This is a genomic window from Lampropedia puyangensis (assembly GCF_004833285.1).
GTDB classification, from domain to species: domain Bacteria; phylum Pseudomonadota; class Gammaproteobacteria; order Burkholderiales; family Burkholderiaceae_C; genus Lampropedia; species Lampropedia puyangensis.
This window is the reverse complement of the sequence record NZ_STFG01000021.1, coordinates 1-57,079: the sequence shown is the minus strand read 5'-3', so window position 1 is coordinate 57,079 and position 57,079 is coordinate 1. Positions and strand designations below refer to the sequence as shown.

Sequence of the window (57,079 nt, the reverse complement as noted above, 5' to 3'; positions counted from 1 at the left end):
TAGTCACATTTTGTTGAATGTCGCCTATCGGCCAGGAGCGAAAGTTCAGAAGAGGAAACTGAAGGTCTGTTTTGCAGCGCCTTGCGCCATTCGGCTGTTATCACCGTAATAATGCGTGCTAGGATGAACGTTGAGCACTGGCGAACTACAGGTTGAAAATGGTTTAGAGAATACTGGTCGATTCAAAGACCTTGCGACAACCGCACTCTGTGTCTCATAGGTGCTTTGTAGATGCCACTTGTTACACAAGTGCCATCTACATCTCATTAGACAATTTTGATGGGTAAGCCTATCGCTCCATTAGAGCCTTGATCCAATAAATCTTTAAATTTATATTGATCTAAGTGCAGAAAAAATGCCTGCAAAGCATTACTCAGAATTCCTTGTAAGCCGCAATTTCCGGTGAGGCGACATGGCCGTTCTGGGGCTGGATCTTTGAAGCAATCGACTAACGCGAAGTCATCTTCAAACGCTCGCACGATGTCGCCAAGTCGAACTTCCTTAGTGGTTGCCGCAAACCGAATCCCGCCGCCTTTGCCTCGAATGGTTTCAATAAAGCCTTTGCGACCAAGTTCATGGACCACCTTGATTAGGTGGTTTTCAGAGATATCGTAATGTTTGGCGATCTCGCCAATTGAAGCCAGTTTCTCTGGTTGTTTTGCCAGATACAAAAGGGTTCGCAAAGCATAGTCAGTTTTTAGGGTTAGTCGCATCGTAGGCTCGCAGTGTAGTTTTTCGCATAGTCGTCACAACGAAATACATATTAGGCAATCTTCTTAGAACGTGTTTAGGCATGCTCCATGCAGACAACGTTGGAGTCCAAAAGGTGCGATGCGTGGCAAAAACATAGTCTGACTACCTGCCCGGAAAGAATTTTCAATACAGCAGCACGCCTTTGGACTCCAACCTGAAGGGCCATGCGCTCTTTAGAGTCTTGCGCGGCTGTGTGTAGATCCTAAACAGGATCTCTCTCCAACTGATTCATACTATTTTATTTTTTAAATTTCAGAAATTCTTGAATTTATCTTAAAGATGCATATAGAATAAACCTTATGGATGTATAGGTCATTGAATCAGTACGTGAGCATGCATCCACAAATGTTCAAACACTTTTAAAGGAATAGCTATGAGCACATCGATCAGCAATGAGTTACTGTTGGGCGCACTTGAAAACGTGGCTGTGATTTCCACTACTGATCTTCAAGGCAATATCACTTACGCTAATGATTTGTTTTGCAAGCTCACAGGCTATGCCCGCGAAGAATTGATTGGGCAGCCTCACAGCATTGTTCGACACCCGTCAGTTCCCAAGGCTGTCTACAAAGATATGTGGGACACCATTAAAGCAGGGAATATTTGGACAGGAATTGTGCCGAACGTGGGGAAAGGTGGAGGGGTATATGTGGTCGATACCACAGTGCAACCACTGCGTGATGAAGCAGGCAACATCAACGCATATATCAGTATTCGCCGCGTCATCAACGACTTGATGGAAAACTTTGAAGCAGTCGAATTTTCTAAAGAGCAATTCGACGATTATTACGCCAACTAAACAGCCTGTTGACTGGGGAGAAAGTCGATGCCTGCTATTGCTCGACGCTTAGTGATTGGCTTTGGATCAGAGTCAGGCAATGCTCAGGCATTGGCGTACAGTTTGGCGTGCAATCCGCTTTGGAAGGATGCCACCGGTCCTGTGCATGAGTTGAATGCCTTGTCACTGTCTCAGATGGACAAGGAAGATCTACTGGTCATCGTATCCAGTTCATTCGGGGATGGCGAGCCACCAGCCAATGCAGAGCAGTTTTTAGCACGAGTGCAGCAGTCCGACGCTTTGCATGGGCTGCGGTATGTACTGTTTGGTCTGGGTGATACTGGTTACCCGAATTTTTGTGGCTTTACCAAACAGCTGGATGCGGCTTTGCAAGAGCGCGGTGCTCAGGCCTTGATTCCACGGGTTGACGCCGATACCGATTACGCCGATTTCTTTACCCAATGGCAAGCGGGTTTGATGCAGGTATGGCAGGGCCAGCTTGAGGCAGGTGCGCAGTTAATGCTGCGTGTGACCGCATATGGGGAAGATAACGCCTTTGCAGCGCCAGTGCTTGAGCGCAAATGCTTGAGCCTGCCAGCACCTGATGGCTGTGAGTCTGAATGTGCGGCGCACCATATTCGTCTGGACGTTCGTGGCAGCGGCATGGCGTGGCGGGCTGGCGACACTTTGCATGTTCTTGCCAAGAACGAGCCCCAATTGCTTGCGGCAATCGCTTGTTGGCTTGGTGACGCTGAAGCGATCCATGCCTTGCAAACAAAAGAGTTGCGGCTTATCAGCAAAACTGTATTGCGAGAGATTGCCGGCAAAACCGGGCATGTCACGCTTAAGGAATTGCTCAAATTCAGCAAGCGCAAAGAGTTAGATGCCTACCTTTTTGGTGCTGATATTCTGGACATATTGGAAGACTTCGCCACGCCAGGTCAAATCCATCTGGACGACTTGCTGCAATGGCTTTCACCACGGCTGCCACGCGCCTACTCAATTGCTTCGCCCGGTGCATCGGATTATCTGGACTTGTGCATTCGCGAAATTCGCCACTCACACCGGGATCGGCAGCGCAATGGCATGGCCACGCACTGGTTGCTCAACGCGACAGAGCCGATCCAGGTGTATTGCCGCAGCAATCCAGGTTTTCATCTGCCGCAAGATGTGCAAGCGCCGCTGATTTTGATTGGAACTGGCACAGGGATTGCGCCCTTGATTGGGCTTTTGCGTGAAATGCAAGCCAAAGGCCAACACAGAAGAGTGTGCTTGGTTTTTGGCGAAAAGCGCAGTAACCATGATTTTCTGTACCGTGAAGAACTGCAGGCGCTGCAAGCCTCTGCGGCACTGGAATGTCTGATTACTGCTTTCTCGCGCGATGGCGATTCGAAATACTATGTGCAGCATGCCATTGCCGAGCATGGTGAACAGCTCAGAGCACTGGTTGATAGTGGTGCCCACATTTATGTGTGTGGCAATAAAACGCACTTAGAAAAAGCCGTGGCAGGGGCCTTGAATGCGCTTTATGTGTCAGTGCTCAGCCAGGGTCCATCAGACCAGACCGTGCTGGATGAAACCGACAAGACGCCTGCAGTTCTTTGGCCGTCATTGCAAGCGCAAGGTCGTATTCACCAAGAGCTGTATTGATGTCGGTGCGCCCCATGCAGACTGTATGGCCTAACTGCATGGGACGCGCATACCAAAAACTCTTTGGAGTAAGCTATGTCGATACCCCCAGCACTGTGCACCGAAGCAGAAATTCAACAGCTGGTTGAGCAATTTTATGCCCGCGTGCGTGCTGATACCCATTTGGGGCCCATTTTTGAGGCGAACGTTCAAGACTGGGATGCCCATTTGCATCTGCTGCACCAGTTCTGGTCCAGCGTGTTGCTGCGCACTGGGCGTTTCACTGGCTCGCCCATGACCAAGCATGCGGAACTCAAAGGGTTGAGTGCCACTTTGTTTTCACAGTGGCTTGCTATTTTTGCGCAAGTTTGTGCGCAGCAAACCAATCAAGCCATGGCCACACAAGCGCTGGCCATGGCTGAGCGTATGGCTCAAAGCCTGTGGATGGGCTGGCAAATGCAGCGTACGGAACGCAAGCAACACAACGCGGATGATCAATCATTAGCTACTGAGCTGCCGCGTGTTGCTTCTACCAGCTTAGGAAACGCATGACCGAGTTGTTGCACATTCAAGAGCCGGCACCGCCGCGCCAAGCTGCGCCGCAGTGGCAGGCCTTCTGGTCTATGGGCTTTCGACCCTTGTACTTGCTCGCATGCCTGTGGTCAATGGGTTCTGTATTGGCCTGGGTGTTTGTCCCTGAACTCTTAGTCGGATGGATGCCCGGCGTGGTCTGGCATGCACACGAAATGATCTGGGGTTTTGTTGGCAGCATTGCGGTGGGTTTTTTGCTCACAGCTGCGGCGAATTGGACGGGAATCAACCCGGCACAAGGGCGATGGCTGATCTGTTTGACAGGGCTCTGGTGTATTGCCCGAGTCGGTTTTGTGCTGCCTGGTGCGTTTGCATTTGTGTTTGCTGCACTCAGTGAATGCCTGTTTTTTTGCTCTGCCGCATGGGCGATTGGGAGCACCATTGTGAAAACCCGCAGTCAGCGCAATTACGCCGTGATTGGCCTGATGTTGGTGCTTGCTGCCACAGATGCGGCCTACCTGCTGGCTGTATGGCAGCTTGATTACGAGGTGTGGAGCCGCAACATCCATGCAGGCATGTGGTGCATGGCCCTGATTGCAGTCCTCATCGGTCGCCGTGTTATTCCATTTTTTGCCAGTCGAGCGGTTGCGAATTTGCAGCTTCCTGTGCTGGAGCTTTCTGGTCACTTTCAAATTGCTGCAGGTGCTATTGCAATCGTTGCCACGTGGTTAGGTCAGCACATGGTGAGCGCCGCAGCCTTAGCCATAGTGGGCGGGCTGGCTTGTTGGCAAACCTGTTGCTGGCAACCATGGCGGGTATGGCACATACCACTACTGTGGGTCTTGTATGTCGGTTATGCGGCACTTGGGCTTGGTCTTTTGGTTTCAGCCGCGCATGCAATTGATTGGGTGCCAACAGCTGCTTGGCCATTGCATGTGATTGGTGTGCTCGGCTTTTCCGTAATGATCATCGGCATGGTCACCCGCACAGCGCTGGGGCATTTGGGCCGGCCATTGCGCACTGATCGGTCAATGGTGTTGACCTACAGCTTAGTGATCGCAGCCGGCGGGCTGCGTTTGTGGGCGTTGACCGGCTGGCCATTGAGCGAATGGGCGTTGCAAGCAGCTGCCATTGCATGGGCGCTGGCTTTTGGCACGTACTTATGGCGTTTTGCACCTTGGCTGATACGTCCGCGAGCTGATGCGCCGGGTGGCACGCCAGTGGCCCTTAATGTGCGCCTCGAACGTGTGTCGCACAAGCCTGCGACACCACCACAAAAAGGGGCGTCATGATGCATTACAACTGGGTCTTGGTGTTGCACTTGTTTGCGGCGATCGCTTTTGTGGGAACAGTTTTTGTCGAGGTGGTTTTGATTGAGGGGCTGCACAAACAGCTTTCCAAACCTCAGATGACAATGCTTGAGAGCGCCTTGGCCAACCGCAGTGTGCGTGTGATGCCTTGGGTGATTGGTTTGCTCTTTGGCACCGGTTTGACATTGGCGTGGTCCTATCGCGATGCATTGGCACAGCCATTGGCCAGCAGTTTTAGCATTTTGCTGGTTTGTAAAATCACGTTGGCACTAAGTGTGCTAACCCATATCGCCACAGCCATGTGGTGGCGACTGCATGGCCGCCTGAATGGGCAACGCTCTAGGCGTTTGCATTACAACGTTTTTGCCCATGTTGTGGTGATTGTGTTCTTGGCCAAGGCAATGTTTTTTGTGAGTTGGTAAAGGCCTAACTTGGCAAAGGTGGATTGGGAAGTGAGACCGTACGTATGATCAGCGCAACAAGCCGCAGCGCCACATGGGCGGCATTTATTAAAGCTTTTTGGCCTCAGACCCAACGTGTGGATGCACGCGAAAAGTGGCGCATCTGCATTGGTGCCTTCTTTGGTATTTTTATTGCAGGAATGGGGGCCTACCACTTCAGCCACGACCTGTTGGGCATGGGGGGGGTGCGCATGGCATGGCTGATTGCGCCTTTGGGGGCCAGTGCTGTATTGGTGTTTGCCGTGCCCAGTAGTCCATTGGCGCAGCCCTGGTCCGTCATTGGGGGCAATACGCTTTCGGCCTTGGTCGGTATTGCGTGCCTACGCTGGTTGCCTGATCCCATGATCGCTGCCGCCATGGCAGTCGCAGGCGCTATTGCCCTGATGTTCGCATTGCGTTGCCTGCACCCGCCCGGCGGTGCCTCGGCTTTATTGATGGTGCTCGCTGGTGTTGACCAGTTCGCCTATGCGTTGACGCCGGTTTTTGTCGACTCACTCCTGCTGGTATTGTCTGGGCTGGTGTATAACAACCTCAGTGGCAGGCCTTGGCCACATGCCCTTGGCGCTGCAGCGCCCCAGCCAGCCTTGTCATCGCGGTTTTCGCAAGCGGACTTGGATGCGGCTTTGCTACGCTATAACCAAGTGGTGGACATGAATGCCGATGATCTGGCCGATATATTGCGCCAAGCCGAAGCCAACGCGTACCAACGTACCTTAGGTGAATGGAGCTGTGCTGATGTGATGACTACTGAGCCGCATCTAGTGCCAGAAACCATGCCGCTGCACAAGGCTTGGGGCGTGATGCGGGGCTTTCGAATCAAGGCACTACCGGTATTGGATGGGCAACAACGTTTAGTTGGCATAGTCACCACAGCCGACTTCATGAAGCAGATTGATCTGGATGCGCATGAAGGTGTTGCATGGCGTCTGCGTAGTTTGCTGCGCCGTGGCATACGTGGTCGTAATCCGAAAACCGTGGGCGATATCATGAGCAAAAACGTGCAAACGGCACAGCAAGACCAGCCTTTGGTTGATGCCATTCCGATTTTCACGGCACACAACCACCGTCACATGCCTATTGTTGATGGCGAGGGCAGGGTTGTTGGCATGCTCACTCAATCCGATTTAGTCAAAGCTTTGCATCAAACGTGTGCAGGCTTGCCTTCCAAAACCAAGCTGTAAGTAGTCTAAGTTTGGCACTTAACGTTTGTGCCTCAGCCGCCAGTGACGGGAGGAAGAATGGCCACATGATCGCCTGATTTAATAGCGACAGAGTGGTGCAGCAGTTGCTGGTTGATGGCCATTTTGAAGATACGCTCTGGTGCCAAAGCTTGTTCCCAGTCAGGGTTGCGGGCTCTTAATTGCGCCAGTAGTTCGTCGCTGGTACCTCCAGTCCAGGCGAGTTGCTCCTCTCCGCTGGGGAGCAGTTGTTTGAGGTTTCCGAAGTACGTGATGGTGATCATGGTGTGCACTTAAGATGCAATACAGAGCCGCAGCACATGCGGCCCGCCAATGCACGATGGTGCAGGAATCCTGCCGCGGTAGCTATTGCCCAGACTGGCTAGTTACTCAGCGCAGCAGCGTTTTCATCATCAATGGGGCAAATTTCAGCGTGGTCGTGACTGCTTTTATAAGAAGGTATGCAGACATGCACCAGCAAGAGCTAACAGCAGAACCCAGCATGCCGCATCAGTTAGGGTTTCATAGCCACTAAATAGAGCGCTAACTTGAGCAGTGACTAGACACTTTGCTGCAGCGGCGTTGTGCTTCCGGGCAATAGGCGGCAACAGGCTTGAGGCCTACCCTGACAGGGCATTACAAACCGAGGTCGCTGTATGCCCGTTACGCATGAAAAAAACAACCCTTCTGCTGCTACTGCCACGCGAGTGCTGGCTGCCAGCACCGTGGCTTTTACCGTCTGCTTTATGGTGTGGATGGTGTTTGCCGTTATCGGCATTCCAATCAAAAACCAGTTGGGTTTATCTGAAACCCAGTTTGGCCTGCTGGCGGCCATGCCAGTGCTGTCTGGCTCCCTGATTCGCGTGCCGCTGGGTATTTGGACGGATCGCTTCGGCGGCCAGCAGGTGTTCTTTGCGCTGCTATTGCTCTCGGTCGTGCCGGTGTGGTTGCTCGCTTATGCCACGCAGTATTGGCAGTTTTTGGTGCTGGGTTTGTGTCTGGGGCTGGTGGGCGGCTCATTCTCCGTGGGTACGCCTTATGTAGCTCGCTGGTTCTCAAATGAGCGCAAGGGCTTGGCCATGGGCGTGTTTGGCGCAGGCAATTCTGGCTCAGCGCTGACCAAGTTCATTGCTCCAACCTTGATGGCAGCTGCGGGGGGCTCTTGGGTGATTGTGCCCAAGGTTTATGCTGTGGTGTTGCTCGCCACCGCCATTGTGTTTTGGTTTTTTTCAGCCAGTCGACCTGAACATCTGGTGCACAGCGAAACGCGCTTTGTGGATCAACTCGCGCTGCTCAAAGATCGGCGCGTGTTGCGCTACTGCCAGTACTACTCGGTGGTGTTTGGTGGCTACGTGGCCTTGGCGCTGTGGATGACCAAGTACTACATCGGCGAGTACGGCTTTAGCATGGAGTTAGCTGCGTTGCTGGCTGCGTGCTTCTCGCTGCCTGGCGGCGTGCTGCGCGCAGTGGGCGGATGGATCTCTGACCGCTATGGCGCTTTCAAAACCACTTGGTGGGTGATGTGGGTGTGCTGGGTGTGCTTTTTCTTGCTCAGCTATCCGCCCACGGCGTTCACGGTGCAAGGCGTGCAAGGGCCACTGCAGTTTTCACTGGGGCTTAACGCCTGGGCCTTTACCGCGCTGCTGTTCATCGTCGGGATTGCGATGGCCGTTGGCAAAGCCTCGGTCTTCAAGTTCATTGCCAATGAGTTCCCGGACAACATTGGCGCCGTCTCCGGCATCGTTGGCTTGGCCGGGGGCATGGGCGGCTTCTTGTTGCCGATCTTGTTTGGCGTGCTGCTCGATATCACCGGCGTGCGCAGCAGTTGCTTCATGTTGCTGTATGGCGCGGTGTGTATCTCACTGATTTGCATGCACTTTAGTTTCCGCCAACCCGCACCTGCTGCTTTGCCTCAAGGCGCAGCGCCTGCGCATTGAGGGGCAGGGTGGGCGCTGCCGTCCCGCCGTGCCCATCGCGCCCCGCGTTTGTTCATTTTGTTTGATAAGAGAGCTTCTTATGTCCTCCGTCCTCACCCGTTGGGAGCCTGAAAACGAGCGTTTCTGGCAGGAATCGGGCCACCACGTGGCCAACCGCAATTTGTGGATTTCCATCCCCGCGCTGACGCTGTCCTTTGCCATTTGGATGCTGTGGAGCGTGGTCGTCGTCAACCTTGACGCCGCCGGTTTTCACTTCTCCAAAAACCAACTGCTGTGGCTGACCGCCATGCCTGCGCTCTCTGGCGCCACGCTGCGTGTGTTCTATTCCTTCTTGGTGCCGGTGTTTGGTGGGCGGCGCTTTACCGCCATCTCTACCGCCTCGTTGCTGATCCCCGCCATCGGCATGGGCGTGGCGTTGCGAGATCCTGCCACCAGCTACCCAACCTTGTTGGTGCTGGCGCTACTGTGCGGTTTGGGCGGGGGCAACTTCAGCTCCAGCATGGCCAACATCAGCTACTTTTTTCCCAAAAACAAAAAAGGCATGGCCACCGGCTTGAATGCCGGTATCGGCAACCTCGGCGTATCGCTGGTGCAGTTTGTGGTGCCCTTGGTCATTGGCGTGGGCCTGTTTGGCGCGCTCGGCGGTGAGGGCCAAACCTCACCAACCACTGGGCAAACTATTTGGCTGCAAAACGCAGGCTTCATCTGGGTGCTGCCGATTGTGGTCACTGCCGTGGCCGCATGGTTTGGCATGAACGACATTGCCGATGCCAAAGCCTCTTTCGTCGATCAGGCCGTGATCTTCAAGCGCGCACACAACTGGCTGATGTGCTGGTTGTATGTGGGCACGTTCGGCTCCTTCATTGGCTTCTCGGCAGGTTTTGCTTTGTTGATCAAGATTTTGTTCCCCGAGGTCAATGCCATGCACTACGCCTTCATTGGCCCCTTGGTTGGCTCGCTGACCCGCGCAGGCGGCGGTTGGCTGTCTGACAAACTGGGCGGCGCCCGCGTGACGAACTGGGTGTTCGTTGGCATGGTGGCCGGCGTAATTGCGCTGCTGCAATTTCTGCCAGGCCAAGGCAGCGCCGGAAGCTTTAACGGCGTGTTGTACTCCTTCATCGCGTTGTTTGCTTTTAGCGGCGTGGGCAATGCCTCGACCTTTCGCATGATCCCACTGATCTTCCTGCAACAACGTACCGATGCTGCACAAGGCAAGGGCGAAGCCGCACTCAAACAGGCCCAAGCACAAGCCACACGCGAATCGGCCGCCGTGCTGGGCTTTGCCGGCGCCATCGGCGCGTACGGCGGCTTCTTCATCCCGCGCAGCTTCGGCACCTCTTTGGATGCCACCGGCAGCGTCAACGCCGCGCTGTACTGCTTTATCGCCTTTTACCTGTCTTGCATGGTGATTACCTGGTGGTACTACGCCCGCCGCAATGCGCCGTATCCTTGCTGATCTTTGCCAACCCTTATTGATGGGCTGAGGCGGTGAAGGGGTGGCGCCGCCTTCGTCAACAACATCAACACCGATGGCGAGGCACCAATGCCGCAGTTTGTCCTCGTGCGCTCGGCAAACCCAGCAACGGGGTGCCACAATCGGATCGCAAAGGAGGGCGCTGACCATGCCACACCCGGTTCATCACGGCATTCACCCCATCACCATCAAGCGTGCCTACGAGGTCGCCAGCGCCAGCGATGGCGCGCGCATCTTGGTCGATCGGCTTTAGCCCCGTGGGCTGAGCAAAGCCCAAGCGCATTTGAACCTATGGTGCAAAGACATTGCCCCCAGCTCCGAATTGCGCAAGTGGTTTGACCACCGCGCCGAGCGCTTTGCCGCCTTCAGCGAGGAATACCGCCAAGAGTTAGAAGGTGATCAAGCTGACCTGCTGGAGTTGCAGCCCTACCTGCAAGCCGGGCCCGTGAGCCTGATCTACGCCGCGCGTGATTCTGCGATCAACCACGCCAGAGTGTTGCAAGCGTGGTTGTTGCTGCGGAGATTTGAGCTTTCAAGCCTTTGAGCACGTGCTAAAAATGTGTTTACGATTTAACATTACGGGCTATGACAACACCTGCTGTGCTCAATATTGCGTCGTACCTATTCACACAAATAGACGACCGTGAAAACCTGCAACCCTTGCTGCGCGAGCGTGCCGAGGCCGCTGGCCTGCGTGGCTCCATCTTGCTGGCGCCCGAGGGCATCAATATGTTTTTGGCGGGCGCGCCCCAACCACTGCGCGACTTTCTGGATGCGCTGCGCGCCGATGATCGCTTTGCCGCGCTCGAGGCCAAAGAGAGCTGGTCACACATCCAACCGTTTCGCCGCTTGATCGTCAAGCTCAAAAACGAAATCATCCGCATGAACCACCCCACCATTCGCCCAGTCGCCGGGCGCGCGCCGGCGGTTGATGCGCCTACGCTGCGCCGCTGGCTCGACCAAGGCCACGACGATGCAGGCAAGCCGGTGGTGATGCTTGATACGCGCAATGCATTTGAGGCAGATTACGGCAGCTTTGATAACGCCATCGACTGGCGCATCAGCAAGTTCACCGAGTTTCCCGACGCGGTTCAAGCGCACAAGAGCGAGCTAGAAGGCAAAACCGTGGTGAGCTTTTGCACGGGCGGCATACGCTGCGAGAAGGCGGCCATCTTGATGCACGACATGGGCCTGACGAATGTTTTGCAGCTCGACGGCGGCATTCTCAAATACTTCGAGCAAGAAGGCGGCGCGCATTACAGTGGCGAGTGTTTTGTGTTTGACGGCCGCGAGGCTTTGGCGCCCGATCTGAGCGCGCGCTCCAACGAACGCAGCGCCCGTGCGTGTGACGACGGACAACTTGTGCAAAAAAAACATCGGCTTCAAGCCTAGGTCGAGTAGGCGCCGTGCAACGCATTACCCGCGATGGCACTTGCGGCTTAAGTGCGTAGGGTAGGTAACTTGTTACCCTCCTTACCTTGCTGACCCCGATCTCGCTTGCGCCACGCGCTGCATTTTTCAAGCCAACTTGCGAATCTGCTGCTCGGCTTGTTTCACATGTTCTGTTAACGCCTGCAGGCACGGCGAAAAGCGTGGGCTCCATGTGCTTGTCGTGTACAACTTGGCGACGAAGCTTTGCGCCAGCGCCAAAGCTTGGTGCCAGTGCACGTGGGGAATGTCGGCACGCAGTTGCAGGGCGGGCAGGGCATCGGGCAGGCCACCGCCGCTGCGGGGCGCGAAGGCCATGGGCGACATGTCGTAAGCTGGAGCGAGCTCGTAGGGGCGGCCTTGGTCGGTCAAAAAAGAGAGGTTGCCGCCGTGCATATCTGTGTTGCCAATCAAGCTGCCAAAGGCCCACAGCAAAGTCGCCGTACTGGCCGCTTGCGGCGTGATGGTTTTGCTTTTGGCCAAGGCTTGGCAGACGCCGGGCCAACCCAAAGTGATGTTGCCGACAAACTCCGCATCCAACGCAGCCAGAGAGATCAATCCGTGGCGGCCTTCACTGGGGGTGCGGTCAAAGCGCTGCACCTCTAAAAATGCTTGTTCAGGCGTGTGCAACCACTGGCTTTGCGCAGCAGCCACGCCGCTCTCGGCCAAGGTTTGCAGCGCCAAGTGCTCGCACAACAGCACATCGCGCCAGCGTTCGGCCACCGCGCCGCCATCGCGCTCGGTGAACTTCACCAGCACATGCTGGGCGCTGACTTCGCCCCTCTCTGCGCGGTCGCTCAGCGCTGTGTGCACCCACGCGTAGGCGGTGAACTTGGGCTGCTCCCCCCCAGCGGAAGAGCCCGGCAACTCACCCGCGCTGGCCGCTTGCGCCAACGCGGCATACGCTGTGGTTTTGCCCTCTAGCGCAATGGCGGGCGGCAGGCGTTGCGCTAAAAACTGCTGGCGCGCTTGCTCGCCCAACAGCAAGTTGCCGGGGTGATCGGCCCCCAGCATCAGCAGCGCCTGCAAGGTTTGGCGATCGCTCCACTGCGCAATACGCGGTGGCAACTGCAGTGCCTGGGCATGGCGCTGCGCCCAAGCACGGCCCAAATAGCCTTGCGGGCGCATATCCAGCAACCACCACGGCAAGCCATCGCTGTGCAGGCTGCGGCCATCGGCTTGCCGCATCACAAAGCCCTCAGGCATTACCGCCATCAAATGCCCCAGCAGTGCCACGCACCCCTGCGGATCCACGCGGTACACCGCAACATCGGGCACACCCCGCGCCGCATCGCGCAGCGCATAGTGAATAGATCGCGCAGCACCAAAACGCAACACCTCGTCGCCCATTTGCTGCAAAGCACGTGACAGCGTGGGTTGGCTAATGCCAATCACATCAATCAGTTGCGCGGCATTGGCAGGGCTTGAACGCAGTTGTTGGCGAATGAGGGTGGGGTAATTTTGCACCGAAGTGAATGGATGAGTGAATAGATACTTGAATGAATCATAGCATCATCCATCACAAGCAGGCGGTGCGTAGGGTGGGCAACTGGTTACCCACCCTACCTTGCTGAGTTAGATGTCACCAGTTCTTTCCTGGCGCGTCGACGAAGAGAATAGTTTGTTCGCCCTGCTGCGAAGGCACGTAGTCCCAGCGGCGAGCGATCTCAATGATGTACTTTTTCGTCGAGCCCGGCGGAAGCTTGAGTTCTCTGTCTGTGTCTGCGAAACGGATAACTTCAGTGTTGAGCGTCGCTGGACGGCTGCCCATCCATGACTGGAGAAGTGCTTTTATGTCACCTTCGGTGAGATCCGGCGTGTTGTCTGAGTCCGGGTCGCTAACGCTTGGCTTTTTTGCCAAGTTCTTTATTTGACGTGCAATCTTGGTAGCGGCTGGCCCAAGCGCTGCAACAAGATTCTTGTCTTGACGATTCGACTCGTACAAAGCGGGTGTAATGCCAAGCAGATCAGATGGAAGGTGAATGTTCTCCTCGCTGCCGCGAGGGATGGCGATGAAACAACGCTCGCGCCCAAGCTTGCCAATGAATAAACCTAGCTCAAAAACGACGTTGTCGCGTACCGCAAGTTTCTCTACTCCGCGAATGTTAACAACATCTTGCGGCGTAAACATAAATACACCGAAGTCTGAAGACTCCAGCGCTTCAAGAAGGGACTCGATGTTGTATCTGGAGAGCTTAAAGACGTCTTGACTCCACACAGTTACCTCAGCGACGTGCTCTAAGCTTTCTTGCATCGCGGACGCAAGGTCGAGTGATTCGCTTGAAGAAGCAATGAACAAAGCGGGCTTCACCGATCTCTCCTGTGACATCTAACTCTAAATAGACGACATCCCGCTGATTGCGGATAGTCGGATAAAACTGCAATGTGCACATCACTTCAAATGTAAGAGGGATGTACAAGCATCTTGCAGAACCATAAAAAAGGCGAGCGAGCAGCGCGGTCTGCAACTTATACAAGCGACAAGCGCTTACGCCACCACAATCGTTTGACATTATCACCACCTTTGAGGCGAGCCGTTACAAAACACCAAATCAGACATCCTCGCCAACAAAGGGCCCTTGATGCAAGCCTCAAACCTTGCCCCCCACTCCAAACTATCTAGTCACTCTGACTCCCCCAACCCCTGCCTCTGACCAATAGCGCGGGGGCGTGTGAATTTCTACAGTGTGGTCACGACGTTCGAGTCGTCCACAGGGACGGTTTTGATGCTGTCCCTTACGCCGCAGTTGCTTTTGCGGTGACCCACGGAGAAATCACAATGAGCCACTTTTTAGACCGACTGAAGTTCATGTCCAAGGTGCAAAGCACCTACTCGGACGGGCATGGCGCGGTTGTCAATGAAGACCGCAGCTGGGAGCACGCCTACCGCTCGCGCTGGAGCCATGACAAGATCGTGCGCTCTACCCACGGGGTCAATTGCACGGGCTCTTGCTCGTGGAAGATTTATGTCAAAAACGGTTTGATCACTTGGGAGACCCAGCAAACCGATTACCCACGCACCCGCGCGGATTTGCCCAACCACGAGCCACGCGGCTGCCCACGCGGCGCCTCGTACAGCTGGTACGTTTATTCCGCCCAGCGCATCAAGTACCCAATGGTGCGCGGGCGCTTGATGAAGATGTGGCAAGAGGCGCGCCAAACGATGGACCCGATTGCCGCTTGGAAGTCCATCAGCCAAGACCCAGAGAAAGCACTGCGCTACAAATCCGTGCGCGGCTTGGGCGGCTTTGTGCGCGCCGATTGGGATACCGCTACCGAGATGATTGCGGCGGCCAATGCTTTTACGATTGATCAGTTTGGGCCAGACCGCGTCGTCGGCTTCTCGCCGATTCCGGCAATGTCGATGGTCAGCTATGCGGCGGGCGCGCGTTATTTGAGTTTGATTGGCGGTGGCTGCCTGAGCTTTTACGACTGGTACTGCGATTTGCCACCGGCCAGCCCACAGGTGTGGGGCGAGCAAACCGATGTGCCCGAATCGGCCGATTGGTACAACTCCACCTACTTGATGGTGTGGGGCTCTAACGTGCCGCAAACCCGCACGCCTGATGCCCACTTCTACACCGAGGTGCGCTACAAGGGCACCAAGACCGTGGCGGTTTCCAGCGATTTTGGTGAGATGGTCAAGTTTGGCGATATTTGGCTGGCGCCCAAGCAAGGCACCGATGCCGCGCTGGCGATGGCCATGGGCCATGTGATTTTGAAGGAGTTCCATTTAGAGAACCCTTCTGACTACTTTGTCGATTACTGCAAGCGCCTGACCGACATGCCCATGCTGGTGATGCTCGATGCGCGCGATGGCCACCATGTGCCCGGCGCGTTCTTGCGTGCCTCGCATTTGGATGGCGCTTTGGGCCAGCAAAACAACCCCGATTGGAAGACACTGCTGATCGACCAAACCACCGGCGAGCTGGTGGTGCCCAATGGCACGATTGGCCTGCGTTGGGGCGAAGGCAAAGTGGACGATGGCGCCAAAGTAGGGCGCTGGAATTTGGAAGCCCGCGATGCTGGCACCGGCCGTGAAGTGGATGCATTGCTTTCTTTGGCCGATGCCCACGATGGCGTCACCGGCGTAGCCTTCCCGTACTTTGGCGGTGAGCAAGGCGATGTGCTGGTGCGCAATGTGCCAGTCAAATGCCTGCGCTTGGCCGATGGCAGCGAGGCCTTGGTGGCCACCGTGTACGACTTGCAAATGGCCAACTACGGCATTGACCGCGGCTTTGGCGGCGGCAATGTGGCGGCCAGCTATGAAGAAGATGTGCCTTACACCCCCGCATGGCAAGAAAAGCACACAACCGTGCCACCGCATTTGGTGGTGCAAGTGGCGCGTGAGTTTGCGCAAAATGCGCACGACACACACGGCAAATCCATGGTGATCGTGGGCGCGGCGCTGAACCACTGGTACCACATGGACATGACCTACCGCGGCATCATCAACATGCTGATGATGTGCGGCTGTATTGGCCAAAGTGGCGGCGGCTGGTCGCACTATGTGGGCCAAGAAAAGCTGCGCCCGCAATTTGGTTGGGCACCACTGGCCTTTGGCCTGGATTGGAGCCGCCCACCACGCCAGATGAACGGCACCTCGTTCTTCTACGCGCACAGCGGCCAATACCGTTATGAAAAGCTGAGCGTGGGCGAAATCCTCTCGCCAACGGCCGATGCCAGCCGCTACGACGGCCTGAGCATGATCGACTTGAACGCCCGCTCTGAGCGCATGGGCTGGCTGCCTTCGCTGCCGCAGCTGCAAACCAACCCGCTGCATGTGGCGGCTCAGGCCGATGCGCTGGGCATCAACCCCGCCGAATACGCGGCCGAACAATTGCGCAGCGGCAAGCTGAGCATGAGCTGTGATGACCCTGAGAACCCCGCCAACTTCCCGCGCAATATGTTTGTGTGGCGCTCGAACATTCTGGGCTCCAGCGGTAAAGGGCATGAGTATTTCTTGAAGTACTTCTTGGGCACGCAAAACGCGGTGCTCGGCAGTGACCAAGACAGCATTCACCCCAGCGAAGTGCAGTGGCGCGATCAGGCCGGTGAAGGCAAGCTGGACTTGATCACGGTGCTAGATTTCCGCATGAGCACCACCTGCTTGTATGGCGACATCGTGCTGCCAACGGCTACTTGGTACGAGAAGGACGATATGAACACGTCCGACATGCACCCCTTCATTCATCCCCTCTCAGAGGCGGTCAACCCGCTGTGGGAGAGCAAGACCGATTGGGAAATCTACAAACTCATTGCCAAGCGTTTGAGCGAAATTGGCGGGCCATTCCTCGGCACCCGCAAAGACATTGTGCTGACCCCGCTGCTGCACGACACCCCCGGTGAATTGGGCCAAGCCTTTGAGCCCAAAGACTGGAAGAAGGGCGAGTGCGAGCTGATCCCCGGCAAAACCGCACCGAACATGACGGTGGTGGAGCGCAACTACGCCGATATCTACAAGAAGTTCACCTCCGTGGGCCCGCTGCTGGACAAGCTGGGCAATGGCGGCAAAGGCATCAATTGGGATACCAAGGGCGAAGTGCATGAAATGGGCCACATCAGCAAGCTGGTGACCGAAGAAGGTGTGAGCAAAGGCCGCCCCCGTTTGGACAGCGCCATTGATGCCGCTGAGATGATTCTGAACTTTGCACCTGAGACTAATGGCCATGTCTCCGTCAAAGCATGGGAGGCGCTGGGCAAGATCACCGGGCGCGACCACACGCATTTGGCCTTGGGGCGTGAGCACGACAAGATTCGCTTTCGCGATATCCAAGCGCAGCCGCGCAAGATCATCTCGGCACCGACTTGGTCGGGCCTGGAGAGCGAAGAAGTCAGCTACAACGCCTGCTACACCAATGTGCATGAGCTGATCCCTTGGCGCACCATCACCGGCCGCCAGCAGTTCTACCAAGACCACCAATGGATGCTGGATTTTGGCGAGGGCTTCTGCGTCTACAAACCCGCCATTGACACCAAAACCGTCGCGCCCATGCTGGGCAAACACGGCAATGGCGAGGTGGAGCTGGCGCTGAACTTCCTCACCCCGCACCAGAAGTGGGGCATCCACAGCACCTATTCCGACAACCTGCGCATGCTGGCGCTCTCACGGGGTGGCCCGCACGTGTGGATCTCGGAAGTGGATGCGAAGAAGGCCGGTTTGGTCGACAACGATTGGATCGAGGTCTTCAACGTCAACGGCACGCTGACAGCGCGCGCCATCGTCAGCCAACGCATTCCGCAAGGCATGTGCTTGATGCCGCATGCGCAAGAAAAAATCGTGCACACACCGGGCGCAGAAGTCAGCGGCAAACGCGGCGGCATCCACAACTCGGTCACCCGCACGGTGCTCAAGCCCACCCACATGATTGGTGGCTACGCGCAACTGGCCTGGGGCTTTAACTACTACGGCACGGTGGGCAGCAACCGCGATGAATTTGTGGTGCTGCGCAAGATGAAGAAGGTCGATTGGCTGGAAGGCCCGCTCGACCAAGCCGCCCACGATGCTGAGCAAGACCGCCTGGCCGCGCAAGCTGCCGCGCTGAACAAATAGAGAACGGAGCAACCCACTATGAAAATCCGTGCACAAATCGGCATGGTCCTGAATTTGGACAAATGCATTGGCTGCCACACTTGCTCGGTCACCTGCAAAAACGTTTGGACCAGCCGCGATGGCGTGGAGTACGCCTGGTTCAACAACGTTGAGACCAAGCCCGGCATCGGCTACCCGAAAGAATGGGAGAACCAGCACAAGTGGAAGGGCGGCTGGGCGCGCTCATCAGCCGGCAAACTGGTGCCGCGCCAAGGTGGCAAGCTGAAAATTTTGGCGAACATTTTTGCCAACCCCAACCTGCCGCAGATTGACGATTACTACGAGCCGTTCACCTACGACTACGAGCATCTGCGCATGGCGCCGCTCTCCAAAACTCCGCCCACCGCACGGCCCGTCTCGGTCTTGACCGGCCAGAAGATGGACAAGGTCGAATGGGGCCCGAACTGGGAAGACGATTTGGGCGGCGAATTTGCCTCGCGCAGCAAAGATGCGCTGTTTGAAGGCGTGCAAAAGGAGATGTATTCGACCTTTGAAAACACCTTCATGATGTACTTGCCACGCCTGTGCGAGCACTGCTTGAACCCCGCTTGCGTGGCCAGCTGCCCCTCCGGCTCAATCTACAAGCGCGAAGACGATGGCATTGTGCTGGTGGACCAAGACAAATGCCGTGGCTGGCGCATGTGCATCTCGGGCTGCCCGTACAAAAAAATCTACTACAACTGGAGCAGCGGCAAGGCCGAGAAGTGCCTGTTCTGCTACCCCCGCATTGAGGCGGGCCAACCCACCGTGTGCTCGGAAACCTGTGTGGGCCGCATCCGCTATCTGGGCGTGCTTTTGTACGATGCAGACAAGATCGAAGCCGCAGCCGCTGTGGCCGATGAGGGCGATCTGTACCAAGCGCAGCTCGATGTGTTCTTGGATCCGCATGACCCCGAGGTGATTGCCGAGGCACGCCGCCAAGGCATTCCAGAGGCATGGTTGGAGTCCGCTCGCAAGTCGCCGGTCTACAAAATGGCGGTGGAGTGGAAGGTCGCCTTCCCGTTGCACCCTGAGTACCGCACGCTGCCGATGGTCTGGTACATCCCACCGCTCTCGCCGATCCAATCGGCCGCCGAGACAGGCCGCATGCCGCACCGCACCGTGGGCCAAAAAAGCATCATCCCCGATGTGGCCAGCCTGCGCATTCCAGTGCGCTACTTGGCCAACTTGCTCACCGCAGGCAATGAAGTGCCGGTGCTGCATGCACTGGAGCGCCTCTTGGCCATGCGCGCCTACAAACGCGGCGAGACCGTGTATGGCGAGCAAGACTTGGCGCTGCTCGAAGCCGTTGGCCTCGATGCCGCAACGGTGGAAGACATGTACCAAACCTTGGCCATTGCCAATTACGAAGACCGCTTTGTCATCCCCACCAGCCACAAAGAGCAGGTGGAAGACAGCTTCAACGACAAAGGCAGCTGCGGCTTCACCTTTGGCAATGGTTGCTCGGGCGGCGCATCCGATCACTCCTTGTTTGGCAAAAAGCCCCAGGGCAGCGTGATCTTTGTGGACATGCCCAAGTCGCGCGGCAAAAAAGCCGACAGCAGCGTGTTCTAAGGCTGCATACGCCACACCAGATCAGGAGTCGCCACGATGATTTACCGCATTTTGTCCGCCTTGCTCAGCTACCCGCAAAGGGATTTGCAGCAAGCCATTCCCGAAATCCGCCAAGCGCTGGCCCAGCAGCCTGCGGCGCAGGATTTTTTAGAGCCGCTGCTCGACCGTTTGGCCAGCACCGATTTGATTGAGCTGCAAGAAGACTATGTGGCCGTGTTTGACCGCACGCCCAAGCACTCGCTGCACTTGTTTGAGCATGTGCATGGCGAGAGCCGTGACCGCGGCCAAGCCATGGTGGATTTGCTGCAAACTTACCAAGCCCAAGGCTTTGAGCCGGTCGACAGCGAGCTACCCGACCATGTGCCGCTGTTTTTGGAGTTCCTCTCCATCCTGCCAGCGGATCAGGCTTTGGATCTGCTCAACGACGCCATCCATGTGCTGGCCGCCATTGGCGCGCGCTTGGCGCGCAGTGAAAGTGCCTACAGCAGCGTGTTTGCCGTGTTGCGCGGCATGGCCACGGTGGAGCCGCGCGAGCAGGAAGAGCCGCCCGTGCGCGATATGGACGAGGCCATGGAAACCTTTGGCCCCGGCGCCGATGGCGTGGAACCTCTGCTGCGCCCCGCAATGGCCGCAGGTGCGGCGCAACCGCTGCAGTTCTACCGCAGCCGCCCCACGGCTTAAACCTTATCGCTACGAAACGATTTTTGCCGCTGCCTGCAAGAGGGCGCATGAAAGCGACGGGGCGATCTTGGGGGAGGCCTCGCCCCAACGCGGTTCAGCGGCACCCCTTTTTGGCCCCGATCGATTGGAGATCACCATGAATGCCATTCACACCTTTCTCTTTGGGATTTATCCCTACATCGCCTTGGCGGTGTTTTTCTTCGGCAGCTTGGCGCGCTTTGAGCGCGAGCAATACGGCTGGAAGAGCGACAGCTCCCAAATGCTGCGCGCCGGCCAATTGCGGCTGGGCAATATTCTTTTTCACGTTGGCGTGTTGGGTATCTTTTTTGGCCACTTGGTGGGCCTGCTCACCCCGGTCATCGTGTGGGATACGCTGGGCATCACCCATACTCAAAAGCAAATCTTCGCGATGGCCGCTGGCGGCGTGATGGGCGCACTGTGCTTTGTGGGCTTGGCGATTTTGATTCACCGCCGCCTCTCGGATCCGCGCATCCGCCACAACTCGCGCAAAAGCGATTTTTTGGTGCTAGCTTGGCTGATCATCACCTTGAGCTTGGGCCTGTCGACCATTTGGGTGTCGTCCAGCCATTTGGATGGCCACATGATGCTCAAGCTGATGGGTTGGGCGCAGCACATCGTGACTTTGCGCGGCATGCAAGCGGCTGAACTCATCACCGATGCACCTTTCCTCTTCAAAGCCCATATGTTCATGGGTATGAGCTTGTTTGTGATTTTCCCCTTCACCCGCTTGGTGCACATCTGGAGTGGCTTTGCTTCGGTCACCTACGTAGGCCGCGCATGGCAACTGGTGCGTCCACGGCAGTAAGGACTGACGGTGGGCAGGTGGCGCCATCGCCAACCTTCACCCCACGATCAGCCCACCTAGTAAAACAAATAAAGTAAACGAAAGAGCCTTATGCCAATCGTCGTGAACGGAACCGAATTGAATGATGCCGAAGTCGAGGAAGAGTTGGCGTTGCACCAAGACAGCGACAACCCGCTGCACGCAGCTGTGACCGCACGCATTTTGCGCATCGTCATGCTGGATGAGGCCAAGCGCTTAGGTCTGCCCGCAGACGATGAAGAGCAAGCTATTGGCGCGCTGCTGGAGAGCCAAGCAGCCAGCAATGCCCCCGATGAGGCCGCCTGCCAGCGCTTTTACCAAGCCAATCTGCTGCGCTTTACCGTGGGCGCGTGTGTGGAGGCCGATCACATTCTCTTCCAAGTCACTCCGCAAGTGGATTTGGAGGCGCTGCGCAGCAAGGCCGAAGCCGTGTTGCAAGAGGCACTGGCCGCGCCAGAGCGCTTTGGCGAGCTGGCTCAAACCTACTCTAATTGCCCATCGGCCAAAGTGGGCGGCAGCTTGGGGCAATTGAGCCGAGGCGATTCCGTTCCGGAGTTTGAGCGCGTGCTGTTCCAAGTGACCGCGGGCACGGTGCATCCCAACCTGATCCACAGCCGCCACGGCATGCACATCGTGCGCGTTACGCACGCCGAAGCAGGGCGCCAACTGCCGTTTGAAATGGCCCGTGCTGAGATTGAACAAGTGCTCACCGCCATGGCGCGGGACACGGCTTGGCGCCAATATCTCAAAGTGCTGGTCTCGCGGGCACAGATCGAAGGCATTGATTTGGCCGGAATGGCCGAAGGCGAGAACATCATGGGCGCGGGCTTTGCGCATGGTCAGCACGAACATGAACACGCCCATGCCCACGAACATAAGCACGCGCATGAAGCGCTGATGGCCAGCTTGCAGCAAGCGCAAACCGATGCTTTGCAAGCGCACCAAGAGGCGCACCAACATGAACACTTTCATCAACCCTCCCACGCAGGGTGCACCTGCGGCGGCGGTGGCAACGGCCAAGGAGGTTGTGCATGACAGACCATTCATCCCCTGCGCTGATCGACAGCTTTAACCGCCGCATCAGCTACCTGCGTGTCTCGATCACAGACCGCTGCGACCTGCGTTGCAACTACTGTATGCCTAAAGACTTCAAAGACTTTGAAGAGCCAATCAATTGGCTCAGCCACACCGAGATGGCGCGACTGGTGGGTGTTTTTGTGGATTTGGGCGTGAACAAAATTCGCTTGACCGGTGGCGAGCCGCTCACCCGCAAAGGCGTGGCCGATTTGGCAGGTCAAATCCGCGCACTGTCGGGCGTGAAGGATTTATCGCTTTCCACCAACGCCACCATGCTAGCGCGCCATGCCGTCAGTCTCAAAGCCGCAGGCGTAGATCGATTGAACGTCAGTTTGGATACCTTGGATGAGCAACGCTTTTGCGAAATCACCGGCCGCAACTGCCTCTCCAAAGTGCTAGAAGGCTTGAACGAAGCGCGCCGCGTGGGTTTTGCGCCGATCAAGCTCAACTGCGTGGTTGACCAAAGTGCCGATGAGTCGGACTTGTCGCGCCTGTTGGCCTACTCGTTGGCCAGCGGCTTTATCTTACGTTTGATTGAAACCATGCCCATGGGCAGTAGCGGCCAGCAGTTTGTGGCTGCTAATTTGAGCGACATGGGTGAGGCCATCGCGCAGCGCTTTGGCCTTGTGCCCGCACTGGATTTTGGCAACGGTGGCCCCGCACGCTACTGGTCAGCCGGTGAGAACCGCCCCGCTTTAGGCGTGATCACACCGATGTCACGTCACTTTTGCGAAACCTGCAACCGCGTCCGTCTGACGGTAGATGGCACTTTGCACTTGTGTCTGGGCCAAGAAAATCAAGTGCCGCTGGGACAGATGCTGCGCCAAGGTGCCTGCGATGCAGAGTTGAAGGCGGCCATCCACCAAGGCATCGCTGCTAAGCCTGAGCGCCATGAGTTTAGCTCTGCGCGCACGAAAGTGATGCGTTTCATGTCACAGACGGGAGGGTAGTGCGTGGGCGGATAAAACAACTCCAGAAAGAATGAGGCATTGAACAAGCCACATGAAAAGTAGGCCGTTTTGTCCATTATGAATTTTTGATAATTTCCATCTACCTTTCTACGGGCATGAGCAAAGAATGTTGTATTCGTTAACAATAAACTTCAGTGAAGGTTGTTGCTACACCATTAGCGCATGTGTAGATTCGCAAAGCCCTTAAGTTTGCCAGTTTACTTTTCTCTTTCTCGATCTCTTGTGTGAGTACTCCCCACAAAAAATTTATTGCAGTTGGTCTGCCTGATACACGCCACCGACTCTCTACTCGTATTGTTTCCAGCTCAATAGGGGCGTTAGTTGTCGTGCTTTGCATGATTACTTGCACCTTGTGGCTTTCCTGGCGTTTGGAAGGCGCTGGAGCAGCTATCAACGACACAGGCAGTCTGCGGATGCGGGCTCAACGCATTGCCGTTGTGTTGTTGCAACCAGCAGCCAGCTCAAAGCAGCGTAGACAAGATCTGCAACTTCAACTTGATGCCGTGGCGCATACGCTGCAGGGCTTAGCCGTGGGCGATGCGCAGCGGCCATTGCTATTGCCCTCCCATGAAGCGATACGCACCCAATTCAAAGCGGTGGAATCGTTTTGGTTGCAGGTGGCATTGCCTGCGGCCGAACATGCAAACGAAACTGGCCAAAGCCAAACCTATCTTGCGAGTCTGCCCCGGTTGGCCGAGTTGACCGATACGCTGGTCAAGATGATTGAACAAGACAATGCCAGTAAAACCACCGTTCTGCGCGCAGCCCAAGGTGGCCTGGCGGTACTTGCCGTATTGGGCACGATCGCCATGATTTATTTGTTATACGTGTGGATCATCGCACCCGTGCACAAACTGCGTGATGGCTTACAAAGTGTGGCAAGGCACAATTTCAGCATCCGTTTGCCAGTGGAAACCCGCGACGAATTTGGTGTGCTGGCGACCGGCTACAACCAGATGGCTGATGAACTGGAGGACTTGTATAAGGGGCTGGAGCAGCGCGTAACTGAAAAAACGCAGCAACTGGCCACGCAGAATGCGGAAATAAGCATCCTTTATGACATGGCGGCATTCCTGAATCAGCCCAGTGATATTGAGACCATGTCGGCCGGTTTTCTACAGCGCATTGTGGGTTTGTTTGATGCGCAGGGTGCGAGTATTCGAACTTTGGACCGTGAGCGGCAGCACTTGAGCCTGGTTGCCTCGGTCGGACTCTCACAAGCCTTGATTGAAGAAGAGCATTGCATGCATGTGCACGATTGCCACTGCGGTAGTGTGGCGATGCCGGGTAAAAAGCTGATCGTGATTCGTGATGTAAGCCAAACCACAGATTTTTTGAGTAAAGGCAAGTCAAACGATATCAATTGCCACCGTGAGGGATTTTCCAGTGTGGCAGTGTTTCGGATCTCGGCTCGCGAGAATGTGTTGGGGACATTTTCACTGCATTTCACGGGTCCAGCCGAACTGCCCGATTCTGGTCGACGTTTGCTGGAGTCACTCGGGTCATTGCTGGGTGTGGCATTGGAAAATCGGCGCTTGGAGGCTCAAAGTCGCGAGCTTGCTGTAGTACAAGAGCGCAATTTGGTCGCACAGGGCCTGCACGACAGCTTAGCCCAAGGTTTGAACTTCTTGAACTTGCAACTACAGCTCTTGGAAGAGGCGGTTGTGCACCAAAAGCAAGCAGAGATTGACGAGATTCTTCCACTGCTGCGTACGGGGGTGCAGGAAAGCTACCAAGATGTTCGAGAGCTGTTGACCAACTTTCGCAGTAAATTGGAGCGTGGCGATTTTATTGCCGCACTGGAAGACACGGTCAAACGCTTTCGCCGCCAAACTAGTATGCAAACGGCCCTCGATGTGCAGTATGGTCAGGGCGCTCCTTTAGCTCCTGAGCAGCAATTGCAAGTACTGTTCATTTTGCAAGAAGCGCTCTCTAATGTGCGTAAACATTCCGAAGCGCAAAGTGTCCAGGTGCGCGTGAGCAATGACCGTGACTTCACTATGAGCGTCCGTGACGATGGACTTGGCTACGATAGCGCAGAGGTTTCAGAGCGTGGTGATGCACATGTTGGTTTGCGCATCATGCGCGAACGTGCCGCACGCATGAATGCGCACCTCGAACTGGCAGCAACCCCAGGCAAAGGAGCCTCTGTGGTCTTGCGACTGCCGGTACAAGAGCGCATTGCGGCGTAATGCCGATATAACGAATGACTAAAAAAATAAACACCCGCTATGACTATTCGTATTCTTCTGGTCGATGACCACAATCTATTTCGCACGGGTCTGCGTCTGTTACTCAGCCGTCAGGCAGATTTTGAAATTGTGGCAGAAGCTGCTGATGGCAGTGAAGGCATCAAGCGCGCCAGGGAGCTCAAACCCGATGTGATTTTGCTCGATTTGAATATGCCCGGACTTTCGGGGCTTGAGACGCTTGAGCTGCTGAGCCAGGAGGTCCCGCTGAGTGCCGTGATCGTCCTGACCGTGTCTGAAGAGGGAGATGAGCTGGCCCAGGCGCTGCGCTCTGGCGCAAGAGGTTATCTCATAAAAACCATTGATGCCGACGCGCTGGTGAGCAATATTCGGCGAGCTTTTGCAGGTGAGCCTGTGATCGATGTCACGATGACCGGCAAGTTGATTCAACAGTTCCGGCAGCAATCAGTTTCGGAAACCAAAATTTCAAAAAGTGAAACTATGCGCAGTCACCTCACGGCTAGGGAGCGGCAGGTGGCCCAACTGCTGGCCCGTGGTGCGAGTAACAAAGTCATTGCACGCGAATTGGATGTTTCAGAGAGCACAGTCAAAATACATGTTCAGAATGTACTCAAAAAGCTAAACCTTACCAGTAGAGTCCAAATCGCAGTCTATATCGTAGAGAACGGATTAGTGAGTGATGATTCAGAAAATGATTCTTAACTGAAATATCGAGTGTCACTAATGCTAACTGAATAGCATCTTCATTTTGGATGCGGTGTAAACCCATCAGATATTTCTAGGGCAATACATTAATTAAATAGATAATCGACCAGGGGTGTGTGTTGCCCATGGCGCAAGAGAGGGGCGCCAGAGAAGGGGGAGGGGCTTGATTGCTCATGAATACGCACGACCTAATGACTACTATCTATCCAACCATACCGATGGGCTGAACGCATTCCTGCTCGAAATAGCCCAAATGGGCTACTACGCAGAAAGCAGCTTGGCATTACTGGCAAAGATGCTCCACCATTATGCTCATTGGCTCAAAGAGCATACAGCCAGGCACTGCTGGAATGCCACCTCAGAGGACATTGCGCAATACCTTGATGACTGCAGTTATCGGATGGGGTCAAGTGCATTGGCCAGCAGACAGTGGGCGATACGCTTGCTGTATCGCTGGGCAAATGAGACTGGGCGTTGTCCTAAAGATGTCAGTGCCACTGTCGTTTGGCACGCCGCTAGGAATGCTGCACACAAGGCCTATCAAAAGGTGTTGTCTGTCGAGCAAGTAGACATGCTTTTGCATAGACCGGATACCAAGACGCTAGTGGGTATTCGGGATCGTTTCGTGCTTGAGCTACTGTACTCAACGGGCCTTAGAGCGGGGGAACTCCTTAACCTGGATATCCAACAGAGTCTTGGGTTTCAAAGTGGATTGCGCGTTTGGGGAAAGGGATGCAAAGAACGCCTGGTTATCATTGGCAAGGCCGCTGCGCGATGGTGGCCAATGTATCTCAATGCTCGCAATACGCTGCTGAAACTGGCTGGACACCAGCCGTACAAGGTGCGTCAATTGTGTGTGAGCAGTTGCCTGCCAGGACAAAGGCCAGAAATGCAATATCGGCAACTGCTTCGTATGGTACGGCGCTATGCTGCTCAGATCGGTATTGAGGCGACACCACATTCATTGCGACACAGTTTCGCTACCCATATGTACATGGGAGGTGCGCCACTTCAAACAATTCAAGTGCTCATGGGGCACGAGCACTTAGACACGACCGCTATTTGTGTGTCACGGCGGTTTGTTGATAACCACGCGCTGCTTCGCTTGCATCATCCAAGAGCGGCAGACCTCGCTAAGGTATCCACAAAATCAGTGGATGAATCTGTGGATAACCTGCGTGGGAGGCGTATTTCCTCTAAGAGGGGATATGGCTGCTTAAAAAATAGTCACCCCTATCAATAACTGTTACGCCATTTCAAAACAGCAAAAGAGATGGCAGGCGCGCCCACCACAAGCATCGCTTTGAACCACCATGTGCCATACCAGGCGGGAGCGAAATTCTCGCCAAACCATTGGCCTTGGTACTCAAATCTGCCTATTGTGCTGTTTGACCACTCATTAAGAGCAGGAAAAAGGCAAACAGCCAAGCAAGCCAACACCACAGGAACGATCCATTCTGCGGTAAATGGGCTATAAAGCAGTGCGCCAATGGCCAAGGCGATGACCAAAATTGAAGGCACTCCCACGTTTATCACTGTCGGAATTGAAAGACTTGTGGCACGCGAGACCCCGATCAGGATTGCACCAATAATGATCACAATGGAGGCAAAAATAGCCAAAGCGGCATTTTCGTTTTGTCGAGTCATAGTATTTCAAATGAGTAGTTAAACAAATGGAATGCTGTCACAGTTTTCCCCACCGCATAGCAGTCTCAAACCAGGCTTTCCCCACACTTGCTGAGCACAGCTAGGGCAAGTGTACTTGATGCGATTGCTTCGATTGGGTGCTTGCAGCGAGGTGCCATCTTCGCTTTGGCGCGCCGCCTTGACCGTGGGTTTTACCACGTTGGCTAAGGCTTGGTTGGCTTGTGCAGGAGAGATTGCAGCAGCAGGATCGCTTAGCTGAGACGCATAGCTGGCTTGCCCATGGGCCACGTGCTCTTCTGCCGGAAACCTGTCATACCAACTCAACTTGAACTGAGCTGTCAGCAGCGCCTGGCAGGCCATTAAAAATCGACCGCCTTCAACCGCATAGTCCCCCATGTGGTCACCCGTTCGCTTGCCTCCGGGCTGACCAGTTGAAGAGGGCATAAGCCCAATGCTTTCCATCTTGTTGGCCCACTCATCGTTGTGGTAACGACCGCGACCTGGCTTGCCAAAGTGGTGCTGCCACAAGTGCACCATCTCATGCACCAGGGTTTGCATCGTCTCCACAATGGGCGTCACGGCGAAATAGGCCGGATTCAGTGCAATCTCATCAGTGAATTGCCCCTCTACATTGGCCCATCGTTGGGCAGAAAAGTAACCACAAGTGCGCTTTTCACGCTGCAGAGTAATCAAGCAAGCGGGCAGGGCATTGTCAAACAGCACTTTGTTGAAATGCTCGTAAGCGTTTTGCAGTTCTGAGTACGTTGTGGCGGTGGGGCTAAGCAGTTGCATGTTGGGTCAGTTTGAGGTTGATGCGCCTGTGGGAAATCATCAGTCCCAAAAGCGCCTCTTAGCCGTTCTGATGATGTCAATCAGGAGAACAAGACAAATAGCAATGGGAGCCAAAACCGCCACCCCAAAGGCAATCCATCCGATCCACGGACTGAACTCATACAGATCTTTGACCAATGCGGACATTGCTTCGCCTAAGGCATCGACGATAAGAAAGTAGGTCTCCAGCATAAAAGCATCCTATGAAATGATACAAAGGCTTTGTATTGCACAATACAAATCTGTGAATACAAAGACAGATTCATTGCTCATGGCCATCCCAATCTAACGAACGACGATGTTGATGAAAGCCGTGCGCCGGATGGCATAAGTCATTGCCAGTGACAGCAAGTAGACCACGGGACACAACAGCATCCAGTTGTACCCGCTTGCATAGTCCAGATCGGTATTCATCATGACGATGCTAGTGACAAACGGATGGATGATGTACACCCCCAAAGTGAGCTGACCTAGCGGAGCTACCTTTCGCATCAAGGCTTGTGGCCAATGCGCCCTTACTGAGAGCAAAAACAGGCTGATTGACAAAATCGACGCCAGCGGAAATCGGTCGCTGAGAAAGAGAAATAGGGCGGTCACACCCATCGTCTCAAACGAGATGGCAAGGGCAAGCACAATCAGTGTCACGCATGACAAGCAGGCCAAACAAAGGTTTTTTGAACTGATTCTCCATTGGTCTTTATGTGTCCAGATCACATAGCCGACCAGGCAGTACATGAGATTGCTCACTGCGAGCTCAAGGAAGGAGGATGGCATCTGGTACTTGTACGACTGGGCCGAGGCCATTGCCCAAGTGAAGACTACTGCCCCTACTGTGATGTATGCGGCAGCATTTTTCCATTGCGGGCTATCAATGAGCATGCGCAGGATAGGAATGAAAAAATGCAATCCCAGCATCATGAATAAAAACCAGAGGTGGAATGACGGCATACCGATCAATAGATCATCCAGTATCTGGCCTAAAGCCATTTCCCCCTGCATATACGCACGCCAGGACAAATAGAACACTGACCAGAATACGATCAATGGGAGGTATCGCTTGAGCTTTCTGACGTAGTAGTCCAATGGCTGTTCGTTTGACTGGCCTGATAGTGCAATGGCACCGGCAATCATCACAAAAAATGCTGTGCCGAATCGACTGGACGCGTCGAAGAAAGTCGCAACCCACCAACTAAGCGAGTAATCAACGTTGCCGCTTCGGTACATGGCCGTATGAATGATCACAACAGCCAAGGATGCGATGACCTTGAGCACCTCAAAAGTGGGATTTAGCTCTGTCACACGTGCACGAGCAGGTGCCGCATGACATGCGCTAAATGACTCTTGAGAGGCCCAGGAAACCGCCATGGCTTACAGGTATGCGCTGATAGCAATGATGAACATCAGTGTGACGCCACTGATGACCATGTGGCGTTTGAAGTGTGCGACCGCGATCTGTCCACGTGCAAAGGATTTCCAGGAATGGAGCATTCCAAAAGCGATGACCAACGTGGCCACAGCCAGCAAGATGCCTTGGAACAGCTTGCGCATATCGTCCGGGTTCTGCCCGGAGCCGGATTCGAATGATGCTCCTTCATAGGTGGATGGGTGGTATGTCATATCTCCACCAGAGCCGGAGCTGCTGCCGTATCCAGGGATGCCGCCAGTTCCGCTGCTGCCTCCACCGGCGTGGCTACCGTCACGGATACGGTCGGCCATGCTGCAGATTGTGGTGCCATTGATATCGGCAAAACCACTGCAGGAACCGGATCTGATCATGGTGCCGCAGTTGCCGATGCCTAACTGGACGCAAGCGAGCACCATATCGCCCGTGACTTCTCGACCGTCGAAAATCCCCATCTGAGCCAGTGCCTGGGGATTCTTTGTATTCAATGCTTGCGACATGACATTAGCCCATGCATTGACTTGATCTTGCAGTGGGGCGTTCATATAGTCCGAAGGATTTTTATATCCCTCACGATCCAGATTCTGTGTATTCATCTGGAGGACGCCATAACAACAACTTTGGTTGTAAACGTCTAGTTGACCTCCGCTTTCGAACATGGCCAAACGCCCTACAGCATCTGCGTTGTCTCGCAACCATTGATTAGCATTGGGACTTTGTCGGATTGCCTGCGCAACCTGGTCTGCAGTCACATAGGTTTTGGCAATCGCTAGTCCAGCGATTATTACCAGCAGCGAGAAGAATACATACTGTAAAAAAGAGCGTGAGGCTGACATGCTGAATTACTCCTTCACGACGATACGCTGGCTACACTGAGGTACTAGCTGACCATGCTGAATGACACGAAACTGAGCAACACCAGTTTCAGGATCAAAATTGAACTGAGTTTGGTTCAGGGATAACGGGTTGTCCTTATGTAGACCGTAAAGGTGGCAGAACCCCTCAACTGTGCGTGTGGTGGCTTTTCCCGCACTAAGCAAGGTAATCTTCAGAGGACACTCACCATATATATCCACCTGCGATCTGCCGTTTGGTGCCGGAGGGCATACACCTGAACCGCTCAGGCTTGAAAAAATCAGTTGTTTCCCGTTTATTTCAGTAGATGAAATTAAAACAAAACCAGGTAGTTTGCCGCGTTCTTTGCTGGTGGGGATAGAGGCAATCTCATCCTTCCAGATGCTGCGAGCCAATTCAACTTCGGCCTCACTGGCAGAGCTTTCGTAGTACGGCGAATTGAAAACGGCTAAGTTCATCGTCTGCCAGTTTTGCTGCTGTACTTGGCCTTGGGCGTGAACGCTCAAGCATGCTGAGGCTGCCACGGTAGCGGCAAAAATGGACAATGGGCTGAAACACAAACGCATAGAGTCCTCCTACTGTTTAACACTCTTGTTGATTTCATCAATGAATTGCTCAGGCGGTGTGGCACCCACCAGCCGTTTGCCATTCAAGAGTACAACAGTCGGAGTGCTGTTGATTTCATACTTCTCGCCCACCTTGAGAATGTCCACGAGGCCAGATACATCACAGGTTTGGTCGCCTTGGGGCCGAGAGCCATTCATCGTGGCGTGCCAAGTTGCTGCTTTATCCGCCGAGCACCAGGCTACTCTGGCTGGGCCCGCAGAGTCCTTGCTGATCACAGGAAAGGGGAAGCGGTAAATGGTCACGTCATCGAGCTGGTCGATGAACTTGGTAAAGACCTGGCAAATGGGGCACAGTGCATCCTCAAATACGGCGAATGTGCGACTGCCATTGCCTCTGACTTCTTTGATGGCCAGGTGCAATGGCAGGTCATCGAATGGGATGCGATTGACTTCGACCAACCGTTCTTGGGTCATGTCGATTCTGTTTTGCATATCAACCAAGCGCCCTTCAATAAAGGCGTACCGTCCTGCCCGGTCTGAATAAAACACGTCGTTGTTGGTCACGATCTCGTAGACACCCTCAATAGGGCTCGTGTTGATTTCGGACACGGAAACTTGCCCTTGGCTGTGTGTTTCGATAGCTTGTTTGAGACCGTTGCGAACGGCCTCTGGTGCATTGCCCGGTACTGCATAGGCGTTACCCAGTCCAGCTACAGCCAGGCATAAATGAAGGGGGAGTTGTTTGAAACGCATGGTTGCTTGAGACTATTTAATGATCGAAGGCCCGAACCCCTTTGAGGACTCGGCACTGCTTCACACGGTCGCGCATGAGCGTGGCCACGCGTGCGGGACTGGCAATGGCATGAATACGTTTAGTGGGATGCGTGGTGTCGGTGCTCTGCAGAACCACCGAGCCGCGTCCGAAGAGGGTCAGCAAGATGCTGCTATCAACGGTAATATCCTTGACGCGGTAGAGCTCAAGGGTGTCAATTTGCTTGACGATGATTCCAGTCTGCATCAGCAGCCGCTGATCAGTTAAGGTGTATCGGGTAGTGGCGGAACGCAAGAAGCGATAGACCGCATAGCCAACTGGCAAGACCAGCCAGAACGTCAGCAGGCAAAGCAGGTATGTCAGCGCATTGGCAGCTTGCCCTTCGGTTTCAGACCAAAGCACAGTGCTTTCAGGCACATGGCGTGCACCGCCTGGCGTCATACTGGCTTGCTCTAAATCCACTTTGTGGCTCCCTTGTGTTTGAGCTAACCACTGTATGGATACCTTGAGCAATCAACCAGTCGAAACCCGTACTCACAGAAGTTGGGGTTTGGCCTTGACAGGAGTCTCAAAAAACAATAAGCAAGCAATAAAAATGGTTTCTGGTAAGGCTTGTAATCAAGTACATGTAGAGTTATACTTTTATATAACTACCAGAAGGAGCCTATATGCACACAACCAACTTGCGAAAAGTAGGCGGGTCAGTGATGGTGGCTGTTCCACCCGCACTTTTAGATATTCTTGATTTGACTGTGGGCACCACAGTGGGGTTAGCCGTGGATAACGGTCGCCTCATCATGGAGCCGACCAAGCGTCCGAGCTACACGCTGGAGCAGTTGCTTGCCCAATGCGATTCGACAGCAGAATTGACCCGAGATGACAGTGATTGGTTGAATTCCTCTAGGGTTGGAGAAGAGATTTTGTAATGGAACGTGGAGATATCTACCTAGTCTCTCTTGACCCAGTCGCTGGCCATGAGCAGCAAGGAACTCGCCCTGTACTGATTATTTCGCCATCCGCTTTTAATCGGCTGACCAACACGCCCATTACACTGCCAATCACCAACGGGGGAAGTTTTGCACGCACGGCTGGCTTTGCTGTTTCTCTCATGGGAACTGGAACGCAAACCACAGGGGTTATACGCTGTGAACAGCTCCGTGCCCTAGACATTCGGGCCCGTAAAGGTCGGAAAATTGAATCGGTGCCTGAATTTGTAATTGAGGAAGTGTTGGCAAAAATTTCGACATTAGTTGGGTAGGCAAAGCTTCCAAATAATGTGGCGCCATTAATATGTTGATATTTCCAAGATGCATTGCTAAAGTATGTCAACTAAGTCGCCATACAAATCATTTGAATTAAATGAAAAAAAATTTAAATAAACATTATTCAGCTAAGTTAAGCCCACTTCAAATTGGGCTTAACTTAGTAGTTGGTTTTTTGCGTCTAATGGACAACAGCAAAGAGAATAAGGCGCGACACGATCACTTCAGTACAGGCATTCAAGAGCAGATTGATATAGAGAATGAGGTCATTAGCGCAAAAGTAAATAAAATTTGCACGCCGTATTGGGATGGAAGAGAGAGTAAGTAACAATATTTTTTTCATTGCACCTTACTTATTACTTGGAAGCTCTTGAGACTACCGCCGCCACCTTTCCTCCAGCCCCTCCTGCAACTTTGCTTGCGGTTGTGATGCCGTTGACAACATTACTTGCGCCAGATTGACCAACTGATCGCCCCAAACTACTTCCACTGGTCATGAAATTGCCGAAGACAGTGCTCATATGAGCACCAGCCCAAGCCATCATACCGCTCCAGATCATGGGAAAGCCCACAAACATCACCATCAGCATGATGTTCAAGAGAATGCGCTTTTCACCAGGTAAAGAGCCATCTTCCCAAGCGTAGACAAATTGTTTGGCAACATTTTCAATTTGTGTCCCCCCATACATGGCTTGCATGAGTCTTGCGTCAATCCAGAATGCAACCTCCCACATTGCAGACCAAAATTTGACCGTAAAAATGGCTATTGCTCCCGTGAACATGATGCTCAGGTTGAAACCTGACAGGAACACAACCATTGGCAAGAACATGTAGAGACCCATTAAAACCAGTGCTTGAATCATTGGCAGGAGTGCCATCAAAAATCTCATCGTTGCAGCTGAGGTCAAGCCCTCCATAAAAAGTTTGGGAGAACCGGCTAAACCTGCCACCCAGCGTCCGGCCTTGGTTCCCCAAGAAAGCTCGCTTGCTCCTTGTGTCTGACTGCCGATATTCATGACATATTGTGGATTGGCTTGATAGCTCAAGGATTGGGCGACATTGTTTTTCATCTGCTCAGTGCCCAACGTACTTACTAACCAGGCTATGCCATCTGTTCGTGCAGCAGAAACCATACTATCCCGCAAGCCTGTGTCTGACGTTAACCACCACTCTTTGCATGTGGGACGTCCCCATTCAGGATCGACTACTGCGCCTGTGTAAGGTACAGAACCAGCGGAGCATGCGTGGTAGTCAACATCCCTACTGCAATTGATAGGAAATCCAGTAACAGGGAAGGGTGCCCGCAAAGAGTCGTAATACCCAGGCTCATTGTTGAAAAAAAGGCTTCCGATCCATTCTGCATCTTTAGGGTCATCGCTCAAAATACCCGCTCCAGTCGAAGAAAATGGAGTTCCCTGGTGCGTAGTTTCAAGGAACTTTGAGCGTGCAGGATTAAAGCAAGCGGATCGGAATGCTTGCATTGGCTTGATCACTCGCGAGTCTTCAATAGTGGTTGTTCGCAGTACATCCTCAAGCTCACGCAACTCACTCATTCGATTGGACATTGATCCAATCACAGCGCCATTCACCCCCGATGCAATCGACATAACTGAATACCACCACATCGGTACATTCGTGAGTTGCGGTTGTGGGTCAATCGAATAACTTTGGTCGAATGCGCTGCCCATTGCGCTGTCGTAGGTACTTTGAGTTCCTCCGGTATTTGATGCAGGCGAGGGATTTGGGTCCATCGCTGTTGGTCTAGGGTTGTAGGTCAACGTACCTAAAGAGGTAATTGGCGTGGTTAAGAAACACAGGGTGAAAACAAAAAGTGCTACACCAATGCGCACCAAAATAGTGTCCACGATTGAGGAAATTCCGACGCCTTCTTCACCTCGCTCTTTAGCATCTTTCCACGTTTTTAAGATAATCCAGATGAATGGAATCATCACGAGCCCAGTAGATGCAATCACGCCTGCAATGATGTTCGCAAGACCCCAGCCGTAGCCCGTAAGGAAAATCTCTAAATAGCTGCCGACTTCCATTGATTGGCTCCTTTACGCAAATAACGCTGATAACCTGTTAATACCTACCACGATGAGCAGGATGTACATGGCAGCCATGGCGAGCACTTTCGTCTTGACCTCAATCCATTGATCTCGATTCTTAAAGTCAATACGTCCTTTTTTAATCATGAGGTCAATGAGCCAATTCCATTTCCATGCTAGAACCAACCATGCAGCAATGTGGATTAGCCGGACTGACTCATAGATGGGCTCCATGCGAGCTGGTATCGAGTTGAGGTTGATGCCTAACCGTAAAAAAACGACGCCAACAAACATCATTGCAATAACGATGAGTGCACTCAGAACTAAGTATTTGATTGGTTTAAGCATGGAAAATAGCTCTTCACTGCTTATTGCGCAACGCGACCATTGCGAATCGGATGTGGATCAGAAAACTGTGCTCCTGGAACCGATGCGGCAGCAGAATCAAGGTCAATTTGGTGTTCAAGGATGGCCGTGGCTGTAGCGCTGGACATTTCCTTTCTAATTCTGAATTCATATAGGAGATCGTCGATGTACTGCGTCAGTCGATCTATCTTGACTTGTACGTCCTTTGTCGCTTCTGATGCAGCCTGAACTTCTGGCAAGCTAAGACCTGTAATAAGGATGTTGCGAGCTATTAAGGCCTTATCTACTACGCGCTGGATGGCCAGTTCTTCGGACAGCCGTCCAATCACCATACTTTGTGTGTCAGGAGGCATGCGTTTGATGGATTCCATCAGTTGAGGAGTGATCCCCATACCTGGTGCTGATATCACGTTGAGCTTTTCGAGAGTCACAGTTTCTGGCTGCTGAACTGCACTAATCAGTTTGGGTTGCAGTTCCAGAAGTTCTTTTTCAATTTTTGGGCCAAGTCCACCAGCGGTACTGGTGGTTGTAGGCGTATCTTCATTGAGGTTCACAGCCTTGTCGCCGAGCACTTCCGTGGTGAACTGTGATGCCTGGTATGCGGAGCGAAATGCCCGAACCATCCGCTGAATGCCATGCGGGCCATTCGAATAATCGGTTGTTGGAGAGGCCGTGATCGGTTGATTCAAGGTCGCATTGAAACCGGCAATGGTGATGTCCTTGACGGGCTCAATAGGGGGCTGACCTTCACCTCCGGCAAGAGAGCCATAGACCCAGGTGACGCCACGCTTTTGAGCAAACTCCCGCTTGTTCATGTCTGTTTTGGCGGTCGTTACGTTGCCTTCGGCATTGGCCTGAGCCTTCCAGCCTTCGCCCTTGGCCATCTTGACGTAATCCTCATACGGGTTGCCGCCGGCGAGAATCATCTGCTCCATTTCCTCGCAGGATTTGAGCGATGCAGCCACCAAAGTATCGGCCTTGACAGAGAAATTTTGGAAGAGCTGATAAAGGCCGGGGTGAGCGCGCTGGAGAATATACAAAGGCAGTGCTGAAATCCCGGCCTGTACAGCCCCAGTGACCGTGGCTCCAAGGTTTTCTAGCGAATTCATCAGACTGGCCCACGACAGGCCAATATCGAATTTGCCACAGGAGTAGTTCATTTTGACGGCGCCATTAAGCCCCATTTTCATGGCCGTCATGTTGGGGTTCAGTGCCAGATTGGCAGGTGAGTCCCCGCCAAGCCTGTAGTAGAGGCTTGAATTTGATACCGGCTGGGCATCGGCTGAGCGCGGAGCAACCGCCAATGAGAGCACACACGCCAAAGTGCAGGCTGCAACGATATGGTTTCTGAATGGGGTATTCATAGCAATCAGGGAATTGAGAAAAGAAAGAGCCCCTTGATGAGGCAGCAATCACGGTCTTGCCACAGGTTCCAGATGTAAGAGTTACTGATGGATCTCTCTTTTGTTGGCGGTGATGCGTTGGTGCTTCCAAACCCCATGCACCCTTTTTGAGCCTCTGGAAAGAGCTGCTGCCACTGGTGCTGACGACCATTGAATGTGATGTACCCAGCTTTTTTGGGCACCATTTCTGTATAGATATGAGGCTGATCTTCAGCAACAATGATGCTTCTGACCCGCTCAGCCATGACACCAGAGGTGCGATATGGGTCTTGTTGAACCTGCTCCCCAATGCGCGGATACAAGCTCCCCCATGAGCCAACTTCCATTTGTCCAGGTATCCAGGTGTAGGGATACATCAGCTCTAAAGGAATGATGTGACGCCAAAAGTAGCCATCAATTTCAGATTGAAAATGCAGTGTTAGCCATGATGCGGCCGATGGGCAAATGTATTCAGAGCCACCTGCTGACATGCCTTCACTGAGCATGCCTGATATGCCGCCACCATCAACAGCGAACTCCATGGGGCTGCTGAGTCCAGAGGAAAATCCCAACGCTGAGGCGGCAGAGTTGAGTCCGCCGAGCATGGTTTTAACCTGGCCAAAAATACCACTGATATTGCTGAACATACCAGTCACGGACGACCCTACGCCTTGGGTAATATCGGAGGGAACACGCTTCCATGCTTGAGCCAGCTTGGGCACTTCGTTAGTGAAAAATCCGCTCAAATTGCCTGTTCCTGGAACAGAAAAATTGGCTGTCCCAGTTGTTTGTCCGGCCATGATGTCTGCAAACATGCCAACCGGATTGCCATACGCATCTGCACCTTTAAACACCGTAATGGAGCTCATGTCTTCATGGGTACTGGCAGCGGTGTCAGGCTGTGCAATAGACATCAACTTGGCCTGGACTTTATTGGCATTACTAGAGACTGTTTGGCCAATATCTCCCCAAGGATGATCGTCAGGACTTTGGTAGACGCTGATGATGGCCTCTGGCACAAAATGGGCCACGCGCACAGAAGTCTCAATGGAGCATTCATAAAGAGAGCAACGCAGGAAAAAGCAAACGCCTCTGACCGTGTATTTCAGGCATGAAGGCAGTGCCTGCACCGTATCTGTCATGATTTTTGCGGTGCTGGTTTTGGTGTCCGTTACCTGTGCCATGGCGGGAATTGCCGCTTGCGCACTTAATGCGAGTGACAGGAGCATCCAGCGTAAGGTGTGCATCATTGGGGGCCAGCCTTTCTTTCCTGGTAAATCGCAGCGGCCTCTTGCAGATCCAGCAGGCCGTACAGCACATACTTCTGATTGATCACCACAGCGGGTAGTTGTTTGAGCTTGTATTGCCGTGCCAATGTGATGCCTTGGGCCGCCAGCAGGATACGGTCCGTGTACTGCGCACGCATGCGCGACTCGTTCTCGCGCATATAGGCCAAAGCCTGCTCCTGTGTCTTGGGCAGATGCTGGTTGATTTCTTGGGTCACCATCTGCATGTCATCGAGCCTGTGTATGGCTAATTGCACATGCGCATCAGCCAGATCCCCTCCATTGATGTACATGGCCGAATTGGCAAATACATCTATGTGGCTGATCCCCTCAAACGCTTGGACATTCGTGTCTTGCGCATACGCGGTGAATTGGACAAGTACCATCGACAGCGCAATCGTCACAGCGCGGCCTGCTGTGAGAAAGCGGACACAACGCAATCGGATGCTTGATTCGGGGTAAGTGTGTTGGAGCCTTTGCATGCTTATGTCCCTCCATCACTCGCGCTTGGCTTCGAGCTCACGGGCCACCATGACAGCGGCATCCATTTCGCTGCAGCCGTGTTGCTCCATGAGCCTGCGCCGATGGGCTTTTTCATGGCCTTCGGTCATGGCCAAGGCAATCGGCAAGGATGGCGGGATATTGCGAAACAGCATTTGCCCCATCGCCGAGATCATCACGCCTTCGGTGTATTTGGGCGGTTCCTTGCGCGCTGACTCGATCATCAGGCGTTGCTCTTGGGTCAGATTGCGGAACTTGGCGATCTCCTCGATCTCGCTCTTGTCCATGGTCAAGAGCATCCAGTATTCGCACATGGATAACACGCGGCTCATGGAGTCCGGGAAGTCAGTCAGGTTTTGGGTGGCCAGCCAGAACCAGGTGTTGAGCTTGCGCCACATCTTCGTGCCTTTGGCTATTTTTGGGCCGAGCAGCTCGTTGGTGGTAATCAAGTGCCCCTCATCGGTCAGAAAGATGGTGGGGCGGTCATCGGCTTGATTGGCCTCACTGCGCGACTGCACCGAGTCGATCAAGGAGGTATAGGCCAGTGCCAGAGCATCCTCATAGCCATCTTGCGTCAAGGTACCCATTTCAACCAATGTCACGTCCACGTCCGGCCAATCCGTGCCAGGACGGTTGAAGATGCGCCCGCGCAGGCCTTGCGCAAAGCTCATCATGGACTGGCCCATCTCTTCTGCGCGGCTGCGGCGCAGCTCAGACATGGACGCGTCCTTTTGCATGGCCATGAGCTCTAGGGCCACGTCCTGTACGAGCGGGTGAAGGCGTGACTCTGCCTTGCATTTAACTGCTGCACGAATGATGGAGGTGGAGATCAAGTAGCGGTCAGCGCGGCTTAGACGCTCGATTTCCGCCTTTTCTCCCCCTGTGACCATCATGATGGCTGAAATGAGCATTTCGCCAAGTAAATCCCTTTTCTCGTTGCTATCATCTTCTTCTGAATCTTCATCTTGCTCATTGGAGGCACTGAGCACTTCAACAGTGATGACCTCTGCTTGTAATGCCTCATCGTTTTGATCCCCCAAAAGAGGACTCATCGAGTTGTCGTCACTTCAACAGTGATGACCTCTGCTTGTAATGCCTCATCGTTTTGATCCCCCAAAAGAGGACTCATCGAGTTGTCGTCACTTCAACAGTGATGACCTCTGCTTGTAATGCCTCATCGTTTTGATCCCCCAAAAGAGGACTCATCGAGTTGTCGTCAGGTATTCCTGTCTGAGCACGCGCCTGCCGTTCGGCGTAATAGAACGACTCCATAACTTGAAGATCGTCCAACACCCTCATAGCATGGACAAATGGCGGCAGTGACACGTCGGAGCCATAGGTAAAGACGGCCGAGTGCGTCGATAATCCCTTTTCCTTGAAATATTTCATGAGCAATTCAAAGGATTTACCTGCATCCACGATTACCAATCGCGGCTTATGAATGGCCATAGTTATCATCGACAAGTAATTGAGCGTTGATGATTTGCCCGCGCCAGTCGGCCCAAACACCAGCATGTGTGCATTTTTCTTGCGATCACGCTTGTTCAGTGGGTCCAGCCACACGGGCTCACCACCGCGATTCCAAAACCACATGCCAGGGTTGGGTGTGCCTCTGGAGCGGCCATACACCGGCATGAGGTTAGCTATCTGAGACGCAAAGGTTAGCCGCTGGCGACGCAAGTGCTTGGTATCAAAAGCATGGTCGTAATTGAAGGGCAGAGCCCGCATGAACGAGTCCAGTGGCACCAGGTCTTGCCGTGAGGAGATCAGCCGCAGGCCTGTACTGGTCAAACTGGTGGTGGCTTCGTTGACGGCTTCGGCCAGTTTCTCCCGGTTTTCTGCGGTGACATACAACACCAAGAATGTCGGAAACAGTTTGTCGCCTTGGGCCATGCGTTCGAGCACGTGATCGCACTCGTTATGGGTACGCATCGCCAAGGCAGTCGTAGCCCGTGAGGCCTCGCGGATGCGCTCTACATTGCGCTGCACGTTGCACTGGGGCTCAATCACAATGGTCAGCGACAGCATGGAGCCTGGAGGGAGCCGGTCAAAGCGGGCAAAGCTATGGGCTTGCTCTGTGCGCTCGGCACTGAAATGTCCCACTTGTGGAGATTGCGTGAGTGCCTCCAGCACCAAGGCCTTGAAGGGACGTCCATCAAACTCCCACAGTCCCGCCTCTACGTCAGACTTGGGCTCACTGGCCAGCAAGGATTGGGCAATGTCCCAACCAAACACTGGGGCTTGGCCTTCGGGCACTTGACCGTCCCAGTAAGGGGCTTTTTGCAGTGCATCGGTCACACTGGAGGCCCAATGCGGTGCCGGATTGAAAAATGGCATGAGCCATTCGTAGAAGTCTTTGCCAGTGCCTCGCTTAGTAGGTACTCCTGCTTCGTGAAGAGCTGCGGTAATAATCGCCATGGCCGTGTTGACTTGCGCTGCGGCTGTATGGGCTTCATCTGCATCCATCGCCCCAAACCTGCGGTAGATGATGCACCGGATACGTCTGCGCTGGGCTCGCCAGATTTGATTCGACACCTGAGAGTCAAAAAACAGCCCTTGCGCACGAGAGGCCAGATCGAGATGGTGGTCAAACTCTGCAATCACCGACTGGGTAAACTCAGACTCCAGAATCGCTTTGGCGCGATCCGGGTAATTGGCATGCACGCTTTTGATGTATTCGGGCAATCGTGTTTTGAGATCGAGCACGTTCTGGTCGTCGTTCAAAAAGAACTGAACGATCCAGGGCGACGGTGACGCCTCTGGCAAAGCGTTCAAGGCCTCTTGGACTTTGTGCGCGTGTTCGCGCATGTAGTCCTCCGCCTTGGCTTCAGTGGAGATGGGCGAGAGCTCCAGCATGGCGCCCACCGTGGAGCCATCGCGCATCAAAAAAACGTTTTCATCGGCGGCGTAAGCCATGTAGGGCAACATGTCCGTAAACGATGGCGCACGCATGGCCATGCGCTGACGGCTTGCAAGGGTTTGCGGCTCATCCTGGTGCTGCGCTTTGCCTTGGGAAGGCTTGGCCTGCTTGGCTTGAGCCGCGTGTTTTTTGTTTTTGAAGAGTCCCAGCATGCCCACCTCTTAATTGACAAAGAGATCGCTGTCGCCTGCCTTTGCAGCACGCGTGCTACTGCGCTCTTGCTTTAAGGGCTCAGGCTTGAATAGACGCCGGGCATTGGACAGTTCACTCTCGACTTCACCAGGCAATGCGTAATGCACTTCGTCGTACATCGGAAACACCGTGACGTAGCCAGGCACGGGGTATTTGCCCTTGGCCAAGTGGGGGTAGACCACCATCACCAGGTCAGGGTTGGGCACGCGCTGAAACCGTTGGTTCATCGGCTCAATCGCAGACCAGTAGCGTTCAGAGAGCTCATCGCCTGCACCAATGGCGCGGGCCTTGCCAATCGCAGAAAACTCATTCCTCGCCTCTGGCAGCTTTGGCGCTTGGGTTTGCCCAATCCTGCCGTGGTAGATGTCCGAAACCGTGGGACTGCCTGCGGTGGCTTCAATCAAGGGCGATTTGCGTGGGCCAGAGACAGAGCAGCCGCCCAGCACAAGGGCCAGTGCCAAACAGATGAGAGAGGTGTTATTCAAGCCCATAGTGGCCTCCGCGTTGATTGGATGTGGCGCCTTGCTGCCGGTGGATGATTTTTCTGGCATTGACCACTTTGTCTAAGCGCACCTCTTGCGTGAGGTGCACCACGATGTTGGCTCCAGAGGGGGTGACGACTGCATCGAAACTGTTTTGCAAGCGCGAGAGCAGCCAGTCAGAGACTTCATTGGCCGCAGAGGCTGCAGCAGACCCCATCACAAAGTCTGTGCGCGAGCCTGTGACGGAGTTGTTGTAGCCACCGTCATCGCGTTGCGTGGTCGTGGTTTGCGCATTGGCATACTGCTGGCCTGCCACTTGAAGAGCTTTGAGCCCCACAATGTCGGTCAGGTAGCGCGGTGCATTGGTGACGAACTTGCCCACAATGCAGGGGTTGCCATGCAGGTCGCTGATGTACCCCATGTACGTGCTCCTGCGTGTGCCGTTCTGGGTATTGATGTTGTTGGAGTTGCCTTGCTTGGACTGAACCGTTTGGACTGTCCCATCATTAAAAATGAAGGTCATGGACTGAATCAGTCCTTCTGAGCAGGACAGGGCCATGTCACCCACCGCAATGCCGCTGACAATCATTCCCTCGATGTCGCCTGGCAGTTGCCAGCCGTTCGCTGCTAGATTCTCACGGCCCACAATGGCTTTGAACTGCATCGGATCGGTGACCCGGCCATCGACCGGCACGCGGCCAATAATGGCCGTCATGGCTTGCACGTCCACGAGCGTGGAGTTGTCTGGCAGGGTGAAGTAGGGCACATCTTCTGCCTTCTTCGCTGCCCGTTGCACCGCGCTTTGCGCGGATGCCATTTGCTGGTCTGCTACAGCAGCCGAGGTGCGGACATAGCGTGTCACAGGGGCTTTTCCTCTACCACCTGTTTCAATCATGGCCTGGTAGCCCATAGGAGGCAGGGCGCGGTAGGCCACCTGGCCTGTCTCATCGGGCAGGCGCTCTACGGTCAGGCTTTGCGGCAAGTTCTCGCGTGCGGCTTTGCGAATCACGCTGGTGTCTGGGCCAAGCTGGCGGGCCGCATGCCCGAATTGACTCGCAGACGATGCGGCTGAATCAATGGCTTTGCCAATGGTAGAAAACGGTGTATCGGTGCTGGTTGGCCCTGCATTGGGCTCAGGAGGAACTTCTGAGCTGAATCCTCCATCTGCTGCAGGCAGTGCCCCCAGATCCACTACACGATCCATTGCAGGCGTGTTGGCTGTATTGAGGCTTGATGCAGAGGGGCGGTTCATCGCTTTCAAGCGGGTGTTCTCGGCCATCAGCACTTCGTTTTGCTGCAGCAGCTTTTGCACATCGTCGCGCAAAGAGTTGTTGCTGGTGGTCACAGTGCGCAGGGACTCTGCAATCGTGTCGCCATCTTCTGTGGTCGGAGCAGTGGGCACCTTTTGCAACTCACTGCCTGAGCGCACAGGCCCACCCGAGGAGCATTTCTGGACAAGAATCACTGAGCCAATAATGGCCACAACACCGGCCATGACGGGAAGAAGTCGGTTACTGGTTGCCATAGTGTTCCCCTTTATCGGCAGGACTCAAAGGCACGTTGGCAGACCAGGTAGATTGCCGTGGTGTCTGTTTCTGAGCCTGCAGGGCCAATACGCCCATGCTGGGCCGTGGCAGAAAGCCACTGCCCACGCACATCCTCCAAAGGCACCTCTAGGGCAAATTTGGAGCGGTTGCGCACCACCACAGCCGTGACATACAAATTGCCCGAACGCCATTGCCCCACAGGGGTGGTCTCCACCAGTGCCCCAGCGATCAATCCGTCCACAGGTTGGGTATCCACGCCTACTTGGCTGATGTTGCTGGGCTTGTAGGCCAGGCGACGCGGCGCATAGAGTGCCCGTGCTGCATGACGAGTGAGCTCCACCATGTCCGCGGCTTGCTGCTGCTCTTGCTCCTGGTCGTCGGTCGATAACGCAGGCTCTTTCTTGCGGTCGGCAGAGACTGAGGAGGAGAGAAACACTTCCATCTCGGCAGACGCAGTCACCGTGCCTTCATTGGCCACCAAATCCAGCGGGATCTGCTCACCCGTGTCCACCAGCTCGGCAATGATGCGGATCGTCTCAAATGGGCGCAGCGCGGTGGCATAGACCGTGCGGCCAATGGATTCCAGCCGCACAGCCACCTCAATGTCCGTGGGCACATGCAGTACCGATGGGCCAGGCATCGTAATCAAACGCTCTTGGCCCACAGGCAAAGCCACGCCCACAGGGCGCCGGTTGAATACCACGCGTTCTGTGCCTTCGCGCAAAGGTTTCTTGCCTTCGCTGTCATCGGCACGTTTTGCGGCGCGCACTGCTCGCGCTGCCGTGCCCAGTTCAGGCGACTCTACGGTCTCATCAGTGGCTTTACGCGAAGAGGGGGAGGCTGCTCTGGCAGAGACAGGAGGAGGACTCAAATCTGGTGACTCCCCTAAGTCTGGAGCGCCTGTAGGATCTCCAGCAGTGTCTCGTGGCTTCATGTCGTTGCGTGCATCACTGGCACCAGGCGTAATATCGACCAGTGGGGCAGGGATGTCATCAATCGTTTGCGCACAGAGTGGTCTGTGCATACTCAACATGCTCAGCACACCCAAGGTGATCAGTGCAGCACAAGCGAGGCTACGCAGTGGAAAGTTGGATGGCATCACGCTTACTCCTTTGAAGCCGTTGAAGCAGGGTTATCGGTGGTTGCACCCAAGTCCTGCATAGGGTCAACACTTTGGTTTGTCGCTCGTGGCAAGCTCATGGGCGTGACCACGTCTTGGGTGTTTTTGCCTCCGGCTTGCACGTCCGCTGCACTGATGCGCGTAGGTGCTGAGGCGCCAAAACAGTCCAAGGCCAACGCCCACGGATTGCGTTCACGATCCACGTCATAGCGCACCACCCGAATCGGGTAGCGGATGAACACGTCTTTGAGGCTGTGGCCGCGATACTCCTCGATGAGCTGCATGTCCAGCAGCACCTGCCAGGCGCTGTTGCCTTCGGGCAGAACGCGGTTGGCGGCATAGCCAAAGCCGGGGATTTCTGTAATCAGGCGGGTGCGTTGTCGCAGCTCCCCCTTTTTGCTGCGGTTTTCCATATCCGCCAACAGTTGCGCTCTGCAGCGTGGTGTCAGGTACGCTTGCAGTGCAAAAATCTGCTGGCCATAGTCTTTGTTGCCATCCTCTTGCCAGCGGTTGACTTGCTGCCAGATGTAGTAGGCAAAACCGTAGACGTTGGTCGTTGGTACGGGCGAGAGGCCGTCACGGATATCAATGGTCTCACCGGCGCGCATGTCGGGCGCTAGGTGCACGCTGATGTTTTTGGGCGTGCCCGAGAGCAAATACATACCCAAAGCGCCCATCAAAATCGTAGCGCCCAAAATTTTGACAAGCAACGCATTCTCTCTGCGTGCGTTTTCTAATGCGTCAATGGTTTTCATGTTCTTCTTGGTCACTCTTTGGGGTGGAAGTCACGGAGTTATCCGTCAGCGGTTGTTTGAAACTCTCAGCACTGGGAAACTCGTAAGGGGCCGATAACGAAAAATCCAAGGTGCGCCCCAAGGCCCAATAACCGTTGTGGCGGATGAAGTGGCTGCGGCCCAGGCCTTTCTCGGTGAGCCACAAATGAATGGCTTGCGAGTAATAGCCATCGGGCCTGCCGCGCTTGACCATGGCCAACTGCGCACTGGCAAACCACATCAGCACCAAAGGCCCAAAAATGCCGCATACCACAATGAATTGCCAGAATCCGGTCATGGCAAACAGCACCGTGCCAAGCGTGAGAAACAGCACCATCGAGACTGCGCCAATCACCTTGGCTTCAGTGACTGTCATCCCTTGAAAAATGGCAGGCTCTGCATTGATCAGATCCGTTAGTGGCGCTCTGTCTTGCACGGTCTCTCTCCTGGTGTGGATGCGGGTAAAGGGCTATGCCAATCAGGAGGTGAACACCTCAAAGGCATACGTCACCATCACCACAATGAAGATCGCAAAAATCGCAGCAACGATCATGTATTCCTTGAGCTCGGACATATCAAGGCGGCCTTTGGAGTAGTCCTTCCACTTGCTCAGACCTCCGGCGACCACAATCAGAAAGGCCAAAGCGGCAAAGATCAGTCCCAAAATCGTGATGCCTTGTTTGAAGTAGCCCCCCATGGCGCACAACCAGTCGCCCGCGCCGCAAGAAGCTCCATCAATGCCGTCAGGCGCGGCAATGGTCGGCAGCGCTGCCTCGGCAGGCAGGCCGACCAGCAATAAGGCCACAAAAGCCGGTAATGCAAATGCCGATTTAGTCGACAATTGACCCAAGGCCGCACGGGCCAGGCGAGATACTGATTGCATAAAAACTCTCCAAGGTTTCAGGTAAAAATCACAAGCAAAACAAACATCAAAACGAGAGTCGCTTTGATGGCATTCCAAAAGGCCTCAGCGCTCTTGATCCGCTCCTCCTGGTAGGCGCTGAGGATGTGCAACACAATCCAGGCGAACACCAAAATTGCCACGCCCGCGCCAATGGTTTGCAAGGTCAACGCCAGTACGTCAGCCTGGATGCCGGAGGCGTTACTGAACGATTGCGCGTCGTGCTGCATAGGTGCTTATTGGCGGTAGTCGCCGCGTAGCGCTGGCACTGGCCGTGGTTGACGCGGCGCGTCCATGTGGTCGTTGATGCCTTTTTGGATCAGCTCCAAATCAGCCAACAACCAGTCGTAATGGAACCGCACACGCTGGCCCGTAGGCGCTGAGGCATGGGCTTGCGCGACCAGGCTCTTGAGGCGCACGAGCTCGTTTTCAATCACGGCCAGGCGTTCACGCTCGATGTCGCTGCCAGTGGCCCAAGCCGATGGGCTTGTGGCCAGAGCGCAGCCAAGTGCAATGGCACTCAGCATAGAGCGTGTGGGAACACGGACGAATAGAGGCAGGGGGTGCATAAAATAGGGCTCCTTTTCAGACGTATTTCTTGAACGTTGCGACCGTGACGGAGAGCGTGAACGCCACCAAAACGGTAAAGATCAGCACCATGTAGGTGGGATTGATGCCGCCAAATGGCCATGACAGATACAGCGCAAAACCTGCCGTCAAAGCCCATTTCGTGTAGCGTTTGGCGTGGTGGTAGATGTAGGAGGACTCGCGTCCACCGCCCCAGCGGCGCAGATCGCGCTTGACCATGCCATCGACGATGCCCACTAGGCAAGCCAGCGCAAACGCGGGCAGGGCAAACAAAGCGATGGCCAGGCGCAAGGCCACGTCTTGCGCCACAAACATCGACGTGACGGCAATGCTCGAGATCAGACGACTGGTCTTGCCTGATGCCCTTTGCACTCCATCTTTGACGGTTTGACCGGCCTGTTGTCCTTTTTTCCCATTTGGGGTGTTGGTATGCACTGAAACAGACGAGTGGGCTGACTGGTACCAGCGGATTACCCCGAAGGTCTCATAGGGCCAACGCACCCAACGCAAGACCTGTGTGGCGAAGGCCTGGGTGTCTGAGACAAAGATGCTGCGGGGTGCTTGCTGGATGTAGCGCAGGTCTTGCTGGACGATGCGCTGTGCATGGGCAATGCCTTCTTTCTTCCAGAACGTGTAGCTGCCCGCAATCTCAATGAGCACGCCCACAAACACAGAAAACAGCGACAACATCACCAGCGCAAATGCTGCTTCAAGGCAGATCGTGATCGGGCCACGGCTATCGCCTCTGACTTCTTTGGAGGTTGCCATCAGACGACCCTCCCGATAGCCATCGTTTGTGCTGTATCAGTAGCCGACTTTTGTTGTACTGCCTCTTCCTCGGCTTCTTCGGCCAAGCGGTCATCAATCATGTCTGGCCCTATTGGCTGCAGGGCAAGCCAGTCGGTTTCTGCGGCCCAGTTTTCTGTGCTGCGGTAGCGGCACTTCATGTCTTGCGCCACTTTTTTGAGTGACTCGGGCACAAACAAGTCACCCTTGGTGTCTGCAAGCGGGATGCGAATCTTGAAGCGGCGATTGCCTTCGAGCAGGGCAAAGGCCTGGCCCTGTGGCAGCTCCAAAATATCTGCAGCCCGAATCATGGGCGTCTTGGTGGTTTGTAAAATGTCGTCATTGCGACTGGTGAAGTCCACTCCTGTGCCTTGGGCTGCCGTGTCCGTCACGCCTGACATAGGCATCAAATGCACGACATCGACCTCGGGCATCTGCTCTGCAATCAGGTTGGCTGTGGCCACCGAGCGCACACGCAACATGACGACGTGGTTGAAGTTGTCAAATATCTGGCCCGCTTTGGCCTTGTCGCCTACCTTGGACTCAATATCAAAGAAGGACTGCGTATAGGCCGTGATCCGAAACCCTGAGCCACCGAGCTTGTTGACCATCGGTACAAACTCTGGGCCTGCAATTTCGTTGACCTCATCGAAGTGGCAGCACACAGTGGGCAGAGTGATCTTGCCCTCTGGGTGGTGCGGGTCGAGCCCGGTTTTGTAGAGCTTGCCGCCCACACTCACCAGGTCAGAGAGCATGCTGTTGCCCACTGCAGAGGACACGACCGAGTCCGACAGTGCATCCAGCCCGGCATAGACGATGCCGCCCTGGCGCATCACACTCATCCAGTCGAAGATGGGGCGCTCATCATCGGGGTCGAAGTAGTCAGGACTGATGAGCTTGCCCACTTTGCCAGAGGTGAGTTTTTCCAGGAACGGGCCAAGGGAGGCAATGATCTTTTCGTAAAAGCTGCGGTCATAGCTCACAGCGCCGAGCAACCCCAGCAGCACGTTGTCCGTGGCCTTGGATTCACGAATCCAGATCGCCATGGCAATCACCTCCGGTGAGCGTGATTGCATGGATTTGTCCACGGGCACTTTCTTGGCTTTGACGCCTGCATCAATGCGTTCGATCTGGCTTTTGAAGTCCATGAACCGCTGGTGATTCAAGGCCTGATCCACGTAATACCAGGTCGCGTATTCCAGAAACAATGGTTCAATCCCTGTCACATCGCGCAGCAAGGTGTCGTAAGTGGGAATGCGCCCCAAAGCCACCTGGGCCTGTGCCACGATGTTGGTGAACCGCCAGGAGAACTCTTTGAAGGCGGCACTGTTGCCGCTTGACGGCAGGGCATTGGTGGTGCGCCCTGCGACTTCGGTAATGCGGCTGAAACTGCCAATGCCGTTGTAGCGGGCACTGATTTCTGGATAGCCCAAGTGAAACAGGTAGAGCTGGTCTTGCCTGCCTGCGCGACGCGCTTCGGCCTGCACCCGCAGCATCAGCTCGGCATCGCCTTTCGGATCAATGATGATGACCACATGCCCTGAATGAATGTCTTGCGTGCACAGCAGCTCCAACAGGCGTGTCTTGCCCACCCGTGTGGTGCCCATCACCACCATGTGGCCGCTGCGGCTGGCCTGGCGCATCTTGACCGGCTTTTCATCCATGGAGCCGACACCATGCAGGATGGGCGAGCCGCCCAAGTCAGGATAGAGGGCTTGAATGGATTGAGCCAATGGTCAACCTCGGCAATAGGTTTGAACCATCCGTTGTGTTCAATGGTTTTGGCACCCCAGTTGCGCAGAGCCAATTCAAACGGGCTGGGCGTAATGAAGGGTTTGGCCTCTGGCCGTTGGGTCTCGTGCTTGCGTTGCGTGTGCTGCTGCGTCCAGCCAAAGCCTTCGCCCAAGTAATATTCACCGGGGCCAACGGGAATCTTATGGGGCGCAATACGTGTGACGGGGTAGTATTTGAGATGGTGGTGGTAACGCACGATCTCCATGCCTTGCTTAAACCGCACCCAACCTGCATACCCTGCGATGGCCGACATCACCAATCCCATGTGCCAAGGCATCATGATGGCCCAAGGGGCCACCACGCCAATGAGTGCCACCATCCACAGCACGAAACTCGAATACCACTCCACAGGAGTGGCGTAGCAGTGCTTCTAAGCCAGTTGAGGACTTCATGGCAGCCCTCCTAAACGCTGGTAGACATGGCCATTGTTGTGGATCAGCACGGGATACACGCCAACACCGGCGCCCTGAAGCTGCTCAGAAAACAAGGGATCGGCCACTTCTGCGACAGACAAACCTTGCGCGACCTGCTTGACTGGCTCCAATGCCTTGGCACTGTCAGAGCGCACCACGGCGATGAATGCATCAACCTGCTTGAGGCGTGCATGGTTGAATGCCAGCCATTGCATGCTTTGCGTATCTGTCCCGACGACAGCGATATTGCGCGTCAACCATTTCGGCTGATACAAGGCAATGCCATCGAGCTCAAGCACTCCCGCTTGAAGCGGTGACTGCAGCGGATAACGCCAACCACGGTGTTGACCTGACTGGTCATCACCAGAGAGCATTTGATGGGTGTAGGGCTCTAACGGAACTCCCGTGCCAGCATCATGCAGTGTGACCAATTGCGCATGCGCTGCGGCTGCACTCCATGCGAAGGCGAACACGGCGATGGAAGGGAGGCATTTCATGCGCGAACCCCCAACACTGCATGGGTATCCACCCCCAGGCGCTGCAAGCGTGCAATCACAGCGCCCGCATAGCGGTTGCCACGGCTGCGGTTTGCTGCCGTCTCGGAGCCGGTGTGGTAGAGCTTGAATGCGGTATGCCAGTTGCGATGCTGTGCGTTCAAACTTGCCAGAATGGAGGCTCCCACGCGCAAATTCGTCCAATAGTTCAGGGCTGCGGCTTTGTCCTGGTCGAACTTGTCTTTGTGCCAGTGCCAATTGACTTGCATAGAGCCGCAATCCACATTGGTAATGCCTGCTTTGACATGCCTGGTCAATGCAGCCAAGGTGTCCCGGTAGCTGCTGTAGCGTTCAGCGCGTCCACGCACGCACAGCGTCCAGGGGAACGGCAAGACGCGTTCACCAAACTTCATCTGAGACTCTTGCAAGGCCACGCCATACATAGCCCAAGCGGGAATGGCGTACTCTGCTGCCACGGTGACATAGCCCCATGGAGGGGCAATAGCCGAAGTCGTTCTGCTTGTTGCTGCGCGGCCAGCCCCTTGGGGTTCAATGCGCTTGAAACTGCCTTGCGGCAAAATCATTTTGCTGTCCGCACTTGTCCCCAGGTCAGCCGCGACCCCAGCACTGCACACCGGCAGGCTCAGTGAGGTCAGGAGGAAATGACGGCGCAGCATGCTCACACTCACTGCTTCTCTGGGTTTTGCAAGGCATCAATGGCGCGGCTGCGCACCCCCAGCGTGGCCTGGGACGATTGAATGCGGTGCTGGAGTGTTCTGTCTGCAGGATCGCGCACCAGTGCGCGTGGCACATTGACCATATCAGCGGCGGCTGTCGGCACTTCCACGGGCTCCATACCGCTGTAATCCACAACGGGTGAGTTCGGGTACAGACGTTGCATCGCAGACTGGAACTCACGCTCAAACGCCAATGTGCGCTCCACATCTTCACGCAATGCTTTGGCAAACTTCTCGGCGTATTCTTGGCGCTCTTTGGCATTGCGGGCATGGATACCCAGCACCTCTAAGGGGCTGATGTTCTCCACACTGAATGAGGCGCGTGGGCCTTGCATCAGTGTTTTGGCGCGCTGCATTTCTGTCTCAGACAATCCCCAAATCTGAGCCTGGAGTTTGTCGGATTCATTGAGTGCATGGGCCGCTTGCGCAGTGGCTGCAGCTTGTGTCTGGCCAATTTGTGTATTGCCCACGGTCTGCGCGTATGCAGGCATCCAGGCGGCTGTAGTCGTCCACAGCACCATCCAGATAGCGACTTGGGTAGAGGGTTTGATGGGGGAGCGTTTCATCTCATTGCCCCTTATTGAGCGTCAACGGCTTGCCGCCCACGAGAAACGTCGCTTGTTGGGTGCGCGGATTGGCATGGGTCAGGGCAATGCCATTGCTCACATCGCCTGGCGACATGACCCGTGTGCCCAAAGAGGCATCCGTAGTGCTCAGGACAACGGATGGGCGTCCGTCCCACATATCCACCGAGAGCAACTGCACTTGAGGCTCAGGGTCTTTCTGAGGGGCTTTGTGTTTGGGTGCGGCTCCAGCGGTAGGCTTTGAGAGGGAGGAGCTTCGCACAGACACAGACCGTTGCGCCTTCGAGCGCGGTTTGTCCTGTACTTCCTGCCGTGGTGTCGCATTCTGCGCAGCCGCTGCATGGGCTGTCGGCACAGCAGCGGCTTGTGTGATCGTGGGTCGGATGAATCGTTCTGGATGCATCGCATCGCCTGGCTGGAGCAACCCTGCGTTTTGCAGGCCTTGTTCGAGCTGGGCATTCCATTGCTGTTGCAATCTCAACTTGTCTTGCACCGCCTCTAATTGCTGTTGCAGTGTCTCTACTTGTGCGGATAGCGGATTGGCTTCAATAGCGGGCAGGGGCAGGGACACGAGCTCAGGCACAGACTCTGGCGTGGGCTCTGGTTTTACCTGTTCTGGTTCAACCACTGTTTCCCCAAGACTCAGTACGTCTGAGATGGCAGTTGCGGGGCCAGAATCCGTTGGGAGGGGCGTTGTTTCTGCAGCAACGGGCACCACATCACCTGAGCCCAATCCGGGCAGGCGGTCTAAGGCCTCTTCAAACACAGTGGGCAGCGACTCCTGCACTTTGTGGATTGAGCCAGAGAGCCACTGGAGACGCTCACCACGGATGAAAAATAGGCATGCGGCCATTACGGCAGCGCACAGCAACAACCACAGCTTCAAAGACAGACGTTTGGAACCATTGCGCTTGGTTTTTTCAACGGGTGCTACAGCGTCTTGAGCGTCGAGTGAATCCACTGAATCCACTGAATCCACTGAATCCACTGCATCAGCCAAAGCAGAGGCAGTCGCTGTCGTGCTTTTTGATTCATCAACGGCCTCAACCGGCTTCTGGCCTGTTACAGGCGCTGGATTGGCCGCAAGAGATGGATTGTTTAGTACAGGCTCTGCGCGTGGAGCCATGGCAGGCGAGGGCGCTTTGACGGCCTTCGACTCTTTGCCGGGCTTCGCTTCTTTAGGTTTGCGCGCTGCTTCGCGCTCAAGACGCTCCTCTTCTTCGAGCTCCTGCTGTAGACGCGCCTCCTCCTTTTCACGCGCCTCTTTGCGCCGCAGCTCCTGCTGCTCGCGTTGCTCTTGAGCGCGGCGATCTCGCTCCTGATCCTGGCGTTGTTGATCGTCTGTATGCATGGCTTATCTCCCCGCCGCTACAGGACTGACAAGCTGGCCTTGTCCTGTGACAAAGTGGCTTGAACTGGCAGGAATCAAAGGCTCTGGAGCGCCTTGGCCTGATGGCCCCTTAGCAAAACTCACCAAGCGGGCAGGGTGATTCACCGTCAGCACCCATTCAGAGCCAATGAGTGTTTGCAATACGCGCTCTACGGTGTATGGGCCTAAAATCCGCTGCGACTCAGGCAATGGCAACTGCCGAAATCGCATTTCATCCAGACTGCCTGATGGACTCAGGTGGTAGCCCGAGCGCATCAAGGTATAGCTCAAGGCCTGTTCAATCGTTTGCACCTTCCTGGGGTAATTCAGGCGTACAACAGCTTGCAAAGGCAGCACCTCATTAACCGTAGGCTGAGCTGCAACGGTGGTGTAGCGGTTCACACGAACTTCTGGGACGGTTTGTGCTGTAGCTTGGACTGGTGGTGCCACAACAGTGGCAGGAGCGGCAGGGGCAACGCCAGGCGAAGGGTATGCACCAACGATCTCGGCTTTGGCGCGAGCATCCATCGGGTACAGATCCACTCGTGGGCCAGTGCAGGCTGTCAGCAGTCCAGCCAAGCACATCATCGTGGCCGTATGCAGCGATAGGCGTTGCGCCATAAAACTCTCCGGGCATGGGTGAAAGAAACACCCAGCCAACGGCAAGTTGCAACGTCAGTTCAATCCAAGAATCCCAAAATCAACTGCATGCACACCACCTGCCGATGGCCGGGTAAAAGACACACACCAGTGCGTCATCAGTAGTGCTTGCAGTGTCGGAAATCCGACCGCTGGCCTCAATGCGAAACCTGTCGTTACGTGTTTGCAGGTTTCGTATTGACTAATTCATAAAAATATGATTGAGAAATGCAATTTAATTTTGAAAGATAGATTTTCATCCGTCCATTCGATAGTTTATTATCCGATTAGACGGATATATATTAATCCGTAACATCACAACAGGAACGCCATGCAAATTCGTGAACAGGGGCGCAAAATTCAGTTCATTCGCAGTGAGTACCAGCCCGAACTCAAACGCTCTACCAGCAAGGTAATCACCTCGTGCGCCAAGTACGCGACAGCGCTTTCTGAGGAGGAGCTTGAACTTTTGACACCAGAGGAGAGGGCGCAGGCTAAGGCGTATTTTGAGAAGCGTCAGCAAGACAATGCCAACTGGAGGCGCAACTACAGCGTGCAGTCGCTGCATGAGGCGCTGCAGCAGACCATTGCGCATTTAAAAGAAGGAAATCAGTTGGATGCCGCGTATGCAGATTCACTTTGGCAAGCGATGGCAGTGCTACAAAAGGGGCTCAAGAAGGCTGGGCATGTAAAGCCCGTGAGGCCGAAATCGATTAATAAGTGATGTTTAAGGTCCATTCTCAACACAAAGGCAAGGACTTCATTCGCCAATACTTGACGGGGAGTTTCTTATGGATTTTTTAGGCACCAGTATTTCCATATATAACTGACTCAAGAGCTTCAGGGAGCCAATCTGGCTTAAATACTGCACCATCTTGGATCTTCATGTCTTCTAGGCTCCACCATTTCCAATCTCGAATTGTGTCCCTCTCTTCATCAGTCCATCCATCTTGATTTATGGGTAGATATGACTTGCAGCGGACAAGAAAGTACTTCTCAAGCCAACGTGCAGGCGTGGATCTAGCAACCGCATATATTTCTTCTCTTTCCCGCACGAATGAGCCTATTTTTGCGTCACTCCCAGTTTCTTCCAAAAGCTCGCGTCGGGCTGCATCCAGATAGCTCTCCCCGGGCTTTAGTTCTCCTCCGACAGTAGCCCAGAATGGATCGCGGTGTTCATCGTGATACTTGAACAAAAGTAGATTGTTATTACTGTCGATGATAATTAAACGAGCCGATCTTCGAATTTCCAGTGCCAATGTCACTTTCCTGACTCCTAACGTTGAAGGTAAACGGCTGGCTGAAAGCCGGCCCGCTTGACTGAAAGATTAGACACCATGCGTTGAGTCCTTCGCCTCGACTAATTTGAGTAAAAGTGAGACTTCTGGGCGGCCTACCCAGCTTCCAAACTTATAACTTGCTCCATAACCGGCGATGCAGAGCAAAACAAGCGGCTGCGAACCGAAACCGCTTTTGACAAGATCTCACGCAGTGAATAACGTCCTCTGACGTCAATCACAAAATATACCCATTAACGCTTGCACTTTTGGAAAGTCCCTTTAGTGCAACAACGCTTGGCCCAGATCTACAAAGCAACATGTCTCATCTAATGGTTTTAATTGTTTGCAATTTTGAATACATTTTTTAAAAATCAATCATAGATAATTCACATTATTAGAATCATGCAAGAAAAAAATAACGATATGTTACTGTTTTCATGCTCGGCGGCCTGTGATGAGAGTGGCAGCCACACATCTGAGTTTTGTAACTTCTGCACTAGCTGCTTTTCCCGACGACCTCACCCCCCTTACCCCACAACAAAATAATTTTCCTCATCGCTATGCGTATTTTTTCTTACCTCAATAAGAGCTTCCAATATACCTTTGTAAATAAAAGCGCCCTCAAAACATCTAGAAAATTGCTCGGCATATGCAGCGCTGGATTGTTGGGGCTGGTCACATTAGTCATGCCCCTAAGTGCAACAGCTCAAAATAACGTGCTGTTTGTTAGCTCGAATGAAACTTCAAACTTGGGTTGGAACGGTTATGTTACAAACGCTCGTGACGCCTTCAGCTCAGTTGCCCCGACAGGCACGTTTGTCAATCGCACAGGCGGGCTTTCTAGCACAACTTCACTGGCCAGCGACATTGCCAGTGCCAAATTGCTAGTGCTGACCACCGTTTGCAGCAACACTAATCCAGATCGCTGGGATGAAGTTCAAGCAGCACTAATGACGCGCCCCGATTTGATGGTAGTCAGCTTTGTGGATGGCTCCACTGTAGGGCAGTGTCCCGCGCATCTAGAGAGATTTACCACAGCCATTAACAGCATCAAACCTAGTTCGTGGGGCACAATCACGGCTACCCCCACCACTGGTAACATAACCGCGAATCTGAACCCGCAATCACTGTACGCAAGCACATTTCAGGGTGTGTTGTCGACAATCGAGGGACAGTATTGGGGGCGAATGTCATCCGTTCCGTCGGACTACGCCCTATATACAAGGGCGACTATTACATCACCCATCCCGGCCACCACTGATGACGCCTATGGTTTGTTCATCCCACAAGCGGCGTCGAATGGTGGCAATGGAGCTTGTCTGTTCTTTGTGGCCGATGCCTCCCAGTTCAGCACCACCATCGGCATTCAGCCCACCCAGTCTAATAACATAGGCAAAGCGTTTTACGCTGCGGCCACAGACCCTGCTGG

60 protein-coding genes are annotated in these 57,079 nt (G+C 54.4%); 24 read left to right on the top strand and 36 right to left on the bottom strand.

Translation table 11 applies throughout. From position 1 onward, the window contains the following. Window positions 1-266 precede the first annotated feature (266 nt). Window positions 267-713 (bottom strand): RrF2 family transcriptional regulator, encoded by a 447-nt coding sequence (locus E9531_RS14655; RefSeq protein ID WP_136574516.1) that lies wholly within the window; start codon window positions 711-713, stop codon window positions 267-269. A gap of 413 nt (window positions 714-1,126) precedes the next feature. Here E9531_RS14655 and E9531_RS14650 point away from each other — a divergent pair, with 413 nt between their 5' ends. The 6 genes from E9531_RS14650 to E9531_RS14625 all read left to right on the top strand — a co-directional run bounded on the left by E9531_RS14650 (window position 1,127) and on the right by E9531_RS14625 (window position 6,643). After that, entirely contained in the window at window positions 1,127-1,552 is a 426-nt protein-coding gene (locus E9531_RS14650; protein WP_136574515.1) for a PAS domain-containing protein, read from the top strand. 27 nt (window positions 1,553-1,579) lie between these two features. Beyond that, window positions 1,580-3,181, top strand: a complete 1,602-nt coding sequence (locus tag E9531_RS14645) for a flavodoxin domain-containing protein (RefSeq protein ID WP_136574514.1) — start codon at window positions 1,580-1,582, stop codon at window positions 3,179-3,181. 75 nt (window positions 3,182-3,256) lie between these two features. After that, the gene (locus E9531_RS14640; RefSeq protein WP_136574513.1) at window positions 3,257-3,712 is read left to right on the top strand and encodes a group III truncated hemoglobin; all 456 of its coding nucleotides are present in this window, start codon (window positions 3,257-3,259) and stop codon (window positions 3,710-3,712) included. After that, window positions 3,709-4,983, top strand: coding sequence for an NnrS family protein (locus E9531_RS14635; RefSeq protein ID WP_136574512.1), 1,275 nt, complete (start codon window positions 3,709-3,711; stop codon window positions 4,981-4,983). The genes E9531_RS14640 and E9531_RS14635 overlap by 4 nt, the downstream gene beginning before the upstream one ends. Beyond that, window positions 4,980-5,423, top strand: coding sequence for a CopD family copper resistance protein (locus E9531_RS14630; RefSeq protein ID WP_425293597.1), 444 nt, complete (start codon window positions 4,980-4,982; stop codon window positions 5,421-5,423). The genes E9531_RS14635 and E9531_RS14630 overlap by 4 nt, the downstream gene beginning before the upstream one ends. Window positions 5,424-5,467: 44 nt before the next feature. Then, window positions 5,468-6,643, top strand: a complete 1,176-nt coding sequence (locus E9531_RS14625; RefSeq protein WP_136574511.1) for an HPP family protein — start codon at window positions 5,468-5,470, stop codon at window positions 6,641-6,643. A gap of 32 nt (window positions 6,644-6,675) precedes the next feature. Here E9531_RS14625 and E9531_RS14620 read toward each other — a convergent pair whose 3' ends face one another. Further along, window positions 6,676-6,924 (bottom strand): MoaD/ThiS family protein, encoded by a 249-nt coding sequence (locus E9531_RS14620; RefSeq protein WP_136574510.1) that lies wholly within the window; start codon window positions 6,922-6,924, stop codon window positions 6,676-6,678. A gap of 372 nt (window positions 6,925-7,296) precedes the next feature. Between E9531_RS14620 and E9531_RS14615 the strand changes: the two genes are divergently transcribed. From E9531_RS14615 to E9531_RS14600, 4 genes are all read left to right on the top strand, one after another. Continuing rightward, window positions 7,297-8,577, top strand: a complete 1,281-nt coding sequence (locus E9531_RS14615; RefSeq protein WP_136574509.1) for an MFS transporter — start codon at window positions 7,297-7,299, stop codon at window positions 8,575-8,577. Window positions 8,578-8,656: 79 nt separating this feature from the next. Then, window positions 8,657-10,033: a NarK family nitrate/nitrite MFS transporter gene (locus E9531_RS14610; protein WP_136574508.1), complete on the top strand. Its 1,377-nt coding sequence runs from the start codon at window positions 8,657-8,659 to the stop codon at window positions 10,031-10,033. Window positions 10,034-10,313: 280 nt separating this feature from the next. After that, window positions 10,314-10,595, top strand: a complete 282-nt coding sequence (locus tag E9531_RS14605; protein ID WP_280177199.1) for a DUF488 domain-containing protein — start codon at window positions 10,314-10,316, stop codon at window positions 10,593-10,595. Window positions 10,596-10,636: 41 nt separating this feature from the next. Continuing rightward, window positions 10,637-11,443 (top strand): sulfurtransferase, encoded by an 807-nt coding sequence (locus E9531_RS14600; protein WP_136574507.1) that lies wholly within the window; start codon window positions 10,637-10,639, stop codon window positions 11,441-11,443. A gap of 126 nt (window positions 11,444-11,569) precedes the next feature. Here E9531_RS14600 and yjjJ read toward each other — a convergent pair whose 3' ends face one another. Then, entirely contained in the window at window positions 11,570-12,946 is a 1,377-nt protein-coding gene (yjjJ, locus tag E9531_RS14595) for a type II toxin-antitoxin system HipA family toxin YjjJ (protein WP_136574506.1), read from the bottom strand. A 115-nt stretch (window positions 12,947-13,061) separates the two neighbouring features. After that, window positions 13,062-13,790 (bottom strand): TIR domain-containing protein, encoded by a 729-nt coding sequence (locus E9531_RS14590; protein WP_158291802.1) that lies wholly within the window; start codon window positions 13,788-13,790, stop codon window positions 13,062-13,064. A gap of 468 nt (window positions 13,791-14,258) precedes the next feature. On the opposite strand from E9531_RS14590, the gene E9531_RS14585 reads away from it, so the two are divergent. The 9 genes from E9531_RS14585 to E9531_RS14545 all read left to right on the top strand — a co-directional run bounded on the left by E9531_RS14585 (window position 14,259) and on the right by E9531_RS14545 (window position 27,356). Next, window positions 14,259-18,032, top strand: coding sequence for a nitrate reductase subunit alpha (locus E9531_RS14585; RefSeq protein ID WP_136574504.1), 3,774 nt, complete (start codon window positions 14,259-14,261; stop codon window positions 18,030-18,032). 18 nt (window positions 18,033-18,050) lie between these two features. Next, on the top strand, window positions 18,051-19,625 hold the full coding sequence (gene narH / locus E9531_RS14580) for a nitrate reductase subunit beta (protein WP_136574503.1): 1,575 nt from the start codon (window positions 18,051-18,053) through the stop codon (window positions 19,623-19,625). Between the two features lie 36 nt (window positions 19,626-19,661). After that, the gene (gene narJ / locus E9531_RS14575; protein WP_136574502.1) at window positions 19,662-20,306 is read left to right on the top strand and encodes a nitrate reductase molybdenum cofactor assembly chaperone; all 645 of its coding nucleotides are present in this window, start codon (window positions 19,662-19,664) and stop codon (window positions 20,304-20,306) included. Between the two features lie 136 nt (window positions 20,307-20,442). Further along, window positions 20,443-21,132 (top strand): respiratory nitrate reductase subunit gamma, encoded by a 690-nt coding sequence (narI, locus tag E9531_RS14570; protein WP_136574501.1) that lies wholly within the window; start codon window positions 20,443-20,445, stop codon window positions 21,130-21,132. Window positions 21,133-21,222: 90 nt separating this feature from the next. Continuing rightward, window positions 21,223-22,185 (top strand): peptidylprolyl isomerase, encoded by a 963-nt coding sequence (locus tag E9531_RS14565; protein ID WP_136574500.1) that lies wholly within the window; start codon window positions 21,223-21,225, stop codon window positions 22,183-22,185. Beyond that, window positions 22,182-23,177: a GTP 3',8-cyclase MoaA gene (gene moaA / locus E9531_RS14560; protein ID WP_136574499.1), complete on the top strand. Its 996-nt coding sequence runs from the start codon at window positions 22,182-22,184 to the stop codon at window positions 23,175-23,177. The genes E9531_RS14565 and moaA overlap by 4 nt, the downstream gene beginning before the upstream one ends. A gap of 245 nt (window positions 23,178-23,422) precedes the next feature. Further along, a complete protein-coding gene (locus E9531_RS14555) occupies window positions 23,423-25,390 on the top strand; it encodes a type IV pili methyl-accepting chemotaxis transducer N-terminal domain-containing protein (protein WP_244610136.1) in 1,968 nt (655 codons plus the stop codon). A 39-nt stretch (window positions 25,391-25,429) separates the two neighbouring features. Then, window positions 25,430-26,110 (top strand): response regulator, encoded by a 681-nt coding sequence (locus E9531_RS14550; RefSeq protein ID WP_136574498.1) that lies wholly within the window; start codon window positions 25,430-25,432, stop codon window positions 26,108-26,110. 166 nt (window positions 26,111-26,276) lie between these two features. Next, window positions 26,277-27,356: a tyrosine-type recombinase/integrase gene (locus E9531_RS14545; protein ID WP_136574497.1), complete on the top strand. Its 1,080-nt coding sequence runs from the start codon at window positions 26,277-26,279 to the stop codon at window positions 27,354-27,356. On the opposite strand, the gene E9531_RS14540 is transcribed toward E9531_RS14545, so the two are convergent. From E9531_RS14540 to E9531_RS14505, 8 genes are all read right to left on the bottom strand, one after another. Next, window positions 27,350-27,760: a hypothetical protein gene (locus E9531_RS14540; RefSeq protein ID WP_136574496.1), complete on the bottom strand. Its 411-nt coding sequence runs from the start codon at window positions 27,758-27,760 to the stop codon at window positions 27,350-27,352. The two genes, E9531_RS14545 and E9531_RS14540, sit on opposite strands and share 7 nt — an antisense overlap. A gap of 18 nt (window positions 27,761-27,778) precedes the next feature. After that, complete coding sequence (locus E9531_RS14535) at window positions 27,779-28,552, bottom strand: SprT-like domain-containing protein (protein ID WP_136574495.1); 774 nt, start codon at window positions 28,550-28,552, stop codon at window positions 27,779-27,781. 39 nt (window positions 28,553-28,591) lie between these two features. Beyond that, window positions 28,592-28,783, bottom strand: coding sequence for a hypothetical protein (locus tag E9531_RS14530; protein ID WP_136574494.1), 192 nt, complete (start codon window positions 28,781-28,783; stop codon window positions 28,592-28,594). A gap of 93 nt (window positions 28,784-28,876) precedes the next feature. Continuing rightward, window positions 28,877-29,956: an acyltransferase gene (locus E9531_RS14525; protein ID WP_136574493.1), complete on the bottom strand. Its 1,080-nt coding sequence runs from the start codon at window positions 29,954-29,956 to the stop codon at window positions 28,877-28,879. Between the two features lie 3 nt (window positions 29,957-29,959). Continuing rightward, the gene (locus E9531_RS14520) at window positions 29,960-30,829 is read right to left on the bottom strand and encodes a DUF3262 family protein (protein ID WP_136574492.1); all 870 of its coding nucleotides are present in this window, start codon (window positions 30,827-30,829) and stop codon (window positions 29,960-29,962) included. Between the two features lie 6 nt (window positions 30,830-30,835). Beyond that, window positions 30,836-31,414 carry a hypothetical protein gene (locus E9531_RS14515; RefSeq protein ID WP_136574491.1) on the bottom strand — a complete coding sequence of 193 codons (579 nt, stop codon included), beginning with the start codon at window positions 31,412-31,414 and terminating at the stop codon, window positions 30,836-30,838. A 9-nt stretch (window positions 31,415-31,423) separates the two neighbouring features. After that, complete coding sequence (locus E9531_RS14510) at window positions 31,424-32,167, bottom strand: DsbC family protein (RefSeq protein WP_136574490.1); 744 nt, start codon at window positions 32,165-32,167, stop codon at window positions 31,424-31,426. 16 nt (window positions 32,168-32,183) lie between these two features. Beyond that, entirely contained in the window at window positions 32,184-32,648 is a 465-nt protein-coding gene (locus tag E9531_RS14505) for a PH domain-containing protein (RefSeq protein WP_136574489.1), read from the bottom strand. Between the two features lie 206 nt (window positions 32,649-32,854). Here E9531_RS14505 and E9531_RS14500 point away from each other — a divergent pair, with 206 nt between their 5' ends. The 3 genes from E9531_RS14500 (at window position 32,855) to E9531_RS14490 (ending at window position 33,776) form a co-directional block, all read left to right on the top strand. Further along, entirely contained in the window at window positions 32,855-33,112 is a 258-nt protein-coding gene (locus E9531_RS14500) for an AbrB/MazE/SpoVT family DNA-binding domain-containing protein (protein ID WP_136574488.1), read from the top strand. After that, window positions 33,112-33,444, top strand: a complete 333-nt coding sequence (locus E9531_RS14495; protein WP_136574487.1) for a type II toxin-antitoxin system PemK/MazF family toxin — start codon at window positions 33,112-33,114, stop codon at window positions 33,442-33,444. The genes E9531_RS14500 and E9531_RS14495 overlap by 1 nt, the downstream gene beginning before the upstream one ends. Window positions 33,445-33,545: 101 nt before the next feature. Further along, the gene (locus E9531_RS14490; RefSeq protein WP_136574486.1) at window positions 33,546-33,776 is read left to right on the top strand and encodes a hypothetical protein; all 231 of its coding nucleotides are present in this window, start codon (window positions 33,546-33,548) and stop codon (window positions 33,774-33,776) included. Window positions 33,777-33,804: 28 nt separating this feature from the next. On the opposite strand, the gene E9531_RS14485 is transcribed toward E9531_RS14490, so the two are convergent. From E9531_RS14485 to pilL2, 23 genes are all read right to left on the bottom strand, one after another. After that, a complete protein-coding gene (locus tag E9531_RS14485) occupies window positions 33,805-35,493 on the bottom strand; it encodes a conjugal transfer protein TraG N-terminal domain-containing protein (protein WP_136574485.1) in 1,689 nt (562 codons plus the stop codon). Between the two features lie 12 nt (window positions 35,494-35,505). After that, on the bottom strand, window positions 35,506-35,844 hold the full coding sequence (locus E9531_RS14480) for a hypothetical protein (RefSeq protein WP_136574484.1): 339 nt from the start codon (window positions 35,842-35,844) through the stop codon (window positions 35,506-35,508). Window positions 35,845-35,864: 20 nt separating this feature from the next. After that, window positions 35,865-37,226: an integrating conjugative element protein gene (locus tag E9531_RS14475; protein WP_136574483.1), complete on the bottom strand. Its 1,362-nt coding sequence runs from the start codon at window positions 37,224-37,226 to the stop codon at window positions 35,865-35,867. A 5-nt stretch (window positions 37,227-37,231) separates the two neighbouring features. After that, window positions 37,232-38,494, bottom strand: coding sequence for a TraU family protein (locus tag E9531_RS14470; protein WP_136574482.1), 1,263 nt, complete (start codon window positions 38,492-38,494; stop codon window positions 37,232-37,234). After that, window positions 38,491-39,012 carry a DUF1525 domain-containing protein gene (locus E9531_RS14465; protein ID WP_136574481.1) on the bottom strand — a complete coding sequence of 174 codons (522 nt, stop codon included), beginning with the start codon at window positions 39,010-39,012 and terminating at the stop codon, window positions 38,491-38,493. The genes E9531_RS14470 and E9531_RS14465 overlap by 4 nt, the downstream gene beginning before the upstream one ends. A 15-nt stretch (window positions 39,013-39,027) precedes the next feature. Further along, window positions 39,028-40,083, bottom strand: coding sequence for a hypothetical protein (locus E9531_RS14460; protein WP_244610135.1), 1,056 nt, complete (start codon window positions 40,081-40,083; stop codon window positions 39,028-39,030). A 73-nt stretch (window positions 40,084-40,156) separates the two neighbouring features. Next, window positions 40,157-42,103 carry a conjugative transfer ATPase gene (locus E9531_RS14455; RefSeq protein WP_136574480.1) on the bottom strand — a complete coding sequence of 649 codons (1,947 nt, stop codon included), beginning with the start codon at window positions 42,101-42,103 and terminating at the stop codon, window positions 40,157-40,159. A gap of 9 nt (window positions 42,104-42,112) precedes the next feature. Further along, complete coding sequence (locus E9531_RS14450) at window positions 42,113-42,634, bottom strand: TIGR03751 family conjugal transfer lipoprotein (RefSeq protein ID WP_136574479.1); 522 nt, start codon at window positions 42,632-42,634, stop codon at window positions 42,113-42,115. Beyond that, complete coding sequence (locus E9531_RS14445; RefSeq protein WP_136574478.1) at window positions 42,621-44,150, bottom strand: TIGR03752 family integrating conjugative element protein; 1,530 nt, start codon at window positions 44,148-44,150, stop codon at window positions 42,621-42,623. The genes E9531_RS14450 and E9531_RS14445 overlap by 14 nt, the downstream gene beginning before the upstream one ends. An 11-nt stretch (window positions 44,151-44,161) precedes the next feature. Continuing rightward, on the bottom strand, window positions 44,162-45,271 hold the full coding sequence (locus E9531_RS14440) for a TIGR03749 family integrating conjugative element protein (RefSeq protein ID WP_244610134.1): 1,110 nt from the start codon (window positions 45,269-45,271) through the stop codon (window positions 44,162-44,164). Window positions 45,272-45,276: 5 nt separating this feature from the next. Beyond that, the gene (locus E9531_RS14435; protein ID WP_136574477.1) at window positions 45,277-46,047 is read right to left on the bottom strand and encodes a PFL_4703 family integrating conjugative element protein; all 771 of its coding nucleotides are present in this window, start codon (window positions 46,045-46,047) and stop codon (window positions 45,277-45,279) included. Then, window positions 46,034-46,501, bottom strand: a complete 468-nt coding sequence (locus E9531_RS14430; protein ID WP_136574476.1) for a TIGR03750 family conjugal transfer protein — start codon at window positions 46,499-46,501, stop codon at window positions 46,034-46,036. Before E9531_RS14430 ends, E9531_RS14435 begins: the two co-directional genes overlap by 14 nt. Window positions 46,502-46,543: 42 nt before the next feature. Then, window positions 46,544-46,948, bottom strand: a complete 405-nt coding sequence (locus E9531_RS14425) for a DUF2976 domain-containing protein (RefSeq protein WP_136574475.1) — start codon at window positions 46,946-46,948, stop codon at window positions 46,544-46,546. Window positions 46,949-46,965: 17 nt separating this feature from the next. Next, window positions 46,966-47,196, bottom strand: a complete 231-nt coding sequence (locus E9531_RS14420; RefSeq protein WP_136574474.1) for a DUF3262 family protein — start codon at window positions 47,194-47,196, stop codon at window positions 46,966-46,968. A gap of 6 nt (window positions 47,197-47,202) precedes the next feature. Continuing rightward, window positions 47,203-47,535, bottom strand: coding sequence for an integrative conjugative element protein, RAQPRD family (locus E9531_RS14415; RefSeq protein ID WP_136574473.1), 333 nt, complete (start codon window positions 47,533-47,535; stop codon window positions 47,203-47,205). Between the two features lie 16 nt (window positions 47,536-47,551). Further along, window positions 47,552-48,322, bottom strand: a complete 771-nt coding sequence (locus E9531_RS14410) for a TIGR03747 family integrating conjugative element membrane protein (RefSeq protein ID WP_136574472.1) — start codon at window positions 48,320-48,322, stop codon at window positions 47,552-47,554. Continuing rightward, window positions 48,322-50,004 carry a type IV conjugative transfer system coupling protein TraD gene (gene traD, locus E9531_RS14405; protein WP_244610133.1) on the bottom strand — a complete coding sequence of 561 codons (1,683 nt, stop codon included), beginning with the start codon at window positions 50,002-50,004 and terminating at the stop codon, window positions 48,322-48,324. The genes E9531_RS14410 and traD overlap by 1 nt, the downstream gene beginning before the upstream one ends. Continuing rightward, on the bottom strand, window positions 49,947-50,483 hold the full coding sequence (locus E9531_RS17840) for a P-loop NTPase family protein (RefSeq protein ID WP_244610132.1): 537 nt from the start codon (window positions 50,481-50,483) through the stop codon (window positions 49,947-49,949). The genes traD and E9531_RS17840 overlap by 58 nt, the downstream gene beginning before the upstream one ends. Before the next feature lie 39 nt (window positions 50,484-50,522). Then, window positions 50,523-51,044 (bottom strand): DUF2859 domain-containing protein, encoded by a 522-nt coding sequence (locus tag E9531_RS14400; RefSeq protein WP_136574471.1) that lies wholly within the window; start codon window positions 51,042-51,044, stop codon window positions 50,523-50,525. Further along, window positions 51,041-51,718, bottom strand: coding sequence for a lysozyme family protein (locus E9531_RS14395; protein WP_136574470.1), 678 nt, complete (start codon window positions 51,716-51,718; stop codon window positions 51,041-51,043). The genes E9531_RS14400 and E9531_RS14395 overlap by 4 nt, the downstream gene beginning before the upstream one ends. An 8-nt stretch (window positions 51,719-51,726) precedes the next feature. After that, window positions 51,727-52,344, bottom strand: a complete 618-nt coding sequence (locus E9531_RS14390; protein ID WP_136574469.1) for an integrating conjugative element protein — start codon at window positions 52,342-52,344, stop codon at window positions 51,727-51,729. Between the two features lies 1 nt (window position 52,345). After that, entirely contained in the window at window positions 52,346-53,713 is a 1,368-nt protein-coding gene (locus E9531_RS14385; protein ID WP_136574468.1) for a hypothetical protein, read from the bottom strand. 3 nt (window positions 53,714-53,716) lie between these two features. Beyond that, window positions 53,717-54,352 carry a PFGI-1 class ICE element type IV pilus protein PilL2 gene (gene pilL2, locus E9531_RS14380; RefSeq protein WP_136574467.1) on the bottom strand — a complete coding sequence of 212 codons (636 nt, stop codon included), beginning with the start codon at window positions 54,350-54,352 and terminating at the stop codon, window positions 53,717-53,719. A 349-nt stretch (window positions 54,353-54,701) separates the two neighbouring features. On the opposite strand from pilL2, the gene E9531_RS14375 reads away from it, so the two are divergent. Then, complete coding sequence (locus tag E9531_RS14375) at window positions 54,702-55,094, top strand: hypothetical protein (RefSeq protein WP_136574466.1); 393 nt, start codon at window positions 54,702-54,704, stop codon at window positions 55,092-55,094. Window positions 55,095-55,170: 76 nt separating this feature from the next. Here E9531_RS14375 and E9531_RS14370 read toward each other — a convergent pair whose 3' ends face one another. Beyond that, window positions 55,171-55,635 (bottom strand): NUDIX hydrolase, encoded by a 465-nt coding sequence (locus E9531_RS14370; RefSeq protein ID WP_244610131.1) that lies wholly within the window; start codon window positions 55,633-55,635, stop codon window positions 55,171-55,173. A gap of 575 nt (window positions 55,636-56,210) precedes the next feature. Here E9531_RS14370 and E9531_RS14365 point away from each other — a divergent pair. Next, a partial coding sequence (locus E9531_RS14365; protein ID WP_136574465.1) for a hypothetical protein occupies window positions 56,211-57,079 on the top strand: 869 nt, incomplete at its 3' end.

Coding starts and splice junctions, on each gene's coding strand:
- E9531_RS14655 (WP_136574516.1), bottom strand. CDS start 713: ATGCGACTAACCCTAAAAACTGACTATGCTTTGCGAACCCTTTTGTAT.
- E9531_RS14650 (WP_136574515.1), top strand. CDS start 1,127: ATGAGCACATCGATCAGCAATGAGTTACTGTTGGGCGCACTTGAAAAC.
- E9531_RS14645 (WP_136574514.1), top strand. CDS start 1,580: ATGCCTGCTATTGCTCGACGCTTAGTGATTGGCTTTGGATCAGAGTCA.
- E9531_RS14640 (WP_136574513.1), top strand. CDS start 3,257: ATGTCGATACCCCCAGCACTGTGCACCGAAGCAGAAATTCAACAGCTG.
- E9531_RS14635 (WP_136574512.1), top strand. CDS start 3,709: ATGACCGAGTTGTTGCACATTCAAGAGCCGGCACCGCCGCGCCAAGCT.
- E9531_RS14630 (WP_425293597.1), top strand. CDS start 4,980: ATGATGCATTACAACTGGGTCTTGGTGTTGCACTTGTTTGCGGCGATC.
- E9531_RS14625 (WP_136574511.1), top strand. CDS start 5,468: ATGATCAGCGCAACAAGCCGCAGCGCCACATGGGCGGCATTTATTAAA.
- E9531_RS14620 (WP_136574510.1), bottom strand. CDS start 6,924: ATGATCACCATCACGTACTTCGGAAACCTCAAACAACTGCTCCCCAGC.
- E9531_RS14615 (WP_136574509.1), top strand. CDS start 7,297: ATGCCCGTTACGCATGAAAAAAACAACCCTTCTGCTGCTACTGCCACG.
- E9531_RS14610 (WP_136574508.1), top strand. CDS start 8,657: ATGTCCTCCGTCCTCACCCGTTGGGAGCCTGAAAACGAGCGTTTCTGG.
- E9531_RS14600 (WP_136574507.1), top strand. CDS start 10,637: ATGACAACACCTGCTGTGCTCAATATTGCGTCGTACCTATTCACACAA.
- E9531_RS14585 (WP_136574504.1), top strand. CDS start 14,259: ATGAGCCACTTTTTAGACCGACTGAAGTTCATGTCCAAGGTGCAAAGC.
- narH (WP_136574503.1), top strand. CDS start 18,051: ATGAAAATCCGTGCACAAATCGGCATGGTCCTGAATTTGGACAAATGC.
- narJ (WP_136574502.1), top strand. CDS start 19,662: ATGATTTACCGCATTTTGTCCGCCTTGCTCAGCTACCCGCAAAGGGAT.
- narI (WP_136574501.1), top strand. CDS start 20,443: ATGAATGCCATTCACACCTTTCTCTTTGGGATTTATCCCTACATCGCC.
- E9531_RS14565 (WP_136574500.1), top strand. CDS start 21,223: ATGCCAATCGTCGTGAACGGAACCGAATTGAATGATGCCGAAGTCGAG.
- moaA (WP_136574499.1), top strand. CDS start 22,182: ATGACAGACCATTCATCCCCTGCGCTGATCGACAGCTTTAACCGCCGC.
- E9531_RS14550 (WP_136574498.1), top strand. CDS start 25,430: ATGACTATTCGTATTCTTCTGGTCGATGACCACAATCTATTTCGCACG.
- E9531_RS14540 (WP_136574496.1), bottom strand. CDS start 27,760: ATGACTCGACAAAACGAAAATGCCGCTTTGGCTATTTTTGCCTCCATT.
- E9531_RS14535 (WP_136574495.1), bottom strand. CDS start 28,552: ATGCAACTGCTTAGCCCCACCGCCACAACGTACTCAGAACTGCAAAAC.
- E9531_RS14530 (WP_136574494.1), bottom strand. CDS start 28,783: ATGCTGGAGACCTACTTTCTTATCGTCGATGCCTTAGGCGAAGCAATG.
- E9531_RS14525 (WP_136574493.1), bottom strand. CDS start 29,956: ATGGCGGTTTCCTGGGCCTCTCAAGAGTCATTTAGCGCATGTCATGCG.
- E9531_RS14520 (WP_136574492.1), bottom strand. CDS start 30,829: ATGTCAGCCTCACGCTCTTTTTTACAGTATGTATTCTTCTCGCTGCTG.
- E9531_RS14515 (WP_136574491.1), bottom strand. CDS start 31,414: ATGCGTTTGTGTTTCAGCCCATTGTCCATTTTTGCCGCTACCGTGGCA.
- E9531_RS14510 (WP_136574490.1), bottom strand. CDS start 32,167: ATGCGTTTCAAACAACTCCCCCTTCATTTATGCCTGGCTGTAGCTGGA.
- E9531_RS14500 (WP_136574488.1), top strand. CDS start 32,855: ATGCACACAACCAACTTGCGAAAAGTAGGCGGGTCAGTGATGGTGGCT.
- E9531_RS14495 (WP_136574487.1), top strand. CDS start 33,112: ATGGAACGTGGAGATATCTACCTAGTCTCTCTTGACCCAGTCGCTGGC.
- E9531_RS14490 (WP_136574486.1), top strand. CDS start 33,546: ATGAAAAAAAATTTAAATAAACATTATTCAGCTAAGTTAAGCCCACTT.
- E9531_RS14485 (WP_136574485.1), bottom strand. CDS start 35,493: ATGGAAGTCGGCAGCTATTTAGAGATTTTCCTTACGGGCTACGGCTGG.
- E9531_RS14480 (WP_136574484.1), bottom strand. CDS start 35,844: ATGCTTAAACCAATCAAATACTTAGTTCTGAGTGCACTCATCGTTATT.
- E9531_RS14475 (WP_136574483.1), bottom strand. CDS start 37,226: ATGAATACCCCATTCAGAAACCATATCGTTGCAGCCTGCACTTTGGCG.
- E9531_RS14470 (WP_136574482.1), bottom strand. CDS start 38,494: ATGATGCACACCTTACGCTGGATGCTCCTGTCACTCGCATTAAGTGCG.
- E9531_RS14465 (WP_136574481.1), bottom strand. CDS start 39,012: ATGCAAAGGCTCCAACACACTTACCCCGAATCAAGCATCCGATTGCGT.
- E9531_RS14460 (WP_244610135.1), bottom strand. CDS start 40,083: ATGAGTCCTCTTTTGGGGGATCAAAACGATGAGGCATTACAAGCAGAG.
- E9531_RS14455 (WP_136574480.1), bottom strand. CDS start 42,103: ATGCTGGGACTCTTCAAAAACAAAAAACACGCGGCTCAAGCCAAGCAG.
- E9531_RS14450 (WP_136574479.1), bottom strand. CDS start 42,634: ATGGGCTTGAATAACACCTCTCTCATCTGTTTGGCACTGGCCCTTGTG.
- E9531_RS14445 (WP_136574478.1), bottom strand. CDS start 44,150: ATGGCAACCAGTAACCGACTTCTTCCCGTCATGGCCGGTGTTGTGGCC.
- E9531_RS14440 (WP_244610134.1), bottom strand. CDS start 45,271: ATGCCATCCAACTTTCCACTGCGTAGCCTCGCTTGTGCTGCACTGATC.
- E9531_RS14435 (WP_136574477.1), bottom strand. CDS start 46,047: ATGAAAACCATTGACGCATTAGAAAACGCACGCAGAGAGAATGCGTTG.
- E9531_RS14425 (WP_136574475.1), bottom strand. CDS start 46,948: ATGCAATCAGTATCTCGCCTGGCCCGTGCGGCCTTGGGTCAATTGTCG.
- E9531_RS14420 (WP_136574474.1), bottom strand. CDS start 47,196: ATGCAGCACGACGCGCAATCGTTCAGTAACGCCTCCGGCATCCAGGCT.
- E9531_RS14415 (WP_136574473.1), bottom strand. CDS start 47,535: ATGCACCCCCTGCCTCTATTCGTCCGTGTTCCCACACGCTCTATGCTG.
- E9531_RS14410 (WP_136574472.1), bottom strand. CDS start 48,322: ATGGCAACCTCCAAAGAAGTCAGAGGCGATAGCCGTGGCCCGATCACG.
- traD (WP_244610133.1), bottom strand. CDS start 50,004: ATGGATGAAAAGCCGGTCAAGATGCGCCAGGCCAGCCGCAGCGGCCAC.
- E9531_RS14400 (WP_136574471.1), bottom strand. CDS start 51,044: ATGAAATGCCTCCCTTCCATCGCCGTGTTCGCCTTCGCATGGAGTGCA.
- E9531_RS14395 (WP_136574470.1), bottom strand. CDS start 51,718: ATGCTGCGCCGTCATTTCCTCCTGACCTCACTGAGCCTGCCGGTGTGC.
- E9531_RS14390 (WP_136574469.1), bottom strand. CDS start 52,344: ATGAAACGCTCCCCCATCAAACCCTCTACCCAAGTCGCTATCTGGATG.
- E9531_RS14385 (WP_136574468.1), bottom strand. CDS start 53,713: ATGCATACAGACGATCAACAACGCCAGGATCAGGAGCGAGATCGCCGC.
- pilL2 (WP_136574467.1), bottom strand. CDS start 54,352: ATGGCGCAACGCCTATCGCTGCATACGGCCACGATGATGTGCTTGGCT.
- E9531_RS14375 (WP_136574466.1), top strand. CDS start 54,702: ATGCAAATTCGTGAACAGGGGCGCAAAATTCAGTTCATTCGCAGTGAG.